Origin of the sequence: Arenimonas sp. MALMAid1274 (assembly GCF_049195245.1) — a bacterium.
Classification (GTDB): Bacteria; Pseudomonadota; Gammaproteobacteria; order Xanthomonadales; family Xanthomonadaceae; genus Arenimonas.
Map to the genome: position 1 here is coordinate 1 of NZ_JBMIRR010000023.1, position 56,877 is coordinate 56,877.

The 56,877-nt window shown below is 70.4% G+C and carries 45 protein-coding genes (1 of these 45 only partly in view); 23 read left to right on the plus strand and 22 right to left on the minus strand.

Features of this window, described 5'->3' with window-relative positions:
- Positions 1-146: 146 nt before the first annotated feature.
- Positions 147-887 carry a pteridine reductase gene (locus tag ACOQFR_RS03385; protein WP_421378530.1) on the minus strand — a complete coding sequence of 247 codons (741 nt, stop codon included), beginning with the start codon at positions 885-887 and terminating at the stop codon, positions 147-149.
- A 55-nt stretch (positions 888-942) separates the two neighbouring features.
- Between ACOQFR_RS03385 and ACOQFR_RS03390 the strand changes: the two genes are divergently transcribed.
- Positions 943-2,127: a class I SAM-dependent methyltransferase gene (locus tag ACOQFR_RS03390; protein WP_421378533.1), complete on the plus strand. Its 1,185-nt coding sequence runs from the start codon at positions 943-945 to the stop codon at positions 2,125-2,127.
- Positions 2,124-2,528 (plus strand): VanZ family protein, encoded by a 405-nt coding sequence (locus ACOQFR_RS03395; RefSeq protein ID WP_421378536.1) that lies wholly within the window; start codon positions 2,124-2,126, stop codon positions 2,526-2,528. The genes ACOQFR_RS03390 and ACOQFR_RS03395 overlap by 4 nt, the downstream gene beginning before the upstream one ends.
- Here the strand turns inward: ACOQFR_RS03395 and ACOQFR_RS03400 are convergent.
- From ACOQFR_RS03400 to ACOQFR_RS03410, 3 genes are read right to left on the minus strand one after another with little or no spacing between them, the layout of a single operon-like run.
- Complete coding sequence (locus ACOQFR_RS03400) at positions 2,506-3,729, minus strand: multifunctional CCA addition/repair protein (protein ID WP_421378539.1); 1,224 nt, start codon at positions 3,727-3,729, stop codon at positions 2,506-2,508. The genes ACOQFR_RS03395 and ACOQFR_RS03400 overlap by 23 nt on opposite strands.
- Positions 3,730-3,732: 3 nt before the next feature.
- Positions 3,733-4,674: a complex I NDUFA9 subunit family protein gene (locus tag ACOQFR_RS03405; protein WP_421378543.1), complete on the minus strand. Its 942-nt coding sequence runs from the start codon at positions 4,672-4,674 to the stop codon at positions 3,733-3,735.
- Positions 4,671-6,647, minus strand: coding sequence for a transglycosylase SLT domain-containing protein (locus ACOQFR_RS03410; RefSeq protein WP_421378546.1), 1,977 nt, complete (start codon positions 6,645-6,647; stop codon positions 4,671-4,673). Before ACOQFR_RS03410 ends, ACOQFR_RS03405 begins: the two co-directional genes overlap by 4 nt.
- A 43-nt stretch (positions 6,648-6,690) precedes the next feature.
- Between ACOQFR_RS03410 and ACOQFR_RS03415 the strand changes: the two genes are divergently transcribed.
- Entirely contained in the window at positions 6,691-7,491 is an 801-nt protein-coding gene (locus ACOQFR_RS03415) for a sulfite exporter TauE/SafE family protein (RefSeq protein WP_421378548.1), read from the plus strand.
- Between the two features lie 132 nt (positions 7,492-7,623).
- Complete coding sequence (locus ACOQFR_RS03420; protein WP_421378551.1) at positions 7,624-10,530, plus strand: TonB-dependent receptor; 2,907 nt, start codon at positions 7,624-7,626, stop codon at positions 10,528-10,530.
- Between the two features lie 942 nt (positions 10,531-11,472).
- Here ACOQFR_RS03420 and ACOQFR_RS03425 read toward each other — a convergent pair.
- The 3 genes from ACOQFR_RS03425 to ACOQFR_RS03435 form a co-directional block, all read right to left on the minus strand.
- Complete coding sequence (locus tag ACOQFR_RS03425) at positions 11,473-12,192, minus strand: endonuclease/exonuclease/phosphatase family protein (protein WP_421379150.1); 720 nt, start codon at positions 12,190-12,192, stop codon at positions 11,473-11,475.
- A gap of 126 nt (positions 12,193-12,318) precedes the next feature.
- The gene (locus ACOQFR_RS03430) at positions 12,319-13,215 is read right to left on the minus strand and encodes a thiol:disulfide interchange protein DsbA/DsbL (RefSeq protein WP_421378553.1); all 897 of its coding nucleotides are present in this window, start codon (positions 13,213-13,215) and stop codon (positions 12,319-12,321) included.
- A 91-nt stretch (positions 13,216-13,306) separates the two neighbouring features.
- Positions 13,307-14,209 carry a c-type cytochrome gene (locus ACOQFR_RS03435; RefSeq protein WP_421378556.1) on the minus strand — a complete coding sequence of 301 codons (903 nt, stop codon included), beginning with the start codon at positions 14,207-14,209 and terminating at the stop codon, positions 13,307-13,309.
- A 181-nt stretch (positions 14,210-14,390) separates the two neighbouring features.
- On the opposite strand from ACOQFR_RS03435, the gene yihA reads away from it, so the two are divergent.
- Positions 14,391-14,978 (plus strand): ribosome biogenesis GTP-binding protein YihA/YsxC, encoded by a 588-nt coding sequence (yihA, locus tag ACOQFR_RS03440; RefSeq protein WP_421378559.1) that lies wholly within the window; start codon positions 14,391-14,393, stop codon positions 14,976-14,978.
- 265 nt (positions 14,979-15,243) lie between these two features.
- On the opposite strand, the gene ACOQFR_RS03445 is transcribed toward yihA, so the two are convergent.
- Positions 15,244-16,173, minus strand: a complete 930-nt coding sequence (locus ACOQFR_RS03445; protein ID WP_421378562.1) for an ABC transporter permease subunit — start codon at positions 16,171-16,173, stop codon at positions 15,244-15,246.
- A gap of 101 nt (positions 16,174-16,274) precedes the next feature.
- Here ACOQFR_RS03445 and iadA point away from each other — a divergent pair, with 101 nt between their 5' ends.
- From iadA to ACOQFR_RS03465, 4 genes are all read left to right on the plus strand, one after another.
- Positions 16,275-17,498, plus strand: a complete 1,224-nt coding sequence (iadA, locus tag ACOQFR_RS03450) for a beta-aspartyl-peptidase (RefSeq protein ID WP_421378565.1) — start codon at positions 16,275-16,277, stop codon at positions 17,496-17,498.
- A 4-nt stretch (positions 17,499-17,502) separates the two neighbouring features.
- Positions 17,503-18,342, plus strand: coding sequence for a cyanophycinase (locus ACOQFR_RS03455; protein ID WP_421378567.1), 840 nt, complete (start codon positions 17,503-17,505; stop codon positions 18,340-18,342).
- 9 nt (positions 18,343-18,351) lie between these two features.
- Positions 18,352-21,141, plus strand: a complete 2,790-nt coding sequence (gene cphA / locus ACOQFR_RS03460) for a cyanophycin synthetase (RefSeq protein ID WP_421378570.1) — start codon at positions 18,352-18,354, stop codon at positions 21,139-21,141.
- A gap of 77 nt (positions 21,142-21,218) precedes the next feature.
- Positions 21,219-22,889, plus strand: coding sequence for a Mur ligase family protein (locus ACOQFR_RS03465; protein WP_421378573.1), 1,671 nt, complete (start codon positions 21,219-21,221; stop codon positions 22,887-22,889).
- A gap of 123 nt (positions 22,890-23,012) precedes the next feature.
- Here the strand turns inward: ACOQFR_RS03465 and ACOQFR_RS03470 are convergent, their stop codons facing one another.
- A complete protein-coding gene (locus tag ACOQFR_RS03470) occupies positions 23,013-24,581 on the minus strand; it encodes a peptide ABC transporter substrate-binding protein (RefSeq protein WP_421378576.1) in 1,569 nt (522 codons plus the stop codon).
- 81 nt (positions 24,582-24,662) lie between these two features.
- Here ACOQFR_RS03470 and ACOQFR_RS03475 point away from each other — a divergent pair, with 81 nt between their 5' ends.
- Positions 24,663-26,027, plus strand: coding sequence for a glutamate--cysteine ligase (locus tag ACOQFR_RS03475; RefSeq protein WP_421378579.1), 1,365 nt, complete (start codon positions 24,663-24,665; stop codon positions 26,025-26,027).
- 1 nt (position 26,028) lies between these two features.
- The gene (locus ACOQFR_RS03480; protein ID WP_421378582.1) at positions 26,029-26,751 is read left to right on the plus strand and encodes a UPF0149 family protein; all 723 of its coding nucleotides are present in this window, start codon (positions 26,029-26,031) and stop codon (positions 26,749-26,751) included.
- 42 nt (positions 26,752-26,793) lie between these two features.
- On the opposite strand, the gene ACOQFR_RS03485 is transcribed toward ACOQFR_RS03480, so the two are convergent.
- Both ACOQFR_RS03485 and ACOQFR_RS03490 read right to left on the minus strand, forming a co-directional pair.
- Positions 26,794-27,234, minus strand: a complete 441-nt coding sequence (locus ACOQFR_RS03485) for a hypothetical protein (RefSeq protein ID WP_421378585.1) — start codon at positions 27,232-27,234, stop codon at positions 26,794-26,796.
- Positions 27,231-27,827, minus strand: a complete 597-nt coding sequence (locus ACOQFR_RS03490) for an RNA polymerase sigma factor (protein WP_421378588.1) — start codon at positions 27,825-27,827, stop codon at positions 27,231-27,233. The genes ACOQFR_RS03485 and ACOQFR_RS03490 overlap by 4 nt, the downstream gene beginning before the upstream one ends.
- Positions 27,828-27,935: 108 nt before the next feature.
- On the opposite strand from ACOQFR_RS03490, the gene ACOQFR_RS03495 reads away from it, so the two are divergent.
- From ACOQFR_RS03495 to ppc, 3 genes are all read left to right on the plus strand, one after another.
- The gene (locus tag ACOQFR_RS03495) at positions 27,936-29,420 is read left to right on the plus strand and encodes a serine hydrolase domain-containing protein (protein WP_421378591.1); all 1,485 of its coding nucleotides are present in this window, start codon (positions 27,936-27,938) and stop codon (positions 29,418-29,420) included.
- 62 nt (positions 29,421-29,482) lie between these two features.
- The gene (locus ACOQFR_RS03500; RefSeq protein ID WP_421378594.1) at positions 29,483-29,806 is read left to right on the plus strand and encodes a hypothetical protein; all 324 of its coding nucleotides are present in this window, start codon (positions 29,483-29,485) and stop codon (positions 29,804-29,806) included.
- 75 nt (positions 29,807-29,881) lie between these two features.
- Entirely contained in the window at positions 29,882-32,623 is a 2,742-nt protein-coding gene (gene ppc / locus ACOQFR_RS03505) for a phosphoenolpyruvate carboxylase (RefSeq protein ID WP_421378596.1), read from the plus strand.
- A gap of 12 nt (positions 32,624-32,635) precedes the next feature.
- Here the strand turns inward: ppc and ACOQFR_RS03510 are convergent, their stop codons facing one another.
- Both ACOQFR_RS03510 and ACOQFR_RS03515 read right to left on the minus strand, forming a co-directional pair.
- Complete coding sequence (locus ACOQFR_RS03510) at positions 32,636-33,382, minus strand: tetratricopeptide repeat protein (RefSeq protein WP_421378599.1); 747 nt, start codon at positions 33,380-33,382, stop codon at positions 32,636-32,638.
- A gap of 59 nt (positions 33,383-33,441) precedes the next feature.
- Positions 33,442-33,786 (minus strand): hypothetical protein, encoded by a 345-nt coding sequence (locus tag ACOQFR_RS03515; RefSeq protein ID WP_421378602.1) that lies wholly within the window; start codon positions 33,784-33,786, stop codon positions 33,442-33,444.
- Between the two features lie 76 nt (positions 33,787-33,862).
- Here ACOQFR_RS03515 and ACOQFR_RS03520 point away from each other — a divergent pair, with 76 nt between their 5' ends.
- Positions 33,863-35,200, plus strand: a complete 1,338-nt coding sequence (locus tag ACOQFR_RS03520; protein ID WP_421378605.1) for an amidohydrolase family protein — start codon at positions 33,863-33,865, stop codon at positions 35,198-35,200.
- A 35-nt stretch (positions 35,201-35,235) separates the two neighbouring features.
- On the opposite strand, the gene ACOQFR_RS03525 is transcribed toward ACOQFR_RS03520, so the two are convergent.
- The gene (locus ACOQFR_RS03525) at positions 35,236-38,481 is read right to left on the minus strand and encodes an amidohydrolase family protein (RefSeq protein WP_421378608.1); all 3,246 of its coding nucleotides are present in this window, start codon (positions 38,479-38,481) and stop codon (positions 35,236-35,238) included.
- A 162-nt stretch (positions 38,482-38,643) separates the two neighbouring features.
- Between ACOQFR_RS03525 and ACOQFR_RS03530 the strand changes: the two genes are divergently transcribed.
- The 3 genes from ACOQFR_RS03530 (at position 38,644) to ACOQFR_RS03540 (ending at position 42,597) form a co-directional block, all read left to right on the plus strand.
- The gene (locus ACOQFR_RS03530; protein WP_421378611.1) at positions 38,644-39,579 is read left to right on the plus strand and encodes a GGDEF domain-containing protein; all 936 of its coding nucleotides are present in this window, start codon (positions 38,644-38,646) and stop codon (positions 39,577-39,579) included.
- Positions 39,580-39,599: 20 nt separating this feature from the next.
- Positions 39,600-40,073, plus strand: a complete 474-nt coding sequence (locus ACOQFR_RS03535; RefSeq protein WP_421378614.1) for a DUF421 domain-containing protein — start codon at positions 39,600-39,602, stop codon at positions 40,071-40,073.
- A gap of 97 nt (positions 40,074-40,170) precedes the next feature.
- Positions 40,171-42,597 (plus strand): TonB family protein, encoded by a 2,427-nt coding sequence (locus ACOQFR_RS03540; protein ID WP_421378617.1) that lies wholly within the window; start codon positions 40,171-40,173, stop codon positions 42,595-42,597.
- 13 nt (positions 42,598-42,610) lie between these two features.
- Here the strand turns inward: ACOQFR_RS03540 and ACOQFR_RS03545 are convergent, their stop codons facing one another.
- Together ACOQFR_RS03545 and ACOQFR_RS03550 are read right to left on the minus strand one after the other, a co-directional pair.
- Positions 42,611-43,882 (minus strand): amidohydrolase family protein, encoded by a 1,272-nt coding sequence (locus tag ACOQFR_RS03545; protein WP_421378620.1) that lies wholly within the window; start codon positions 43,880-43,882, stop codon positions 42,611-42,613.
- Positions 43,879-45,267: an amidohydrolase gene (locus ACOQFR_RS03550; protein ID WP_421378623.1), complete on the minus strand. Its 1,389-nt coding sequence runs from the start codon at positions 45,265-45,267 to the stop codon at positions 43,879-43,881. Before ACOQFR_RS03550 ends, ACOQFR_RS03545 begins: the two co-directional genes overlap by 4 nt.
- A gap of 136 nt (positions 45,268-45,403) precedes the next feature.
- Between ACOQFR_RS03550 and ACOQFR_RS03555 the strand changes: the two genes are divergently transcribed.
- Together ACOQFR_RS03555 and ACOQFR_RS03560 are read left to right on the plus strand one after the other, a co-directional pair.
- A complete protein-coding gene (locus tag ACOQFR_RS03555) occupies positions 45,404-46,180 on the plus strand; it encodes an AMP nucleosidase (protein WP_421378626.1) in 777 nt (258 codons plus the stop codon).
- Between the two features lie 278 nt (positions 46,181-46,458).
- A complete protein-coding gene (locus tag ACOQFR_RS03560; RefSeq protein WP_421378629.1) occupies positions 46,459-46,689 on the plus strand; it encodes a hypothetical protein in 231 nt (76 codons plus the stop codon).
- Between the two features lie 142 nt (positions 46,690-46,831).
- On the opposite strand, the gene ACOQFR_RS03565 is transcribed toward ACOQFR_RS03560, so the two are convergent.
- The 5 genes from ACOQFR_RS03565 to ACOQFR_RS03585 form a co-directional block, all read right to left on the minus strand.
- Positions 46,832-47,161, minus strand: a complete 330-nt coding sequence (locus ACOQFR_RS03565; RefSeq protein ID WP_421378632.1) for a hypothetical protein — start codon at positions 47,159-47,161, stop codon at positions 46,832-46,834.
- 132 nt (positions 47,162-47,293) lie between these two features.
- A complete protein-coding gene (gene grxD, locus ACOQFR_RS03570; protein ID WP_421378635.1) occupies positions 47,294-48,223 on the minus strand; it encodes a Grx4 family monothiol glutaredoxin in 930 nt (309 codons plus the stop codon).
- Between the two features lie 94 nt (positions 48,224-48,317).
- Positions 48,318-48,950, minus strand: a complete 633-nt coding sequence (locus ACOQFR_RS03575) for an SGNH/GDSL hydrolase family protein (RefSeq protein WP_421378637.1) — start codon at positions 48,948-48,950, stop codon at positions 48,318-48,320.
- A gap of 13 nt (positions 48,951-48,963) precedes the next feature.
- Complete coding sequence (locus ACOQFR_RS03580; RefSeq protein WP_421378639.1) at positions 48,964-50,208, minus strand: aminotransferase class I/II-fold pyridoxal phosphate-dependent enzyme; 1,245 nt, start codon at positions 50,206-50,208, stop codon at positions 48,964-48,966.
- A 77-nt stretch (positions 50,209-50,285) separates the two neighbouring features.
- Positions 50,286-50,666, minus strand: coding sequence for a DUF4345 family protein (locus tag ACOQFR_RS03585; protein ID WP_421378641.1), 381 nt, complete (start codon positions 50,664-50,666; stop codon positions 50,286-50,288).
- 61 nt (positions 50,667-50,727) lie between these two features.
- Between ACOQFR_RS03585 and rsgA the strand changes: the two genes are divergently transcribed.
- Positions 50,728-51,804 carry a ribosome small subunit-dependent GTPase A gene (rsgA, locus tag ACOQFR_RS03590; RefSeq protein WP_421378643.1) on the plus strand — a complete coding sequence of 359 codons (1,077 nt, stop codon included), beginning with the start codon at positions 50,728-50,730 and terminating at the stop codon, positions 51,802-51,804.
- Positions 51,804-53,066, plus strand: coding sequence for a flavohemoglobin expression-modulating QEGLA motif protein (locus ACOQFR_RS03595; protein ID WP_421378645.1), 1,263 nt, complete (start codon positions 51,804-51,806; stop codon positions 53,064-53,066). The genes rsgA and ACOQFR_RS03595 overlap by 1 nt, the downstream gene beginning before the upstream one ends.
- Positions 53,067-53,166: 100 nt before the next feature.
- Here the strand turns inward: ACOQFR_RS03595 and ACOQFR_RS03600 are convergent, their stop codons facing one another.
- A complete protein-coding gene (locus tag ACOQFR_RS03600; RefSeq protein WP_421378647.1) occupies positions 53,167-54,513 on the minus strand; it encodes a hypothetical protein in 1,347 nt (448 codons plus the stop codon).
- A gap of 178 nt (positions 54,514-54,691) precedes the next feature.
- Here ACOQFR_RS03600 and ACOQFR_RS03605 point away from each other — a divergent pair, with 178 nt between their 5' ends.
- Positions 54,692-56,877, plus strand: the 5' portion of a protein-coding gene (locus ACOQFR_RS03605; protein WP_421378649.1) for an NADP-dependent malic enzyme. The gene runs 109 nt beyond the window's last position; only the first 2,186 of its 2,295 coding nucleotides appear in the window; it begins with the start codon at positions 54,692-54,694; the stop codon falls past the right edge of the window.

Below are 56,877 nucleotides of genomic sequence, written 5' to 3' on the forward strand. Positions count from 1 at the left end.
CGCCGCGGCGGCCGCGGCCCGGTCGCCGGCGGGCGCGTCGCGCCCCACTGCGGCGTCGGCCCGTGCCAGCAGGCTGCGCCCCGTGACCGGCCACAGCAGCGCGCCGGCCACCACCGCCGCCAGCGGCAGCAGCCACCAGGCCCGCTTCACAGGTTCAGGCTCCGGCCGCCGTCCACGCGGATCACCTGGCCGGTGGTATAGCGCGCGTCCTGCAGCAGCCAGCGCACCGCTTCGGCCACGTCATCGGGATCGCCGACCCGCTGCAGCGCGGTGCGCGCCAGCATCGCGGCCTTCTCGGCCTCGGCCTTGCCCGATTCGGGCCACATCACCGCGCCCGGCGCGACCGCGTTCACGCGCACCTGCGGACCGAGCTCGCGCGCCAGCGACTGCGTCATCATGATCAGCGCGGCCTTGGCCATGCAGTAGATCGTGTGCCCGGCCAGCGGCCGTTCGCCGTAGATGTCGGCCAGGTTGACGATGGCGCCGCCGCTGGCGCGCAGCGCAGGCGCCGCCGCCTGGCACAGGAAGAACGGCCCGCGCGCGTTGGCGGCGAACAGGTCGTCCCACTGCGCCTGGGTGGCTTCGCCGATCGGCGTCGGGGTGAAGGCGCTGGCGTTGTTCACCAGCGCGTCGAGGCGGCCGAACCTGCGCAGCGTGCCGTCCACCAGGCCGGCTGGCGCCTCGGGATCGGCGAGGTCGAACGACAGCGGCAGCACGCTGCCGGTGCGCTCGGCGTCGAGGGCGTCCACCAGCGCGACGAGGTCGTCGTCGCTGCGCCGGTGGTGCAGCACCAGGTCGTAGCCCGCGGCGTGCAGGCGGCGGGCGATGCGCGCGCCGATGCGGCGGCTGGCGCCGGTGACCAGGGCGACGGGGCGGGCAGGGGGCATTCGGGGCTCCGTGGATTTGCCGGTATCCTGCGCGTTGGCACCTGAAGATTCCATCATGATCCCGCCCGTCCCGGTCCCCGACGCCACCGCCCAGGCCCACAGCGAACGCCTGCTGGAACTGATCCGCAGCCAGATCCGCGCCCACGGCGGCGTGATCCCGTTCTCGCGCTACATGGAGCTGGCGCTGTACGCGCCGGGCCTGGGCTACTACAGCGCCGGTGCGCGCAAGTTCGGCGCCGACGGCGACTTCGTCACCTCGCCCGAGCTGGGGCCGACCTTCGCCGAATGCATCGCGATGTTCTCGCAGCAGGTGCTGCTGCAGCTGGGCGGCGAGGCCGACTTCTTCGAGATCGGCGGCGGCAGCGGCGCATTCGCGGAAGCGGCGCTGCGGCACTTCGACGCGATCGGCACCGTGCCCGCGCGCTACCTGATCCTGGAGCCCAGCGCCGACCTGCGCCAGCGCCAGCAGCAGCGGCTGCAGCAGGCGCTGGCGCCGGCGCTGTTCGAACGCGTGCGCTGGCTGGACGGCCCGCCCGAGGCCCGCTGGCGCGGCGTGCTGTTCGCCAACGAGGTGCTGGACGCGCTGCCCACGCCGCGTTTCCTGGTGCAGGGCGGCGAGGTGTACGAGCAGCATGTGGCACTGTCGCCCGAAGGCGGCCTGATCTCGGTGGACCAGCCGGCCGACGCGCTGCTGCGCGCCGCGGTGCGCCACATCGAGCGCGACATCGGCACGCCCTTCGCGGACGGCTACCGTTCCGAAGTGCTGCCGCAGTTGCCGTACTGGATCCAGGCCGTCGGCGGCCTGCTGCACGACGGCGCGATGCTGTTCGTGGACTACGGCTACCCGCGCAGCGAGTACTACCTGCCCGAGCGCGACGACGGCACCCTGGTCTGCCACCACCGCCACCGCGCGCACGGCGATGCCTTCCACTGGCCCGGCCTGCAGGACATCACCGCGTTCGTGGACTTCACCGCGCTGGCCGAGGCCGGCGTCAACGCCGGCTTCGACCTGGCCGGCTACTGCGCGCAGGCCAGCTTCCTGCTCAACAACGGCCTGCCCGAGCGGCTGGCCGCGATCGGGCAGGGCCAGGATCCGGTCGAGCAGCACCGTCGCCACAACGAGGTGAAGCGGCTCACCCTGCCCGGCGAAATGGGCGAGCGCTTCCAGGTGATGGGCTTCCAGCGCGGCGTCGAAACCCGCCCCGCGTTCGCGCGCGGCGACCTGACGCGCCGGCTGTGAGCCTGCGCGGGTTTTCGCGGCCGCGGCTTTGGCTGGGCGTGTGGCTGCTGGGCTGGGCGATCTGCATCGCGCTGTCCCTGCTGCCGCCGATCCCGCTGGGCGGGCCGGAGGACTCCGACAAGATCGGCCACTTCCTGGCCTACTTCACGCTGTCGGCGTGGGCGGTGTGTCTGTTCCGCGGTTGGCGCGCGCAGGCCGTGGCCGCGGTTTCGCTGGTGCTGCTGGGCCTGGCCATCGAGTTCGCGCAGGCCGAACTGACGGTGACGCGGCATGGCGACTACCGCGATGCGCTGGCGAACACGCTGGGCATCCTGGCCGGCATGGTGCTGGCACGCACGCCGCTGGCGAACGCACTCGTGGCGCTGGACCGCCGCCTGTTCAGGCCCGCAAGCAGGCCTTGATCGCTTCGATGCGCGCCTTGCGCAGCCACTCGCCGATCGCGGGGCCTTCCAGTCCGGCGCCCACCGCCTGCCCGGCCGACACCGCCATGGCGGCCGCATGCAGCTCGCGCAGGCGCGGTCCTGGCGGGTACTCCGATTCGGTCAGGCCCAGCCGGCCGCGCTTGTCGCACTCGCAGGCCAGGGCCAGCTGGCCGATGCGCTCGGGCTTGCGGAAGCCATCGCAGCGCGCGATCAGGTCGTGCACCGTTTCGGGCCTCAGTTCGGCCAGGCGGTGGATGTTGAGGTGTTCGCGGCAGACGATCTCGGCCACCGCCGCGTACTCGGCCGGCACCTTGTAGCGCGCGCACAGCGCGCGCAGCGGACGCACGCCGCTGTGTTCGTGGCCGATGTGCTTTGGCAGTTCGTGCGCCGGCGTCAGCGCCTTGCCCAGGTCGTGGGTCAGCGCGCAGAAACCCATCAGCGCGTCGCCCGGCGCCAGCCGCGCCGCCATGTCCATCACCATCTGCGTGTGCAGGCCGGTGTCCACCTCGGGGTGGTACTCGGGGCGCTGCGGCACGCCGAACAATGCGTCCACTTCCGGCAGCAGCTTCGCGAGCGCGCCGCAGTCGTGCAGCAGGCCGATCGCGGCCGAGGGCTGCGGCATTTCCAGCGCTTTCTTCAGTTCCTGCCACACGCGCTCGGGCACCAGGTGGTCCACTTCGCCGGCGGCCACCATCTCGCGCATCAGAGCCAGGGTTTCCGGCGCCACGGTGAAGCCCAGCGGCGCGAACCGCGCCAGGAAGCGCGCCGCGCGCAGGATGCGCACGGGGTCCTCGGAGAACGCTGGCGACACGTGGCGCAGCACCCGCGCCTCGATATCGCGCACGCCGCCGAAGGGATCGACCAGGGCGCCGTCGGCATCCTCGGCGATCGCGTTGATGGTGAAGTCGCGCCGCGCCAGGTCCTCTTCCAGCGTCACCGAGGCATCGGCATGGAACACGAAGCCGCGATAGCCGGGCGCGGTCTTGCGCTCGGTGCGCGCCAGCGCGTGTTCTTCCTTGGTCTGTGGATGCAGGAAGACCGGGAAGTCCTTGCCCACCGGCAGGTAGCCGGCGCGCACCATGGCCTCGGGCGTGGCGCCCACCACCACCCAGTCGCGGTCGCCCGGCGGCCGGCCAAGCAGCCGGTCGCGCACGGCGCCGCCGACCAGGTAGGCCTTCATCGCTCAGCGCGCCGCGCGGTAGCGGTCGTACCGCGTCTGGCGGTCGTCCACGTGGCCAAGGATTTCCGGCAGCTTGGCCGACACCCGCGTGGGCACGATGTCCAGCCGGTGCAGGCCGTCGATGCCCCCCACCGAATCATTCAGCAGCGACCGGTAGTTGTCGGACGAGAAGGGTTTGCCCGGCACGAAATCGAAGGCGAAGGCCTGCAGGCGGCCCAGCGCATCGGGCAGCGGCAGCACCAGCCGGCGCATCCCGGCCTGCGCCGCCGTCATCCGCACGATCTGCTTGAGCGTGAACACGTCCGGCCCGTACAGCTCGTAGACCTCGCCGAAGGTGCGGCGGTTGCCCAGCGCGCGCACGAAGGCCTCGATCACGTCGCCCACGTACACCGGCGCGAACCGGCAGTTCGCGCGTGCCAGCGGCAGCACCGGCGCCAGCTTGAGCAGGGCGGCGAAGCGGCAGAAGAAACCATCCTCCTGGCCGAAGATCACCGACGGCTCGAAGATCGTCCAGTCCAGGCCCGAGGCCTTCACCGCGGCTTCGGCTTCGCCGCGCGACTTGAGGTAGTGGCTCTGGCCGCGGCCGGCGTTGAGCGAGCTCATCTGCAGCAGGCGGCGCACGCCGGCCAGCTGCATCGCCGCGATCACCAGCTTGGTGAGTTCGACGTGGGCGCGCCGGAAGCCGCGGCCATTGTCGCCGCGCTCGTTGAGGATGCCCACCAGGTTGATCACCACGTCCATGCCGGTGAAGGCCTGGCGCAGCGCGGTGGGGTCGTATACGTCCACCTCGCGCAGCACCACGCCCGGCGACAGCATGCGGTCGGGATGCTGGGCCAGGTTGCGGCTGAGCAGCGTGAGGGTGTGGCCTTCGGCGGAAAGCCGGGCCAGCAGGTTCCGGCCGACAAAGCCGGTGCCGCCGAGGACGACGATCTTGAGCGGGGTCATGGCGGGTTGGTGCCTTGGGAGGGAAGGGGGCAGGCGAACGGCCGGCGCGCGGCCTTGGCGACGGTGCGGCCCAGCAGGCGCTCGCTCACCGGCACCGCGTCGCCGTCCAGCCGCCAGTCGTAGATGACGCTGAAGGCCAGCACGCGCGCCACGTAGTCGCGGGTTTCCTTGTAGGTCACGGTCTCGATCCAGAAGTCGGGATCGAAGCCGGGACGGTCGCGGTTCCAGCGCATCACCGGCGCGGGGCCGGCGTTGTAGGCGGCGATGGCCTGGTAGGCGATGCCGCCGTGCTGGTCGAGTTCATGGCGCAGGTGCGCGATGCCCAGCACCAGGTTGGTGTCGGGATCGTAAAGGCTGGACGCGCCGCCGTAGGGAATGCCCAGGCGCTTGGCCGTCATCGCCGCGGTGGACGGCAGCAGCTGCATCAGGCCCAGCGCGTTGGCCGGCGAGCGCGCGCGCGGCATGAAGGCGCTTTCGGCGCGCGTCTGGGCCGCGACCCAGGCCGGATCGATGGCGTTCTTGCGCGACTCGCGCCGCAGCGTGGTCTCGTGGTGCAGCGGGAAGCGCAGGCTGTAGTGGCGCAGGTCGTCGGGCGCGGTGCCGATGGTGAACACCGCGCGGTCGTGCCAGCCCGAGGCCTGCGCAAACTCGATGGCGACGTAGCGCTCCGCCGCGTCCAGCGACTTCAGCAGCGCGGCCCATTCGCGGATGGCCTGCGAGGGCCGGTCGATCGCATACAGCTCCAGCGCGCGCGACAGGCCCGGGTTGGACGCGACGCGACGGCGCAGTGCGGCGTCCTGCGAGGGTTCCAGCGGGCACAGCGTGTAGGGCTGGCCCAGGCGGTCAGCCGCGAGGAAACCGTGGAAGGTGGCCGTGCCCGCGGACTGCCGGTACAGCGCGCGGGCCTGGTCGGCCTGGCCCAGGCGCTCGCGCAGGCGGGCCTCGTAGTACTGCCAGCGCGGATCGTTGCGCTGCGCGGAGGGCATCGCTTCCAGCGCACGCACGGCGCTGGCGTCGTCGCGGCGGTTCATTGCTTCGCGCACGCGCCATTCGTGCAGGCGCTCGTCGTAGGACGCGGCCGGCACGGCTTCCAGCCGCGTGGACGAGCCCGGCAGGTAGGAGGCCACGGTCCACAGCGCGATCTGGTACAGCACCTTGCCGCGCTGCGCCTCGTCCATGCCCAGCGCCTTCGACAGCGTGTCCAGCTGCGCCTGCGCCGCATCCGGCGAGCGACGCGCCAGCCGGGCCAGGCCTTCGGCGGCGACGTTGCGGCTGCGGTTGTCCCTGGGCCAGTTCACCGCACGCGCATGCGGGGCATCGATGAAGTCGGCGTAGTCGCGGGCGCGCGCGGCCTCCGCGGCCGGCAGGCCCGGCGCCAGGAAGCGGATGAGGCCGGTCTGGCCTTCGGTGGCCGCCAGCTCGATGCGCTGCCAGCGCAGCGCGGCGTCGAGCTTGCCCTGCGCGGCCAGCGACTTGAAGGGCAGGTCGCAGCTGGCGGGCAGTGTGGTGCCGGTGAGCCACAAGGCCTGCGCGTCGCTGACCCAGGCTGCGTCGGTTTCGCCCAGGGCCACGCGCGCCGAGAGTTCGGCGCAGCGCAGTTCCAGCGAGGTCGAGGGCCGGTAGTCGGCGCGGAATCCGCGCCAGTCGCCGCGCTTGGCCAGGTGCAGCAGCCAGGCCTCGCGCAGCCAGTCGGCAGCGGGCTGGCCGTCGAAGCGGCGCAGGGCCGAACGCACGTCGGCGGCCGACGCCGCGCCCAGCGTGCGCCGCAGCGCCGTGGCCTCGACCCAGCCGCGCAGCGGGTGGTCGGCGATCCGGGCCGTGTCCTGTACGCTGAGCTTGCCCTGGTCGGCGAGGCGGAAGGCCTCGAGCACGGCGGGCTGCTGGCGCGACAGGTCCGGTGGCGCGACCTGCGCGCGGGCCGACAGCGGCAACATCATCAACAGCAGGACAGGGGCGAGGTATCGATTGCGCATGCGTGCGAGTTTAGCCCATGGCGACTGAGCGACCCCGGCCCGCATGAGCCTGGCCTGGGCGATCTACCTGGCGCTGGGCGCGGTGGCCGGCGTGCTGGCCGGCCTGCTGGGCATCGGCGGCGGCCTGGTGCTGGTGGCGGCCCTGGTGTGGCTGCTGCCCAGCCAGGGCGTGCCCGTGGACCAGGCCGTGCACGTTGCCCTGGCCACGGCCCTGGCCAGCATCATCCTCACCGGCCTGTCCTCGGCGCGGGCCCATCACCGGCGCGGCAGCGTGCTTTGGCCGACCGTGGCCTGGCTGGTGCCCGGCGTGCTGATTGGCGGCTGGCTGGGCAGCCTCGTGGCCACCCGGCTCGACGGCGGCCTGTTGCGGGCCTTCATCGCCGGCTACTGCTACCTGGCGGCGCTGCAGCTGGCCCTGGACTGGCCGCGGGCGCGCGCGGAGCGCGCCGATCCGCCCACCGGCCCCGGCTATTCGGCCGCGGGCTCCCTGATCGGTGCGATTTCCGCCCTGGTCGGCATCGGCGGCGGCAGCATGACCGTGCCCCTGCTGGTCTGGCGCGGCGTGCGGCCGGTGCGCGCGGTCGGCACCTCCAGCGCCTGCGGCGTTGCGATCGCGCTGGCCAGTGCCGCGGGCTATGCCGCCCATGGCCCGGCACCGGGCCTGCTGCCGGCCGGCAGCTGGGGCTATGTGTTCGTTCCGGCGGCCGTGGGCATCGCGCTGGCGTCGGTGCTCACCGCGCCGCTGGGCACCCGCATCGCGCACCGCATCAGCGGCCTGGCCCTGCGACGCGTGTTCGCGATCTTCCTGCTGCTGGTGGGCACCAGCCTATGGTGGGGGCCCTAGCCTCGCTGCGCCGTGCGCTATCGGTGTTAGTGTTTGTGATGCTTGTCGCAATTTGACGAATTCTTTACAACAGGTCCCAGCCGGTGCATTGGGGGCAAGGCCCCGGCTCCAACCACTCCTGGGGCCAACGTCATGAAAACCATCCGTACCTCCCGCCTAAGCCAGGCGGTCCGCGGCGCATTGCTGCTTGCCGCCCTCCCGCTGGCCGTCGCGCCGCTCGCCGCCTCGGCCCAGGACAGCGCCGAAGAGATCCAGACCCTGGATCGGATCGAAGTCACCGGCACCCGCATCAAGACCGCCGAGGCCGAGGGCCTGGTGCCCGTGCAGCGCATCGAGCGCGCCGACATCGAGCGCAGCGGCCTGACGTCGATCGGCGACGTGATCCAGTCGCTCACCGGCTCTGGCTCGGCGCTCAACACCAAGTTCAACTCCAGCGGCAACTTCGGCTTCCCGCCGGACGGCAGCGGCGTCGGCGCCGGCTCCTCGCAGGCCGACCTGCGCCACCTGGGCTCCAAGCGCGTGCTGGTGCTGGTGGACGGCATCCGCTGGGTCAACGAAGCCTCGGCCTCGGGCGTGGGTTCGTCCACCGACCTCAACACCATCCCGCTGGCCATCGTCGAGCGCATCGAAGTGCTGGAGGACGGCGCCTCGTCGCTGTACGGCTCCGACGCCATCGCCGGCGTGATCAACATCATCACCCGCAAGAACTTCGACGGCCTGTCGGTGAACGCGCAGTACGGCGAATACAGCGAAGGCGACGGCGAGACCGGCACCATCGACGTGGCCTGGGGCCACAACACCGAGCGCGCCAATTTCTTCCTGGGCGTGAGCTACAGCGACCAGCAGGAAATCTTCGCGCGCGACCGCGCCCAGTCCAGCTTCCCGGTGCCGGGCACCGGCGTGGCCTTCGGCAGCTCGGGCACGCCCACCGGCCGCTTCATCTTCACCGATCCCAACACCGGCGTGACGTATGACATCACGCCCAACACCGGCAACAGCAACCCGGTGTTCGACCCGACCCAGACCGGCTGCGTGCGCACCGACGGCTACCACTGCTTCGCCACTGCCGACCGCTTCAACTTCTCGCAGTTCAACCTGCTGCTGACGCCGTCGGAACGCACCGGCGCCTTCGGCCAGGGCCGCTTCCAGTTCACCGACAGCACCAGCGGCTACGTGAAGGTGCTCTACAACCGCCGCGAGTCCACCAACCAGGCCGCGCCCGAGCCCATCTTCCTGGGCCCCGAGGCCGGCACCGGCAATCCGATCGCCGACGGCATGTTCATCTCGCGCCTGAATCCGTTCAATCCGTTCGGCTTCGACCTCGACGGCCGCCTGACCACGCCCGCCGCCAACCGCAACCTGATCCTGATCGGCCGCCGGCCGGTCGAGGGCGGGCCGCGCATCTTCGAGCAGGACGTGGACACCTGGTACGTCGGCGCCGGCCTGGAAGGCGTGTTCGATGCCGCCGACCGCACCCTGTACTGGGACGTGAACCTGGCCATCAGCGAAAACAAGGCCGAGCAGACCAACTACGGCAGCTACGACATCCGCAACATCGCCCTGGCCCTGGGTGACCCGGCGGCCTGCGCCGCGGTGGCGGGCTGCACGCCGCTGAACATCTTCGACGGCCCGGGCTCGATCACCCAGGCGATGCTGGACTGGATCTCGCCGGTGGTGCGCGACCGCAGCAAGAACGAACTGGCGCTGTTCACCGCCAATCTTTCCGGCAGCCTGTTCGACCTGCCCGCGGGCTCGGTGGACTTCGCCACCGGCCTGGAGCACCGTCGCCTCAAGGGCTCGTACAACCCCGACCAGCTGACCGTGGACGGCTTCTACAACGGCGTGCCGTCGCTGCCGACCTCGGGCGACTATGACGTCAGCGAGCTGTTCTTCGAGCTCAACTTCCCGCTGCTGGCCGATTCGGACTGGGGCAAGAAGCTCGACTTCACCCTGGCCGGCCGCTACTCCGACTACAGCACCGGCATTTCCGAGTTCACGCCCAAGTACGGCCTGCGCTGGCAAGTGGTGGACGAACTGGTGCTGCGCGCCAGCTTCGCCGAGGGCTTCCGCGCCCCGTCCATCGGCGAGCTGTTCGGCTCCGCCAGCCGCTTCGACGCGCAGCTCAACGATCCCTGCTCGTCGCCGCTGCTCAACCCGGGGCTGGCCGGCAACTGCGCCGCGCTCGGCGTGCCCGCCAACTACCAGCAGCCCAACCCGCAGATCTCGGTCACCACCGGCGGCAACGACCAGCTCGATCCGGAGTTCTCCGACAGCTTCTCGGCCGGTTTCATCTGGAGCCCCTCGGGCTTGGAGAATTCGGCCATCGCCGACCGCTTCGACATCGAGGTCACCTACTACCGGCACGAGATCGAAGGCGCCATCCAGGCCATCGACGCCCAGACCCAGCTCGACCTGTGCGTGAACACGCTCGATGCCCTGTACTGCGACGGCATCACGCGCGCGGCCACCGGCGGAATCAACGGCTTCAACAACCGCCTGACCAACCTGGGCCAGATCGAGACCGACGGCTGGGACATCGACTTCTTCTGGACTCTTCCGGAGACCTCGATCGGCCAGTTCAAGGTGTCCTGGCGCAATACGCTGGTCGGCGAGTACCGCGCCGTGGGTGCGGCGGGCCAGCTGCAGCCGCAGGGCCCGGGCATCGAGGTGGTGGACAGCGCGATCCCGGAGTGGACGTCCAACGTCAGCACCGAATGGACCCACGGCGGCTGGAACGCGGCCTGGACCGTGCGCCACATCAGCGAGCTGCGCGAGGACTGCGGCAACGCGGTCAGCTTCCCGGTCTGCAGCAATCCGGCCACCAGCACCAATGTGCTCGAGGCCACGACCTACAACGACCTGCAGCTGGGCTACCGCTTCGAGTCCATGGCCAACCTGCGCATCACGCTCGGCGTCAACAATGTCTTCGACGAGGATCCGCCGATCTGCCTGTCCTGCTCGCTCAACGGCTACGACGCGTCCACCTACGACATCCCGGGCGGCCGCTTCTGGTACCTGCGCGCAGACATCAAGCTCTGATCTCTCGCGCTATCGTTGCATCGGAAGGCCGGCGCAAGCCGGCCTTTCTCTTTGTTGCGACCGTGGGGGGTTATGGTGCCGGCGTCGGCGCGGAAGCGAAGGTCACTTTCTGCTCAGAGAAGCCTCATGTCGCAGAAAGTGACCTTCGCTTCCACGCCGCCGCCGGACCATCCGTTCACGGCTCTCGAAGGAAGGCCCGCCGCCGCGCGCTCCGATGCTTGCGCGTGTGCGATCAGGACCAAGTCGGGCCATCTCTCCTGCTGATCGCGCGGTTAAACAATTCCGTACATCTCCCACCAGCGCGTCAGCGGGTGCGTGTCCACCTGGACACGCAGCGGACCTGGTCGCGCACCGGATGGACGTCGAGACCGAAACTCCTGTCCGCCCGGCGGCGGGTGTGGGTTCTGCGCGACCCCGAGAAGCGTATCCGGATGGGAAAGCGAAAAGCGCGCGCTTCCGTGCGTACAGCAAGTTGCCTGATTTGTTCTCGTCTCCGCGGCGAGCATGGGATGGTAAGTATCCGACGGGGTCCAAACACAGTCTTTCCCGATTGCGGCAACGCCGTGAAGCACAGGAATCGCTTCTCGGCGTCGCGCAGAACTCACACCCGCCGCCGGGCGGACAGGAGTTTCGGTCTCGACGTCCATCCAGTGCTCGACCAAGGGGGTCGGGTGTCCAGGTGGACACGCACGCGTTGACGCGCTGGCGCCAAGTCGACCGCACTATTTCACCGCGTGATCAGCAGGAGAGATGGCCCGCCTTGGTCCTGATCGCACACGCGCAAGCATCAGCGCGCGTAGTCACGGGCCTTCCTGACAGCAAACCATGTGATCCGGACCGGGCGTGCCGTGGAGGTGCAGGTCACTTTCTGCGAAATAAAAGGCTTCACTGAGCAGAAAGTGACCTGCACCTCCGCGGTACGACCGGCGCCAGATCCCCGAATCAGCGAGGAGCAGACACGGTGACCGCGACAGCCAGGTGGTCGGAGCCGGCAGCGGGCAACACCGCGTAGTCGAGGATCTTGAGGCCGCCGACCAGCACGTGGTCGAGGCAGCGGATCGGCGCCCAGCTGGGGAACGTGCAGATGCGCTGCGTGGGGGGCGTCAGCGAGGTCTTTCGGTAGAGCGACTGCATCTCGGGCGAATCGTAGTCGCAGTTGAAATCGCCCATCAGCACCAGCCGCGGCGAATCCGCCAGCAGCTCGGCCAGGAAACCGATCTGCAGGTGCCGCGACTTCGCGCCCAGCGACAGGTGCGTCACCGCCAGGTCCCAGGCCTGCTTGCCCTCGCCGAAGCGCGCCATCAGCACGCCGCGCCCCGCGATGCGGCCGGGCAGGGCGTAGTCGAGCAGCTCGTTGGGCTGCAGCCGGCTCAGCACCGCGTTGCCGCTGCCGGCCACGCGCGAGATGCGGCGGTTGGGCTGGTGGCTCCAGTAAGGGAAGTTGCCGCGTTCGGCCAGGTAGTCGGCCTGGTTGATGAAGCCCGAGCGCAGGCTGCCCGGATCGCTTTCCTGCAGGCCGACCACGTCGAAGGGTTCGGCCAGCGCGGCCAGCGCGTCCAGGTTCAGACGCTTGCCGTTGGGCAGCACATGCGACCAGCTGCGCGTCACGTATTCGCGATAGGCGCGCGTGCTGGAGCCGGCCTGGATGTTCGCGCTGAGCAGGCGCAGGTTCGAAGGAGGATTCACGGGCATGCGCGCATGGTGCGTCGGCAGCGCGTCGCGGGCAAGGCTGCAAAAAGAAACGGGGCCGCATTGCGGCCACGTTCGGACATCCTGCTTACCGCAGGTTCAGTTGCCGGCAGCCTGCGCGCGCTCGCGCGCCACCAGCCATTCGATCGTGCGGAACAGGCCGTCCGGCCCGCGCTCGTTCTGCTGTGCGCTGTATTTGCCCGCGATGATGAGGGTCGGCGTGCTCTCGATATTCGTGCGCATTGCAAACTGCCGGGCCTTGTTGAGCTTGGCGGTGACGGCGAAGCTCTTCATGGTGGACAGGAACGCATCGCGATTGGCGCCCTGGGTGGCATACCAGTCGGCGATTTCTTCCTCGGACGCGTTGGTGAACGCCTTTTCGACGAACACCGCGTTGAACATCTTGCTGTGCGTCTTCTCCAGCAGGCCCATGGTCTCGGCCGCGTAGTAGGCGCGCGCGAAGTTGTCGCCGATGCCGCCGAAGGCGCCCGGCACGTAGACGAAACGCACGTCGGACGGCAGGCGCGGCTTCCAGGTGTCGATGGCCGGCTGCAGGTTGGCGCAGTGGATGCAGGTGTAGGCGAACACTTCGGCCACTTCGATGCCACCCTGGCCGAAGGTCGGCTGCGGTTCGGGCAGCACCTTGTAGTCGATGCCTTCGCGCGGGGCATTGGCCGGGTCCGGCATGGCCGGCGCGGGTTCGGGTGCTGCGGCGACGGCGCCGGGTTCGCCCGGGGCCGGCGTGCCGGAAGCGGCGGAGGTGTCGGCGGGCGCGGTCTCGGCGGCCGGATCGATCGCGCCGGGTTCACCGGGAGCGGGCGCGGCGGTGGCCGCCGTGCTGGCCGGGTCGGCCGGCGTCACGTCCGCGCCGGGCTCGGCGGCCGGCGCTGCGGCGGCTTCGGTCGGGGCGGCCGCAGGCGCGGCGGCTTCGTCGGCCGGCTTGTCGCCGCAGGCGGCCAGCGACAACACCATCAACAGGGGAAGAAGGCGCTTCATGGGGGACGTGCTCCTGGGTCGGGTGTGCCGACTGGACCGCGGCCGGCGCAGAAGGTTCAACGCGGCGGCGCGGCGCGCCGCCGAAAAAGCATCAGCCCTGCGGCGGGGTGGCGCCGTCTTCGGCGGCCGGGGCCGGCGTGGCCTCGGCATCCGCGGGCGCGGCATCGGTCGCCGCGGCATCGGCCGGGGCGGCCGCAGGCGCCGCGGCAGGGGCGGGCGCCGCCGCAGCGGCCGCCAGGGCCTCGGCGGTGGGCGCATCGGCGACGTTGTGCAGGCCTTCGATGTAGGTGGCCAGGCCCTGGATCTCTTCGTCGCTCAGGTTCGCGGCTACCGCGGCCATGATGGCGTTGGCATTCGCGTCCTTGCCCCAGACCTTGCCGTCGCGGAAGGCGGTGAGGGCGGTGGCCGTGTAGCTGGCGTGCTGGCCACCCAGCGCCGGCCAGGCCGGGCCCGGATTGCCGGTGCCGGTGGGACCGTGGCAGGCCTGGCAGGCCGGCACGCTGTGGTCGGCCTTGCCGGCGCGGAACAGGCGCTCGCCCACTTCGAAGAACTTGCGGCCCTGGTTCGGACCCTCGGCCACGAGGCTCTCGTCGGCCACTCCCGCGACCACCTTCTGGGTGGCGAAATAGGCGCCGATGTCGCGCATGTCCTGCGCGCTGAGCGGGGCGGCGAAGCCCATCATGATCGCGTTCTCGCGCTCGCCGCTCTTGAACAGCGCCAGCTGGCGCGCGATGTAGCGCTCGTGCTGGCCGGCCAGCTTGGGGTACTGCGGGTCGGCGGCATTGCCGTCGGCACCGTGGCAGGCGGCGCAGGCCGCGGCCTTGGTGGCGCCGGCCTTGGCATCGCCCCACGTGGCCGGGGTGTTGTCCGCTTCCAGGGTGGTGACCGGGGCCGGCGCGGTTTCAGGCGCGGGCGTCACGGTGGCGGCTTCCTGGGCCACGACCGAGGCGGCGGCCAGTGCGGCGGCGACACCGAGGATGCGCGTGAACTTCATGGAGGGCTCCGGAACGCTGGTATTCGGGGAAAGAGGCGGCGCGGTGGACGCGCGGGAAGGCGCGGATTATCCCAGCCAGCGGCCGGAACGGTCAATTCAAGTCGGTGCGGCCCGGTCCCGGTGCTGGTCAGGCCGGCCCCGGCAGGCCAAGCTAGGCGCCTTTCCCGCCCTGGCCGACCCGATGGCAAACCCCCTGGCCCGCGCCAAATACACCTTTTCCGCGCACGCCCTGAAGCAGCTGCCGCCCGACGAATGCCGCGAAGTGGCCTTCGCCGGCCGCTCCAACGCGGGCAAATCCAGCTCGCTCAACGCCCTGACCAACCAGCACGGCCTGGCCCGGGTGTCCAAGACCCCGGGCCGCACCCAGGCCCTGAACTACTTCGAGGTCGCGCCGAACAAGCACCTGGTGGACCTGCCCGGCTACGGCTACGCCAAGGTGCCCGAGGAGATGCGCGAGCGCTGGAAGGAGTTCATCAACGTCTACTTCCACACCCGCCAGTCCCTGGCCGGCCTGGTGGTGGTGATGGACATCCGCCATCCGCTGCGCGAATACGACCTGCAGATGCTCGACTACGCCTTCAGCCGCGACCTGCCGGCACATTGCCTGCTCACCAAGGCCGACAAGCTCGGCCGCGGCGAACAGGGCAACACGGTGCTCAAGGTCCGCAAGGAACTGGGCGCGCGCGCGACCGCCCAGGTCTTCTCGGCCGAATCCAAACTCGGCGTGGACGAGGCCCGCGCGGTCGTTGCGCGCTGGCTTGAACTCTAGGGCGGGTTTTGCCGCGGATTTACGCGGATTGGCGCGGATAAGAGCGGATTTTTAGATGCGGATTAACGCCGAGCAACGCGGATAGAAGCCTTGGATTTGTTGGGGGCGGGATGCGTGGGATGCGTGAGGGATCGAGCTCGCCGGACACGCCAGGACCCCCTCCATAACCGCTCTATCCGCGTCCCTCCGCGTTAATCCGCGTCAAAAATCCGCTCCCAATCCGCTCTTATCCGCGCCAATCCGCGTAAATCCGCGGCAAAAAAACTCACCCATCCCGAAGCCGAGGATCCAGCCGCACGCGCGCAGCATCCACGAGGGCGTTGATCAGCACGATGGCCACGCCCACGACCAGCACCACGCCCAGGACCAGGGTGTAGTCGCGGTTGAGGGCGCCCTGCACGAAGTAGCGGCCGATGCCCGGGATGCCGAAGACCTGTTCGACCACGGCCGAGCCGCTGACGACGTTGATCAGGGCGGGGCTGAGCCAGGCGACGACCGGCAGCAGGCCGGGCCGCAGCGCGTGGGCGAACAGCAGGCGGGCCTCGGACAGGCCGCGGCCGCGGGCGGCGCGCAGGTAGTCGGCGCCCAGCACCTCCAGCAGCGAGGCGCGGGTCAGGCGCGCGCAGTAGGCCAGGTTGGGCAGGGCCAGCGCGATCACCGGCAGCACCGTGCTGCGCCAGCCGCCGTCCCAGCCGCCCGCGGGCAGCCACTGCAGCATCACCGCGAACACCAGGATCAGCAGCGGCGCCGCCACGAACTTCGGCACCGCCAGGCCCAGGCCGGCGCCGAACATCAGCAGCCGGTCGGTCCATCGCCCGGCCCGCAGCGCGGCCCACACGCCCAGCGGTACGCCCAGGCCCAGGGCCAGCATCAGCGCCAGGCCACCGTTGACCAGGGTAATGGGCAGGCTGGCGGCCAGCAGTTCGTTGACGGTGTAGTCGGGATACTGGAAGGACGGACCCAGGTCGCCGCGCAGCACGTCGGCCAGCCAGTGGCCGTACTGCGCGGGCAGGGACTGGTCGAGCCGGTACTGGGCCGCCAGCGCCGCCTCGACCTCGGGCGGCGCGGCCTTCTCGGCGTCGAAGGGACCGCCCGGGGCGGCGCGCAGCAGCAGGAAGCACAGCGTGGCCAGCAGCCACAGCGTGAGCAGAGTTTCCAGCAGGCGGGCGGTCCAGCGGCGGGCGGCGACGAGCATGGGCCGGACTGTGCCGGTTCCCGGCCCGCACTGTCACGCGCGGGCGGGCGGCGGCTCCGGTGGCTGGCCGGGCCCCCGGCCCAAGCTGGTACATTTCCCGGATGCCTTCTCCTGCACCTGCACCGCTGGTCCTGATCCGCAACGCCGAGGTCCATGCACCCGAAGCCCTGGGGCAGCGACAGCTGCTGCTCGGCGGCGGCCGCATCCTGTGGATCGGCGGCCCGACCGAGCCGGCCCCGACCGGACTGCCGCTGGAGGTCGTGGACCTGGGCGGCAAGCGCCTGATCCCGGGCCTGATCGACGGCCACGTGCACATCACCGGCGGCGGCGGCGAGGGCGGCTTCGCCTCGCGCGTGCCGGCGCTGCCGCTGTCGCGCTACACCCTGGGCGGCGTCACCACCGTGATCGGGCTGCTGGGCACCGACGACGTCGCGCGATCCACCCGCGAACTGGTGGCCGGCGTGATGTCGCTGCGCGAGCAGGGCCTGAGCGTCTGGGCCCACTGCGGGGGCTACCACCTGCCACCGGCCACGATCACCGGCAGCGTGGCCAGCGACCTGGCCTTCATCGATTGCCTGATCGGCGTGGGCGAAGTGGCCCTCAGCGACCACCGCTCCAGCCAGCCCACGCTGGACGAACTGCTGCGCCTGGCCTCGCAGGCGCACGTGGCCGGGCTGATGACCGGCAAGGCCGGCATCGTGCACCTGCACCTGGGCGACGGCGCGCGCGGGCTGGACCTGGTGCGTCGCGCGCTGGAGCTGTCCGAGCTGCCGGCGCGCGTGTTCAATCCCACCCACGTCAACCGGCGCAAGGCGCTGTTCGAGGAAGCGCTGGCGCTGGCGCGCGCGGGCTGCAGCATCGACATCACCGCCTTCCCGGTGGCCGAGGGCGAGGATGCCTGGGACGCGGCCACCGCGCTGCAACGCTACCTTGAAAGCGGTGCGCCCGCGGACAAGGTCACCATCAGCTCCGATGCCGGCGGCTGCCTGGCCTGCTTCGACCATGCCGGCCAGCTGTGCGGCATGGACGTGGGCGCGCCGGCCGCGCTCAGCGCGACCCTGGCTCAGCTGCTGGCGCGCGGCCTGACGCTGGAAGCCGTGCTGCCCGCATTCACCACCAACCCGGCAGCGCTGCTGCGCCTGCCGCGCAAGGGCCGCATCGAAGTTGGCGCCGACGCCGACCTGGTGGTGCTGGACGCGCAGGCGCGAATCCATGACGTGATGGCGCTTGGCACATGGCACGTGCGCGACGGCCGGGCGGTGCGCCGCGGCCTCTTCGAAACCGCCACTGCCGGCGGCGATCCCACTTTCGACCAAGGACGGTAAAGTAATGCCCAGCAAGATTCCCGACGGCGGCCAGCGCGGCTGGATCATCCCGATCGGAGGCGCCGAGGAAAAGGAGAACAGCCCCGACATCCTGCGCCGCTTCGTCAAGCTCTGCGGTGGCCTGGACGCCGACATCGTCATCATCCCCACCGCCAGCAAGCTGCGCGATACCGGGCCGCGTTACGAGACGCTGTTCCGCGAGCTGGGCGCCGGCCGCGCCGAGTCCATGGATTTCGACACCCGCCGCGACGCCGACGAACCCGGCCGGCTGGCGCGGCTGGAGCAGGCCACCGGCATCTTCTTCACCGGCGGCAACCAGCTTCGGCTGACCACGCTGCTGGGCGGCACCGGCGTGGCCCGCGTCATCCGCAGCCAGAACGCGCGCGGCGTACACGTGGCCGGCACCAGCGCCGGCGCCGCGGTGCTCAGCGAACACATGATCGCCTTCGGCGAAGAGGGCGGCTCGCCGCGCGCCGGCAGCGTGCGCCTGGCGCCGGGCCTGGGCCTGACCAACCGCTTCATCATCGACCAGCATTTCCGCCAGCGCGACCGTTTCGGGCGCCTCACCACCGCGCTGGCCTTCAATCCGTTCGCCATCGGCATCGGCCTGGACGAGGACACCGCGGCCTTCATCGGCCCGGACAACGAGCTGGAAGTGGTCGGCAGCGGCGGCGTCACCGTCGTGGATGCGCACGGCCTGCAGTTCTCGTCCATGGACCAGGCCGAGGAAGGCGACCCGGTCTGCGTGCTCGGCCTGGCCGTGCACGTGCTGATCGCCGGTGCCACGTTCAACCTGCACACCCGCCGCCCGTCGGCGGGACACCTGTCGCCCCGCAAGGAATAGGAGCCACGCATGCGCATCCTCGACCGATCGATCTTCGTTGGCCCGTCGCTGTATGCGCATTTCCCGGTGATCCGGCTGGAGCTGGATCTCGGGCAGCTGGAGGCCTGGCCGACCTCGCGCCTGGGTCCCGCCTTCGTGGACGGGCTGGTGGAGGCGCTGCCGGGCCTGGCCGGCCACGGTTGTTCCTATCGCGAGCCGGGCGGCTTCATCCGCCGCATGAAGGAAGACGAAGGCACGTGGCTGGGCCACGTGCTCGAGCACGTCGCGATCGAGCTGCAGAACGTCGCCGGCGAGGACGTCACCTTCGGCAAGACCCGCAGCACCGACCGCCCCGGCGTCTATTCGGTGGTGTACGAATACACGCAGAAGGAAGAGGGCGTGGCCGCGGGCGAGCTGGCCATGACCCTGCTGTGCTCGCTGCTGCCGGCCGAGCTGCAGCCCACCGGCAGCGTGCCCGCCGACTGGAACTGGCAGGTCGCGCGCGACGAGTTCATCCGCTACGCGCAGCGGCGCGCGCTGGGCCCGTCCACCGCCTCGCTGGTGAAGGCGGCCGAAGACCGCGGCATTCCCTGGTTGCGGCTCAACGACCAGTCGCTGGTGCAGCTGGGCCACGGCAAGTACCAGCAGCGCATCCAGGCCACCGTCACCGGCCGCACGCCGCACATCGCGGTGGAGCTGGCCAGCGACAAGGAAGAAACCAACCGCATCCTGGGTTCGCTGGGCCTGCCGGTGCCGCGCCAGGAGCTGGTGCAGAACGAAGGTGCCGCCCTGCGCGCCGCACGCCGGCTGGGCTACCCGGTGGTCACCAAGCCCTACAACGGCAACCACGGCCGCGGCATCTCCATCTGCCTGCGCACCGACGAGGAGGTATCGGCCGGCTTCGAGGCGGCCAAGGCCATCTCGCGTTCGGTCATCGTGGAGACCTACCTGGAAGGCGACGACCACCGCCTGCTGGTCGTCAATGGTGAACTGGTCGCGGCCACGCGCCGCACGCCCGGCCACGTGGTCGGCGATGGCCACAAGACCATTGCCGAGCTGGTCGAGATCGTGAACCAGGACGCGCGCCGCGGTGTCGGCCACGAGAAGGTGCTGACCCGCATCGAGCTGGACGCCCAGGCGCAGATGATGATGGAGCGCGTGGGCATGACCGCCGAATCGGTGCCGGCGGCCGGCCAGGTGGTCTACCTGCGCTCCACCGCCAACCTGTCCACCGGCGGCACCGCCACCGACGTCACCGACATCATCCATCCCGACAACCGCGACATGGCGGTGCGCGCCATCCGCGCCATCGGCCTGGACGTGGGCGGCGTGGACTTCCTCACCACCAACATCGCCGAGAGTTACCGACGCATCGGCGGCGGCATCTGCGAGGTCAACGCGGCGCCCGGCTTCCGCATGCACGTGGCGCCAAGCGAAGGCACGCCGCGCGACGCCGCCGGCCCGGTGATCGACATGCTGTTCCCGCCGGGCGCGCCGTCGGCCGTGCCGATCGCGGCCATCACCGGCACCAACGGCAAGACCACCACCGCGCGCATGCTGGCCCACATCACCAAGATGGCCGGCTACACGCCGGGCCTGACCACCACCGACGGCGTCTACATCGACGGCCAGCGCACGGTGGAGGGCGACATGACCGGCCCGGTGTCGGCGCGCATGGTGCTGGCCGATCCGCAGATCGACATCGCCGTGCTGGAAACCGCGCGCGGCGGCCTGCTGCGCGCCGGCATGGGCGTGCGCCACGTCAACGTCGGCGCCGTGCTGAACGTGCAGTCCGACCACCTGGGCCTGAAGGGCATCAACACGCTGGAGCAGCTGGCCGAAGTCAAGCGCATCGTGGCCGAGGTGGCCACCGACTGCGCGGTGCTCAATGCCGACGACCCGCAGGTGCTGCGCATGTCCGGCTACACCGAGGCCAAGGTGATCTGCTACGTCACCATGAACCCGCAGCACGGCCTGGTGCGCGAACACATCCGCGCCGGTGGCCGCGCCTGCGCACTGGAGGCCGGCGTCAACGGCCAGATGATCACGCTGTACGACAAGGGCAGCCACATCCCGCTGCTGTGGACCCACCTGATCCCGGCCACCATGGAGGGCCGCGCGCTGCACAACGTGCAGAACGCGATGGTGGCGGCGTCCATGGCGTTCTCGCTGGGCATCAAGCTCGACGCGATCCGGCAGGGACTGCGCACCTTCGACACCACGTTCTACCAGGCGCCGGGCCGCATGAACGTGTTCAACGAACATCCGTTCAAGGTGCTGTTCGACTACGGCCACAACGCGCACGCGGTGGGCGTGATGGCCGACCTGGCCCAGCGCCTGGACGTGACCGGCCGGCGCATCGTGGTGCTGGCGGGTCCGGGCGACCGCCGCGACGAAGACCTGGTGGCCATCGCCGACGCGGTGGCGGGTCGCTTCGATCACTACATCTGCCGGCGCGACGACGGCCTGCGCGGGCGCGACGGCGACGAGGTGCCGCGCATCCAGGCCAAGGCCCTGCAGGCCAGGGGCGTGCCGGCCTCGGCCATCTCGATCATCCCCGACGAGCAGCTGGCGATCGACGCCGCCCTGCGCATGGGCGAGCCCGGCGACCTGCTGCTGATCTTCGCCGATGCGCTGGTGCGCTCGTGGAAGCAGGTGACCAAGTTCAAGCCCGAAGGCTCCGCGCCGGCGGTGGAGGCGGTGCCGAAGGCCGCGCCCGCGGTGGCCGCGGCCGTTCCCGACGAACCGGCCTTCAGTGATTTCGAGGGCGTGGTGCGCGACGAGCGCGGCGTGCACCTGCAGCGCGAGGACGCCGACTGAGCATCGAGGCGCCGCTGCCGTTCGAGGATTCGCGCCGGCTCACCGGACCCAACCTGTACTTCGCCGAACCCGGCGCGGTGCTGGAGACCATCGGTGCCGGGGCGGACGATGCGCGCGCCTTCGAGGCGTGGCGCGAGCGCGTGCGCGCCATGTGCGCGCAGCTGGGCTGGCTGCCGGGCACGATGGTGGTGCGTCCGCATCCCGGTGGCGCGGCGCTGGCCTTCACCGCGCCGGTGGACCAGCTGTACACCGCCACCGAGGTCAACGAATGGGCCTGGGGTTCGCTGCACGGGGCGCAGGCGCTGCAGGCGCCGGGCCATCCTGCCGCCTGGGACGAGGATTCGGCGGCGCACACGCTGCGCGCGATGGCGCGCGGCGAAGCGAATGCGCGGCTGCTGGCGCTGGTGGATCGCGCCGAGGCGCGCGCGTTGCCGGTGTTGCCCGACGACGAGGCGCTGACCCTGGGCCTGGGCGAGGGCGGCATGACCTGGCCCATGGACGCGCTGCCGCCGGTGGACGCCGTGCCCTGGGAGCGGCTGCATGCGGTGCCGACGGCGCTGGTCACCGGTTCCAACGGCAAGACCACCACGGTGCGCCTGCTGGCCGCGATGCTGCGCGCGCACGGCTGGCGCAGCGGCCACAGCTGCACCGACGGCGTGTTCGTGGACGGTGAGCAGTTGGCCAGCGGCGATTTCTCCGGCCCGGGCGGCGCGCGCGCCGTGCTGCGCGACCCGCGCGTGCAGGCGGCGGTACTCGAGACCGCGCGCGGCGGCCTGCTGCGCCGCGGGCTGGCGCTGTCGCGGGCGGATGTCGCGGCCGTCACCAATGTCAGCGACGACCATTTCGGCGAGTACGGCATCCACGACCTGGATGCGCTGGCCGACGCGAAGCTTACGGTGGGCCGCGCGCTGGGCCCCGACGGTGTGCTGGTGCTCAATGCCGATGATGACCGGCTGTCCACGCGGGCTTCGCACCTGCAGTGCCGGTTCGCCTGGTTCGCGCTGGACCAGGCGCATCCGCGGCTGCAGGCGCATCGCGCCGCCGGCGGTGCCACCTGCGGCGTCGCGGACGGCGTGCTGCGGCTCGACGTCGCCGGCGCATCCTTCGATCTCGCCGAGGTGGCCACGATGCCGCTCACCGCCGGCGGCGCGGCCGACTACAACATCGGCAATGCGGCCGCGGCCGCGCTGGTGGCGCAGGCGATGGGCGTGCCCGCGGCGACCATCGCGCAGGTGCTGTCCCGCTTCGGCAGCGACCCGGGCGACAACCCCGGCCGCCTGCAGCGCTGGGAATTCGGGGGCCTGCGCATCCTGCTCGACTACGCGCACAACCCCGCCGGTCTGAAAGGCCTGCTGAAGGTGGCGCGGGCGCGCTGGCCGGGCCGGCTGGGCCTGGTGCTGGGCCAGGCCGGCAACCGCGGCAACGACGACATCCGCGCGCTGGCCGGCGTCGCCGCGCAGGCGAAGCCGTCGATGGTCGTGCTCAAGGACATCGACGGTTTCATCCGCGGCCGCGAGCGGGGCGAAGTGGCCGCGCTGATCGGCGACGAGCTGCGCCGCCTGGGCCTGCACGACGACCAGCTTCGCACCGTCCTGCCCGAACTGGGCGCCGCCCGCGAACTGCTGGCCTGGGCGCAGCCCGGCGACGTGCTGGTGCTGCCGATCCACGCGCTGGAGGCCAAGGCCGAGGTCACCGCCCTGCTAGACCATCTGGCCGCCACCGGCTGGCAGCCCGGCGACCCCCTCTGAGAGAAAGCTTAGAGAGAGGAGGAGAAAACATACCAGGTATGTTTTTTCGGGAGCGGTGGGCGAAGACCGGAGGCCGCATAAAAACATACCTGGTATGTTTTCTCCTCCTCTCTCTGCTTCGCGTCACTGCGGGTGGCGGAAGGAGAGGAAGCGGGACGGATGCCGGTCCAGCGCATTGGCCTCGAAGCCGATCACCTCGGGACGCACGAGGTGCTTGGAGGTGTAGTAGTACAGCGGCAGGATCGCGTGGTCGGCCAGCAGGCGCGCCTCGGCCTGCGCCAGCAGGCGTGAACGCTGGTCCAGCGTCGGCGCCTGGTCGGCCTGGTCGAGCAGCGTTTCGAAGCCCGCATCGTCGTAGCCGGTCCAGTTCGACGCACTGTCGCCGCGGAAGTTGTCGAGGAAATTGCGCGCATCGTCCACGTCGGCGATCCAGCCGCCGCGGAACACCTGGGTGATCACCCGCTGCCGCCGGCTGCCGACGAACACCTTCCACTCTTCGTTGCGCAGCCGCACCTTCGCACCCAGCACCTCGCGCCACATCGCGGCCACCGCCAGCGACAGGCGACGGTGCGGCGTGGACGTGTTGTAGCGCAGCTCCACCTCCAGCGGCCGCGCCGCCGAGTAGCCCGCCTGCGCGTAAAGCGCACGCGCCCGCGCCTCGCGCTGGGCCTGCGTCAGGCGCGAGGCCGGCGGCGCCAGCGGGGCATGGTCGGCCGTGCCCGGCGGCACCAGGCCGAAGGCCGGCAGCTCGCCCAGCCCGGTCACGTGCCGCGTCAGGATGTCGCGGTCCACCGCCAGCGACAGCGCCTCTCGCAGCGCCGGCGCGTCCTTGAACGGCGGCTGCGTCAGGTTGAAGCCCAGCCAGAAACTGCCCAGGTAGGGGCTGATCCGCAGCTGCGATCCGAACCGCGCGCGCAGCGAAGCCAGCGGCTGCGGCGGCACGGTTTCAGTGATGTGCAGCCCGCCGGCCTCGAACCGCCGCAGCTCGCTGCTGGCATCCTCGGTGACATGGAAGCGCACGGTCGCGATCGGCGCCGGCGTGCGAAAGCGCGCATTGCGCTCCAGCGTGATCATCGCCTGTGGCTGCCACGCCTGCAGCCGGTAGGCGCCATTGCTGACCAGCTTGCCCGGCCGCGTGTGCTGCGCCCCGTGCTCGCGAACGCCGGGAAGGTAGACCGGATACGCCGTCGGCAGCGTCAGCAATCGCGGCAGGTCGGCGCTGCGCGTCAGCGTGAACACCACCGTGCGCGCATCCGGCGCGGCCACGCCCAGGCGGTCCTCCGGCAGCTCGCCGCGCTGCACCGCCGCGGCATTGCGCAGCGCATCGAAATGCCCCGCGAACGGCGCCGTCGTGACCGGCGCGAACGCACGCCGGAAGCTCGCCACCACCTGCGGCGCATCCAGCACCTCACCGTTGGACCAGGCCAGGTCCGCGCGCAGGTGGAAGGTCCAGGTGCGCCCATCGTCCGACACCGTCCAGCGCTCGGCCATGCCGGGAATCAGCCGGCCGCGGGCGTCTTCCGCCACCAGGCCCTCGTACAGGTCGCGCAGCACGTTGGCGCAGGCCACCTCCGGGCAGCGGTGCGCGTCCAGGGTCGACGGCTCGGGCCCGTTGCCCCGGTCCAGCCCCTGCGCGCCCCCCAGACCCGGCGCGCAACACAGCAGCAGCATGGGCAGGACGCCAACCTTCACGGGGCGCGGGATAAGATCGTCATCCTTGCGATTGTAGGCCAGTGCCCGCACATCGCTGATACCCCTTCGAAGGCGCACCCCGTGTCCGGACCGAGCAACGTCAAGGAAAGCCCCCTCACCGACCACCGCCAGCTGGTCGAGTACCTGGCCTCCGGCGCGCGTCCCGAGTCCGAATGGACCATTGGCACCGAGCACGAGAAGTTCGGCTTCCGGCTCGACGACCTGCGCCCGCCCACCTGGGACGGCCCGCAGGGCATCGAGGCGATGCTGCGCGGCCTCACGCGCTTCGGCTGGCAGCCCTACGAGGAGAAGGGCAAGCTGATCGCCCTGCTCAAGGACGGCGCCTCGGTGACGCTGGAACCCGCCGGACAGCTCGAACTCTCCGGCGCCATGCTGCAGGACATCCACCAGACCTGTCGCGAGACCAACCAGCACCTGCGCGAGGTCAAGACCGTCAGCGAAGAGCTGGGCCTGGGTTTCCTGGGCATGGGCTTCCAGCCCAAGTGGCGCCGCGAGGACATGCCCTGGATGCCCAAGGGCCGCTACAAGATCATGCGCGAGTACATGCCCAAGCGCGGCAAGCTGGGCCTGGACATGATGACCCGCACCTGCACGGTGCAGGTGAACCTGGACTTCGCCAGCGAAGCCGACATGGTGAAGAAGTTCCGCGTCTCGCTGGCCCTGCAGCCGATCGCCACCGCGCTGTTCGCCGACTCGCCCTTCACCGAGGGCAAGCCCAACGGCTACCTGTCGTATCGCTCGCACATCTGGACCGACACCGATCCCGACCGCACCGGCATGCTCGACTTCGTGTTCGAGGACGGCTTCTCGTTCGAGCGCTACGTGGACTACCTGCTCGACGTGCCGATGTACTTCAGCTACCGCGACGGCGAATACATCGACCTCAGCGGCCAGAGCTTCCGCAAGTTCCTGCGCGGCGAGCTCGAGGCGCTGCCCGGCCAGCTGCCGACCATGAAGGACTGGGCCGACCACATGACCACCGCCTTCCCCGAAGTGCGGCTGAAGAAATACCTGGAAATGCGCGGCGCCGATGGCGGCCCCTGGAACCGCCTGTGCGCGCTGCCCGCGTTCTGGGTCGGCCTGCTGTACGACGGCGAGGCGCTGGACGCCGCCTGGGACCTGGTCAAGGACTTCACGATGGAAGAGCGCCACGCCCTGCGCGACGGCGTGCCCAAGCATGCACTGAAGCTGCCGTTCCGCGGCGCCACCGTGCGCGAGCTGGCGCTGGAAGCGCTGAAGATCGCCGGGCAGGGCCTGGCGCGCCGCAACCGCGTCAACAAGAGCGGCACCACCGAAGCGGTGTTCCTGGAGCCGCTGGTGGAATTCGCGCTGGCCAACGAAACGCCGGCCGAGCGCAAGCTGGCCCTGTACCACGGCGCCTGGAACGGCAGCGTGGATCCGGTGTTCCGGGAATTCGCGTACTGACATGGGCCTGATCAAAGCCGACTGGTTCCGCGCCAACGACGAGCGCATCGACGCGCTCGACCGCCTGCTCGAGCAGCGCGCCGTGCCGCACGGCGGCTACGGCCTGGAGCAGCTGGATGGTTTCCTCAGCGCGCTGGTGGTCAGCCCCGGCGAAACCATCCCGCCCGAGGAGTGGCTGCCCAGGATCTGGGGCAAGACCCCGCCACGCTGGGAAGGCCCCGCCGACGAAGCCGCGACCAACGAACTGCTGATGCTGGCCTGGCAGACCGCCGCGCGCCGCGTGCGTTTCAACGGCGACGAAATCACCGTGGACGGCGCCCTGTTCTGGTGGCTGCCCGACGATCCCAACGCCGAACACGGCGACGACGTGGACATCGGCGCCGCCTGGGCCGCAGGCTTCCTCGACGGCATGGAGCTGCGCAGCGACGCCTGGGACGAATGGATTGCCAAGGACGACTGGATCGGTGAAGTCGAGGCCTACGTCGAGGCGTTGGCGGTCGGCAGCTATCCGGCCGAGGAAGAGGGCGGGGCGCCCACGCCGCTTCCCTACACCGAGCGCCTGGAAATCCACGCCGGCCTCACCGACATGCTGCACGACCTGCACTGCCACCGGCTGGAATCGCTGACGCCGCGCGATCCCATCCGTCGCGCCGCCACGCCCGAGCGCAACGACCCGTGTCCGTGCGGTTCGGGCCGCAAATTCAAGAAGTGCTGCGGCGCCTGACTTCGGTACGCGCGTCCATGGGATGATGGTGCGACCCGGCCTTCAGGCCGCGTGTCGCGCACCCGCCGACAGCGACGCCATCTCCCGCACGCGATGCCCCACCCACGACAGGGCCGCGCAGCCCAGTCCCAGCAGCACCCAGGCCACCGTGTCATCGCCGCCGCCCAGCCGGATCAGCTGCCAGCCTGCGTCGGCGTTCACCACGCACAGGATCACGGACACCCCCACGAATCCCGCCAGCAGGCCGCGCGATAGCAGGCGCTCGCGGGCCGATTCACGCTGGGCGATGCGCTGCATGACGGCCGCCGCAAAATCCGCGGGCGGCTCGCTGCGGGGCATCGTGGCCAGTGCATCGGCGATGACGCGGTAGCTGGCCTCGGCGCCGGACAGGCTGTCCGCCCCGTGCCCGGCTGCGGCGCGCAGGGCGCGCTCCTGCGCCGCCCATTCCGTTTCGTCGATCGGCGGGGGGGTGGTCTTTTTCACGGGGAGTCTCCCAGGCGTGATTCGAGGAGGTCGCGCAGGCGTTTCCGGCTGCGGAAAAGATGGCTCTTGATGGTGCCTTCGGCAAGTCCCGTCACCCGGGCGATGTCGCCGATCGGCAGTTCTTCCAGATGGTAGAGCGTCAGCACGGTGCGCTGCAGCGGCGGCAGCGTGGCCACCGCCGCGTGCAGCATCGCGTGGCGTTGCCCGTCCGCCACACTGGCTTCCAGGTCGAAGTCGGCGCCGACGCGTTCGGCCAGGCCGGCGCCCGCCTCGTCCTGCGCGTCGTCCACCAGCGGGATGCGCCTGCGCTCCAGGTGCCGCTTCGCCACCGAATACGCCACCTGCGCCACCCACGATTTCAGCGCGCTCTCGCCGCGGTATTGGTGCAGGGTCTGGTGGATGCGCAGGAAGGCTTCCTGGCACAGCTCCCGGGTGTCGTCCGGATGCCGCACCATGCGGTCCACCACGTGCCAGCACAGCTTCTGGTAGTCGCGCACCAGGCGTTCGAAGGCGCCGGGCCTTCCGGCCAGCACCGCCGCCACCAGGGCCCGGTCGGCATCGATGACGTCTTGGTGCGGTGCAGGGCTGGCCATCCGGTACAGGGATACGCCGGACGCGGCATCGGTTGCAAACGGCAGGCTGCAACCGTCGGCACACTGCCTGTATCCCTGTCCGGACCTCACTGCACGGACACCGCCCCGATGATCCCCGCGTTTTTCTCCCCGCGTTCCGCACCCGCCTGGATGGCTTGTCTGCTGGTGTTCCTGTTCGCCCTGCCGCTGGCTTCCCCGGCCCGCGCCGACGGCACGGGGCTGGAAGCGCAGGCCACCCGGTTCTGGCAAACGGTTTCGGCCAAGCCGGCGGACCGGCCGGCCCTGCTGGCGCTCCATTTCAGCGCCGGGGTCCGGGAACGCAACGGCGATGCGGATCTGCTCGAAACCTTCGCCATGCTCGCCGAGGCCCTGGGTCCGGAGCTGGCCTCGCTGTCGCCCTCGGCGGTGATCAAGGGCGCCGAGGGCGACGAGCTGCACTACACCCTGGCCAACGGGCAGCGCGTGTCGCTGATGCTGGTGCTGTCCGCCGACGATCCGCCGAAGATCGAACGCTTCGGCGTCCGCCCCCTGCCGCCTGAAGTCGCTGCGGTGGCACCCGCCGCCCTGCCGGCGGCGATCGCCAGCCATCTCGAGGCGGAATTCAAGGCGGGCCGGTTCACCGGCACCGTGCTGGTGGGGCGAGGCGACGACACGCTGTACGCCGGCGCCTTCGGCCTGGCCGACCGCCGCTCCGGCCGCCCCAACACGCTCGACACGCCCTTCAACCTGGGCTCGATCAACAAGATGTTCACCGGCATCGCCATCGCCCAGCTGCAGGCAGCGGGCAAGCTGGACTGGACCGACACCGTCGGCCGCCACCTGCCCGACTTCCCCAACGCGCAGATCCGCGACCGCGTGACCCTGCACCAGCTGCTCACCCACACGTCCGGCGTGGGCTCGTACTGGAACCAGGCTCACACCGACCGCCGCCACGAACTCGACAGCCAGCAGGAATTCCTGGAGACCTTCGTCGACCAGCCGCTGCTGTTCGAGCCGGGGCAGGGGATGGAATACAGCAATGGCGGGCCGGTCATCCTGGGCCTGGTCATCGAGGCCATCAGTGGCAAGAACTACTACGACTACGTGCGCGACGCGATCTACCGCCCGGCCGGCATGACGCACGCCGACCACTACCGCCGCGATGACGCCGCGGCAGGCTTCGCCCTGGGCTATCTCATGGGCGAAGACGGCGCGTGGCGGGACAACACCGACGAGCTCAGCGCGCGCGGCTCCGCCGCCGGCGGTGGCTACGCGTCGGCGCGCGACCTGCAGGCCTTCGCCCGCGCCATGGCCGACGGCCGCCTGCTGTCGCAGGCTCAATGGGAAGTGCTGTGGAAGGCGCATGCCCCGCAAGGCCGAGGCATGGACTACGGCTACCTCTTCAGCAGCGGCACGGTGGCCGGGCAGCGCTGGGTCGGACACAACGGCGGCGCGCCCGGCATCTCGGCCGAATTCCGCTACTACCCGGCCGACGACCTGGTGATCGTGGTTCTGGCCAACCAGGACAATGCCTCGATGGCGGTCGGGGAATGGCTCAATGCCCTGGTGCTCACGTCGCTGGCCGGCACGCCGCCGCCGCCGTCGAAGGATTGACCGCAACCGAGGCCGCACCGGGCGTATCCCTTATCCTGACCCCACCCCACGGACCCCATGCCATGTACCCCATCCTGATTCCGATCACCCTGTTCGTCTGCATCGCCTATTCCATCAAGACCGTGGTGGACGCCTACACGCGTCGCCGCATCATCGAATCGCGGGGTTCGGAAGAACTGGTGCGCTCGCTGCTCGACGGCGAGGCCAACCGCCGGCGCCTGGCCTCGCTGCACTGGGGCTGCGTGCTGGTGGCGTTGGCGGTCGGTTTCGGCCTGGTGGAATGGATCGGCACGGAGCGCGTCACGCCGGGCGTCGTCGCCGTGCTGCTGGGCGCCACCGGCCTGGGCAACCTGGCCTTCTACCTGCTCGAGCGCAAGCAGAAGTAGGCCGCACCAGCGCGTGTCCGGCGACAGGCGCCGATTAGAGTCGCCGCACGAATCCGGTCGCGCTAGGCTGGGCGCATGACCAGCCCCGTCCGCGACAATCCCGCCCTAGAGTCGCTGCGCGACATCGACCTGCCGCCCACCGACGTGCTGCTGCGTGAGGACGTCAAACGCCTCGGCGCCCTGGTTGGCGAGATCCTGGCCGAACAGGTCTCGCCAGCCTTCCTGGCCGAGGTGGAGGCGCTGCGCATCGCCGCCATCCGTCGCCGCGAGGCCGGGGCGCCGATCGGGGAACTGTCGCGGCGGCTGGACGGCCTGAGCCTGGACCAGGCCGAGCTGCTGGTCCGTGCCTTCGGCAGTTATTTCCAGGCGGTGAACCTGGCCGAGCGCGTGCACCGTATCCGCCGCCGCCGCGACTACCAGCGGCTGGGCGACGCGCCGCAGCCCGGCGGCCTGGAGGATTCGCTGCAGCAGCTCCGGGAAGCCGGCGTGGATGCCAGCACCGTGGCCGCGATGCTGCAGCGGCTGCGGATCGAACCGGTGTTCACCGCGCACCCCACCGAAGCCGTGCGCCGCGCGCTGCTGGAAAAGGAAAGCGAAGTGGTGCGCTGCCTGGTCGAGGACATCGACCGCGGCTTGACCCCGCAGGAACGACGCGCCGACGTCGAGCGCATGCGCCTGGCGCTCACCGCCAGCTGGCAGACCGACGAGACGCCGCCGGAAAAGCCCAGCGTGGCCGACGAGTTCGAGCACGTGGCCTTCTACCTTTCCGACGTGCTCTACCGCGTGCTGCCGGTCTTCCACGAAGTGTTCGAGGACGCGCTGGAGAAAGTGTACGGCCGCGAGGTGCCGGCGCTGCCGCCCGTGCTGGGCTTTGGCTCCTGGGTCGGCGGCGACATGGACGGCAATCCCAACGTGGGCGCGGCCACCATCGAGGCCACGCTGTCGGGCCAGCGCGCGCTGGTGCTGGCCAACTACCGCCGCGACCTGGCGCGCCTCGGCGAGCTGCTCAGCCAGTCGCGCGGCCGGGTGGGCGTGTCGCCCGAGCTGCTGCGCCGCAGCGACGAGTACGCGCGCCGCCTGCCGCGTGCCGCCGAGAAGTTGAAGGCGCGCCATGCCGACATGCCCTACCGCCGCTTCGCCAGCCTGGTGTCGGCGCGGCTGGCCGCCACCGCGCAGGACAAGCGCGAGGGTTACGAGGACGCGGGCCAGTTCATCGCCGACCTGCGCCTGGTCGAGGACAGCCTGGCCGCCAACCGCGGCGAACACGCCGGCGGCTTCGCCGCGCGCCGCCTGCGCCGCCGCGCCGAGGCCTTCGGTTTCCACCTAGCCACGCTCGATCTGCGCCAGGAGTCCACGCGCCATGACGCGGCGCTGGCCGCGCTGCTGGACGATGCGGATTTTCCGAACCGTGCCTGGCAGGACCGCGCCCAGCGCCTGCGCGACCTGATCGCCGGCACCGACCCGGCGTCCACGCCCTCGGCGGTGGATGCGCTGTCGGTGATGGACGTGTTCCGCAGCGTGTCCGATGGCCTGGCGCGTTACGGCAGCCGCGCCTTCGGTCCCTACATCATCAGCATGAGCCGCAGTGCCGCCGACGCGCTGGCCGTGCTGGCCCTGGCGCGCACCGCCGGCTGCCTGGACGGGCGCGGCGCGGTGCCGCTGGACGTGGCGCCGCTGTTCGAGACCGTGGACGACCTGCAGGCCGCGGCCGACACGCTGCGATCGCTGTTCGCCGACCCGGTGTACCGCGAGCACCTGCGCGAGCGCGGCGACCGCCAGGTGGTGATGCTGGGCTATTCCGACAGCGCCAAGGACGGCGGCCTGGTTGCCTCGCGCTGGGCGCTGCAGCAGACCCAGGTGCAGCTGACCGCGCTGGCCGCCGAGGCCGGCGTGCGCATCGCGTTCTTCCATGGCCGCGGCGGCTCGCTCTCGCGCGGTGGCGGCAAGACCGAGCGTGCGGTGATCGCCGCGCCGCGCGGTTCGGTGGACGGCAACCTGCGCCTGACCGAGCAGGGCGAAGTGATCCACCGCAAGTACGGCATCCGCGCGCTGGCGCTGCGCAACCTGGAGCAGATGACCGGCGCCGTGCTGCGCGCCAGCCTGCGCCCGCGCCCGCCCGAACCGCGCGAGGCGAAGTGGCGCGAAATGGCCGCCGACATCGCCGCTGCCGCACGCGCGCACTACCGCGGCCTGGTGTACGACACGCCGGGTTTCGTGGACTACTTCCGCGCCGCCACGCCGATCGACGTGATCGAGCGCCTGCGCATCGGCTCACGGCCCAGCAAGCGCGGCAATGCCGGCGGTGTGTCCTCGCTGCGGGCCATTCCGTGGGTGTTCGCCTGGTCGCAGAACCGCTGCGGCCTGACCGCGTGGCTGGGCGTCGGCACCGGGCTGGCGCACGGCATCGCCACCTACGGCCACGAGGCGGTGGCCGACATGGCGCGCGACTGGCCCTTCTTCGGCACCCTGGTGGACGACGTGGAGATGGTGCTGGCGAAATCCGACCTGGGCATCTTCGAGCGCTACTCGCGGCTGGCCGGCGATGCGCATGCGGTCTTCTACCCGGGCATCGCCGCCGAGTTCGAGCGCACGCAGCAGGCCATCCTGGCGCTGAAGGGCAACGACAGCCTGCTGGCCGGCGACTTCCGGCTGCGGCAGTCGATCCGCCTGCGCAATCCCTACGTGGACCCGATCAGCCTGCTGCAGGTGGACCTGCTGGCGCGCTGGCGCGCCGCCGACCGGCCCGAGGACGCGCTGTTCCATGCACTGGTGACCACGGTGAACGGCATCTCCGCCGGCGTGCAGAACACCGGCTGAGCGGCGCCGGCCTCAGGCCGAGCGGTCCACCTTCTGCAGCATCGCGATCCACTCGCGGTCCTGGGTGCGCGAATGCGCGGGCAGGCGCTGGGCGATGCGCAGCGATTCGGCGGCCAGCTTCTGCGCGGCCTCGGTGTCGCCCCACTCGCGCAGCAGCGCCGCGTAACGGGCGCGAGCTTCCATGCCCGGGAAGTAGCCCACCAGTACGCCGAACTCTTCGTGCGCGCGCTCGCGGTCGCCGAGTTCAGCCACGGCGCGGGCGTACACCAGGTGCGCGGGCGCGGAGCGGAAGTCGGGCTTGTCGGCGATCAGGCCGTCGAGCTGCTCGCGCGCCTGCGCGGGCTTGCCGCTTTCCAGCAGGGCGCGGGCCAGGCGGGCGCGGATATCGGGGTCGCCGGCGTACAGGCCCTTGAGCGCCTGTTCGTAGTGCACCACCGCTTCGGCGGGCCGGCCGGCTTCGAGCAGGGCATCGGCCACGCGCAGCTGGTTGCCCACCGACGGGGCGTGGTCGTGCGCTTCGAGCGCGGCGCGCAGTTCGCGGCCGGGGTCGAGCAGCTGCTGCACCTTGCGGCCGGCCTTGCGCATGCCGCGGCTCTGGCGCAGTTCCGGCAGGAAGATGGCAATGCCGTACACCAGGCTGCCCAGCAGCGGAAACATGAAGAGGATGAACAGCCAGTACAGCGGCTGCTGGGTGCGGATGGCGTGCACGGCGAAGAAGATCGCCGCGATGACGTGCAGGCCGATGCCTAGGATGGACATGGGGTTCTCCGGGGACTGGGCGGATTATCGTTGAAGCCCGCGTCCCCGGGCGAGCGGGCTCAGGCGCCCTTGATGTCCTGCATCTGCCACTGGCTGCCGGCCAGCCAGCGCATGCGCTGTTTGAACACGGTGCCGGGAATCGAGGTGGTGGCCACCAGCAGCACGTCCAGGTCGCTCTGCTCGCCGGTCACCACCGCGCCGGGGTCGGTGGCGCCCAGGCCCGGGTCGACCGCGTCGGGATCGTCCTGCTTGGCCTTCCAGGTTTCGAACAGGGCCGGGGTGCGCAGGGCCGCCTGCAGCTCTTCGGCGAAACCGCCGGCGCTGTCGGAGCGGAAGGACAGGGCAGGGTCGCTGCCGCGGGCCTGCTTGGGCTCGGGAAGGCGCAGGTAGTAGCGGGTGGCCATGGGATTCTCCTGGGGGGCGGGCTATCGGCGCCCCGTGCAAGCTACCATCGGGACACCCTGGACCGAGGATAGGCGCATGAAGATGAAGCGGGCATGGCTGGCGGCAGTGATCTTGATGGCGCTTTCACACGGCGTGGCCGCGGCCACCGTGGCCCTGGTCGGCGGCACGCTGGTGGACGGCACGCTGCGCGAGCCGATCCGCAACTCGGTGATCCTGGTCGAGGGCGAGCGCATCGTCGCCGTCGGCACCGTGGACAGCCTGCCGGTGCCGGCCGGCGCCGAGGTCATTTCCACCGAGGGCATGACCGTCATGCCGGGCCTGTGGGACATGCACGTGCACCTGATGATCAACGGGCACGCCGACTACGACCATTGGGACAAGACCTACCCGCCGCAGTTCGGCAGCGTGATCATGCCGTCCTCGGCCGAACAGCTGCTGATGGCCGGCATCACCAGCGCGCGCGACCTGGGCGGACCGCTGGAGGAAAGCCTGGCGGTGCGTGACGCGATCAACGCCGGAAAGATCCCTGGGCCGACGATGTACATGTCGGGACCCTTCATCCAGAAGAAGCCCTACCCGGGCACCGAGCAGTTCCGCTGGGGCGTGGATTCACCGGCCGACGCGCGCGCCAAGATCCGGCGGCTGGCCGAAGCCGGCGTGGACGTGATCAAGCTGATCGACCAGGACCAGATGAGCGAGGCCGAGGTGGCCGCGATCGTGGACGAGGCGCACCGGCACAAGCTGCCGGTGATCGCGCATGCGCACCGGCCCGAGGAAGTGCGGCGCGGGCTGCGGCATGGCGTGGACGGCTTCGAGCACACCGGCTTCGGCGCAGCGCCGGAGTTCCCGGCCGACGTGATGGAGGCCCTGGCGGCGCGCACCTCGCGCATGGCCGACGGTCCGCTGTTCTGGACGCCGACGATCGAGGGGCTCTACAACTTCCCGTACACGGTGCGCAACCACGAGTTCATCGACAGCGATTCCTGGCACCGCGGCCTGACGCCGGCGATCATCGCCGACATCCGCAAGTCGCTGGAGCATCCCGAACGCATCGCCTACTTCCAGCAGACGCCGCAGCGGCAGCCGACCCTGCGCCGCAAGTTCGAGCAGCTGCGCAGCTCGGGCGTGGTGCTGCTGGTGGGCACCGACTCGGGCATCCCGATGAAGTTCCACAGCCAGAGCACCTGGAACGAGCTGGACGTGTGGGTGAACCAGTTCGGCGTGCCGCCGGTGGATGCCATCCGCGCGGCCACCTACTGGCCGGCGGTGGCGATGAAGGTGGACGGCGACTACGGCACCGTCACCGAAGGCAAGTACGCCGACATCGTCGCCGTGCGCGGCGACGCCCTGCGCCAGATCGCCCTGATCCAGAACATCGACCTCGTCATCAAACACGGCAAACGCATCAAGTAAACCCCACGTGAAAACATACCAGGTATGTTTTCCGGTCAGTGGGTGTGGGGGGTAGATTTGGGGCAGTGGCAGGGGGCGGTGGGGCCGTAGTCCAGGCCGACCTGGACGCCGTTGCCGTGGCGCTGCCAGAAGAAGACCGGGGCGGGGCGCTGCAGGCCGCCCACTTCGGCCAGGCCGTTGGTCTCGAACAGGCGGCCGTTGACCATCACCATCGCGGTTTCGGCGGTCTGCTGGATCTTCTCCAGCGGATTGCCGTCCACCACCACCAGGTCGGCGCGCTTGCCGGCCTCCAGCGAGCCAAGCTGGCGCGACAGGCCCAGGTAGTCGGCGCCGTCGATGGTGGCCGCGCGCAGTGCTTCCCAGTTCGAGAAACCACCCTGCGCCAGCGACCAGATCTCCCAGTGCGGCGACATGCCCTGCATCTGCCCGTGTCCGCCCACCTGGATGCGCACGCCGGCATCGCGCAGCTTCTTGGCCGCGCGGGCCACTTCCACGTGGTAGTAGTCCCACTCGGGCGCGGTCTCGCGGCGGATGGTGCGCGCGTCCAGCGTCTGCTGCGGGAAGAAGTGCTGCAGCCGCTTGTTCTCGTACAGGTCCTGGCGCGCGTACCAGTAGCGCTCGCTGTTGAGGCCGCCGTAGTTCACCACCAGGGTCGGCGTGTTGCGCACCTGGGTGTTGCGCCACAGTTCGGTCACGTCGCGGTACAGGGGCGCCACCGGGATGTTGTGCTCGATGCCGGTCACGCCGTCCACGATCATGGTCATGTTGTGCTGGAAGGTGCTTCCGCCTTCCTCCACCACCAGCATGCCCAGCTCGCGCGCGGCCTGGTTGATCTGCTGGCGCTGGTCGCGCCGCGGCTGGTTGTAGCTCTTGACCGAAAACGCGCCGTTGGCCTGCATGCGGCGCAGGTGGCCGCGGGCGTCGTCCAGCGAGTTCACCACCGCCTTGAAGTCGCCATCGGCGCCGTACAGGATGGTGCCGGTGGAGAACATGCGCGGCCCCACCATGCGCCCGGCCTTCACCAGTTCGCTCTGCGAGAACACGAACTCGGTGGTGGCCGACGGGTCGTGCATCGTGGTGATGCCGAAGGCCAGGTTGGCCGCGTAGGCCCAGTTCGCCTGCGGCACCACGCCCTGGCCGAAGTTGGCCGCATGTGCATGCACGTCCACGATGCCCGGCATCACCGTCTTGCCGGTTACGTCCACCTCGCCCGCGCCGGCGGGAATCGCCACCTCGCCCCGCTTGCCCACCGCCACGATGTCGCGGCCGCGCACCACCACCACGCCGTCCTCGATCACTTCCTGCGTGCGCTCGGCATCGCGCATGGTGACCACGCGCCCGCCCACCAGGGCGAAGGTGTCGGCCGGCCGGTCGGTCGGCAGGCTCAGGCCCACCGCGATGCCGGCATCGGCCTTGCCCGCCGACAGCGCGCGCGTGTGGTAGCGGTCGCCCACCATCCAGTGCAGCGCGCGCGAATCGGCCGACCAGTGCAGGTAGCTGCCCATGTCGGTGCCCAGCGCCGTCACCGGGATGGCCTTGGTGTCCTTGCCCAGTTCGATCGCGCCGCCGGTCTGCGGCAGCGGCGCCACGTAGCCGTTGAACAGTTCGGTGAAGGCCACCGACTTGCCGTCCGGGCTCAGCGCCACGAAGTCCACGTATTTCAGGTTGAACACCTCGCGCGGCAGCTCGCCGTTGACGCCCACGCTCATCAGCTTCTTTTCCAGCCCGCCGCCGGTGAGGAAGAACACCCGGCGCCCGTCGGGCGAGAACTGCGGATCCGCGCCGTTCTTCGCCACCTGCACCGCCTCGCCGCCCGCGGCCGGCATCACGAACACGCCGCGCACGCCGCTCCACAGGCTGCCGGTCAGGCCACCGCCGCCCTGGCGCGCGAACACCACGCGGCTGCCGTCGGGCGAATAGCGCGGCCCGTAGTAGAAGCCAGGCTGCGTGGTCAGCGCTCGCGACGCACCGCTGGCCAGGTCCAGTTCGCGGATCGTGCCCAGCCCTTCATCCGACCAGGTGGTGTACAGCAGCTTGCGGCCATCGGCGCTGAAGGACGGCTGGTACTCGAAGGCCGAGGCCTCCGCGGTCAGCCGCCGCGGCGCGCCGTCGGGCAGGGAGCGCGTCCACAGCTGGCCCACCGCATGGAACACCAGGGTCTTGCCATCGGGGCTGGTGGCCACGTCGCGGATCATCTTCGGCGCGAACGCATCGCCTTCCAGCGCCTGCTCGAAGCGCAGCGCCGGCAGCACCGTCTGCGACACCTCGGCCGTGAACGGAATGTTGCTGGCCGCACCGGCCGCCACGTCCACCTTCCACAGCTTGCCCTGCGCCCAGATCACCACCGCTTTGGAATCCGGCGTCCAGTCGAAGTTGGGGTAGGGCCCGAACACCGACCACGCTTCCTGCTGGTCGTGCGACAGCCCGTCCCACACCGCGCGCACTTCGCCCGAACCCAGGTCCAGCGTGTGCAGCACGGTCTTGTCGCGGATGCGCTTGACGAAGGCCAGCGACTTGCCGTCCGGCGACGGCTGCGGCCGCACCGCGCCGCCGGCGCTGCCCACCACGGTGTCGAACTCGCCGGTCTCGCGGTCCAGGCGACGGATCGCGTAGATCAGCCCGTGCACGTTGCGGTTGTAGTCGAAGGCGCCGCCGGGGCTGACGTCCTCGGAGAAATACACGTAGCGGCCATCGGGCGAGATCGCCGGCTCGCCCAGGTCCTGCTGGTCGTTCTTGCGCTTGGTCAGCTGCAGGCCGGCGCCGCCGTCGCGGTGGTACATCCACAGCTCGCCCGCGCCCAGCGAGCGGGTCGAGGTGAAGTGCTTGCGGCCGACCAGGTACTGGCCGTCCGGCGTCCACACCGGGTTGTTGAGCAGCCGGAAATCCTCCTTGCTCACCTGCGCCAGGCCGCTGCCGTCGGCCTTCATGCGCCACAGGTTGTTGCCGCCGCCGCGGTCGGAGGTGAACGCGATCTCCTTGCCGTCGGGCGAGAAGCGCGGCTGCACTTCCCAGGCCGCGCCGCCCGCCAGCCGCCGCGCCTGGCCGCCTTCGATCGGCAGCGTGTACAGGTCGCCCAGCATCGAGAACACCAGCGTGCGGCCATCCGGGCTCACGTCCAGGTCCAGCCACGTGCCCTCGTCGGTGCTGAAGCGCACCGACTTGGCCTTGGCATGCGCGCCATTGACGTCCCACTTCGGAGGCTCGGGGCTCTTGGCGGACGTGGCACCGATGCCAAGGACCAGGCACACGGCCAGCGCGAGCGGGCGACGGGAAGGGGACATGCGCGACTCCAGATGAGGGACCCGGCGATGCTAGGCGATGCCGCCGGTCCACCCCAAGCCCGAAGGTCACGGGCCGCGGAAAGCGTGAGCCGGTTGGCGGTAATCAAATGCCAAGCCGGTCAAGGGCTTGTGCTGGGCGTAGGGGTGCCGGACAGTAGGGCCATGTCGCGATCCCCCCAGCGCCGACGCCCCTTTTGCCTGGCCGCCCTTGGCGGCAGCCTGCTGCTGTGTGGCCCGGCGTTGGCACAGGTGAGCACGCCGGCGTATCCGGCCACGGCGATGCTGGCCTGGTTCTCGTTGGGCATGGGCGTGGCCTTGGCCACCACCATGGCCGTGTGCTGGCGCGTGCTGCGCGAGCGCGTGGCGCCGCGTTCGGCCTGGATCCCGTTTGCGCTGTCGGCTCTGGCCGCGGCGCTGATCGGTGCCTGGCTGGTGCCGCGCCTGCCGCTGGTGTCGCTGGCGCTGGGCCTGGCCGCCAGCGCCTGGGGCCTTTGGCTTGTGGACCGGCTGGCGCGGCGCATGCACGCCCTGCTCGAGGAACGCGACCACGCCCGCGCCGCCGCCAAGCAGGCCAAGCGCGATTCCGAACGTGACGCCCTCACCGGCGCGCTCAACCGCGGTGCCTGGCGCGCGCGCCTGGACCAGATCGTGGCCGATGCCACCGAGGCGCAGCCGTCGCGCCCGGTGTCGGTGCTGTTCTTCGACATCGACCTGTTCAAGCTGATCAACGACAGCCTGGGCCACGGCGTCGGCGACGACTGCCTGCGCGCCGTGGCGAGCACCGTGGCCGCCGAACTGCGCGGTGGCGACGTGCTGGGCCGCATGGGCGGCGAGGAATTCGCGGTGGCCCTGCCGGGCGCCAAGCGCGTGCACGCCATTGCCGTGGCCGAGCGCATCCGCATGGCCGTGCAGGACCACTGCCGGCAGATCGGCGAGGAAGTGGTGGAGCTGACCGTCAGCATCGGCGCCGCCGAATACCTCGGCGAGGCCGAGGCGCTGGACGCGCTGGTGGACCGCGCCGACCGCGCCATGTACATGGCCAAGGACTCCGGACGTAACATGGTGGTGGCCGACGCTGCCGTTCCGGCGAGCGCGTAACCCCCCGCGGAGAGTCCCCAATGCATCTTTTCGAGCTGGCCATGCCCTGGTGGGAGTTCATCCTGCGCGCCGTTGCCGTGTACCTGGCGCTGCTGGTGATGGTGCGCCTGTCGGGCAGGCGGTCGGTGGGGCAGTTCACGCCCTTCGACATGATCCTGCTGATCCTGCTGGGCACCGCGGTGCAGAACTCGCTGATCGGCGAGGACGTGTCGCTGCTGGGCGGATTGCTGCTGGCCGCCACCCTGATCCTGCTCAACCACGCCGTGGGCTGGATCACCGCGCGCAGCCGGTGGATGCACCGCATGGTCGAAGGCAAGGTGGTGCAGATCATTGAGGACGGCCAGCTCGACAAGGCCCGCCTGCTGGGCGAGGGCGTGAGCGAACTGGACCTGGACGAGGCCCTGCGCCGGGCCGGCATGGAAGACCTGTCGGAGGTGCGCCGCGGCTGGATCGAAACCGACGGCCACATCACCCTGATCCGCAGGCGCGACTAGTCCCGGCCCGGTTTCCGGGCGCGCCGGCGGGGGCTGGACGGCGGCCCGCCGGCTGGAGGTAGACTGGACCCGAGGGCGCGCGTCTCCCGGGGAATCCATGCGCAGTTCGATCCAGATCGGCGAAACCATCGGTCCGTTCGTCATCGTCGCCAAGCTGGGGCGGGGCGGCATGTCCACGGTCTACAACGCCTACGAGACCGGCCTGGACCGCGAGGTGGCGCTGAAGGTGCTGCCGATCGACCTGCTCGAGGAGCCCGGCTTCACCGAGCGCTTCGAACGCGAGGCGCGCCTGATCGCCAAGCTCGAACACCCGCACATCGTGCCGCTGTACAGCTATGGCATCGACGACGGCGTGCCGTGGATGGCGCTGCGGCTGGTGCGCGGCGGCCACCTGGGCGAACGCATGGAGCGCGAGCCGCTGGGCCGCGACGTCGGCCTGGCCTATTTCACGATGATCGCCGACGCGCTCGACCACGCGCACAGCCTGGGCGTGGTGCACCGCGACCTGAAGCCGCAGAACGTGCTGCTGGGCGAGCGTGGCGAACTTTACCTGGCCGACTTCGGCATCTCGCGCCTGCTGCAGGGCCGCACCACCATCACCAGCACCGGCGCGGTGCTGGGCACGCCGCAGTACATGTCGCCCGAGCAGGCACAGGGCGACCAGATCGGGCCGGGCACCGACGTCTACTCGGTCGGCATCATGGTTTACCAGTGGCTCACCGGCTCGCTGCCGTTCGACGCCGATACCCCGTACGCGGTGATGTACAAGCACGTGAATGCGCCGCTGGCGCTGGACCGGCTGTCGGCGCTGCCCGAACGCGCGGTGCAGGTGATCGCGCGCGCGCTGTCCAAGAAGCCCGAAGAGCGCTGGGCCACCGCCGGCCAGTTCATCGAGAAGCTGGTGGTCGCGCTCGACGGCGAAGCCGCCGAGGGCGGACGCGCGGCGCCGCGGTTCGCATCGCCCGTGGCCGCGGCCATTTCCGCGCGACGGCTGGAAAAGGTTCCGTCGCCGCCGACCAGCCTCCAGGGGCCGGCCAGGCTGGATGGCTCCGAGCCCGCGCCCGCGGAAGGCGCCGCCAAGACCCCGGTGCCGCCCACGTCCATCCGCCTGCGGGCGCTGGCGGCCAATGCCGCCTACAATGCCGCCAAGGCCGCCAGCGCGGCCAATCCGCCCGCCCCGGCCGCACCGGGTGACGACGCTCCGCCGCCGCCGCGTGCCGCCACGCCGGCCAAAGGCTCGACGCCGCCGCCGCGTGCGCGCACGCCCATGGTCGCCATCGAAGACCCTGGCGTCGATCCGGCTGCGGCCACCCAGGTCGGGCCCTCGCTGCAGTTCCGGCCGCGCTCGGCACCGCCGGCGCCGGCGAATCGACGGCCGATGATGTTCGCCGCCGGTGCCGCGGTGCTGGTCGTGCTGGCCCTGGCCTGGTTCCTGCTGGGACGGTCGCCCGAGGGCGCGCAGGACGCGGGCACCGCGGCCGCGGTCGATCCGGTGGCCGCGCCGGTCGCGCCCGCGACGCCGCCGCCGCTGCCGGTGGGCGATGCCCGCCTGCTGATCGAATCCGACGCCGACTGCAGCCTCGCCCTGGACGGCATCGATCGCGGCGTGCTCAAGCCGATGGCCACCCAGCGGCTGGAGCTCGCGCCGGGCACCTACGCCGTCAGCTGCACCAGCCTGGCGCGTCCCGACGTGAAGCTCGAGCAGGCGGTCACGGTCACGCTGGACGAACCTTCCGTGGTGCTGTTCGAGGTCAAGGCCAAGATCGACATGCTCGACCAGCTGCGCACCGCCGAGCAGGAGCGCCTGGCCGAAGAGGCGCGCCGCAAGGCCGAGTCCGTGCGCATGGAGGAAGAGCGCGAAGCGGCCGATGCGCAGGCGCGCGCCGACGAAGCCCGCAAGCGCGAGGCCGATCGCCTTGCCGCCGAGACCCGCAAGCTGGAAGAGGCCCGCGCCGCCGCGCTGGCCCGCCGAGAGCAGGAAATCCGCAAGCTCGAGGAAGCGCGCGCCGCCGCCGCCGCGCGTGCAGCGCCGGCCCGACCGGTCGCCACCGCGCCTGCCGCCACGCCCGCCGATCCGCGCGCGGCCGAACAGGCGCGCATCGCCGAGACCCGCCGCCGCGAGGCCCTGGAAGCGGCCCGCCAGCAGCGCGAGGCCCGGCTGGCCGAACGCAAGGCCGCCGCCGACGTCGAGGCCGCGCGCCTGGCCGCCGAGCAGGCCAATGCGCAGGCCGCGGCCCAGGCCCTGGCCGCGCAGGCGGCCGCAGCACCGCCGCGCCGGCTCACGCCGATCGCGGTCAGCACGCCGCAGCCCAACTACCCGGTCGGGGCGCTGCGCGGCGGCATCACCGGCACGGTGGAAGTGCAGATCACCATTGCCCGCGACGGCAGCGTCAGCAACGTACGCATCCTCAGCGCCCGGCCGCGCGGCACCTTCGAGCGTTCGGTGCAGTCCACCGTGCGCAACTGGCGCTTCGAGCCGCTGGACGAAACCGTCACCATCACCCGCACCATCAACTTCCGCTGAGTCCAGCGCGGGCTCAGCGCGCGGGGTAGGCGCGCGGCAGGGCGCCGGTCGGCGCCAGGTAACGATCGCGCAGTTCGGTCTGGCGCGATCGCATGCTGGCGGGTTTGCCGGCCTGCCACACCTGTTCGGCCACCACGGTCACTTCCAGCGGGTCCGCGCCGCTCCACAGCACCAGGTCGGCGACCTGGCCCACGGCGATGCGGCCACGCTGCGCCGACAGCCCGAAGATTTCCGCCGGCACGGAGGTGATGCCCGCCAGCGCCGCGTCCCAGGGCAGGCCGTTGGCCACGGCATTGCCGGCCAGCTGGCGCAGCTTGCGCGCGTTGTGCGTGGAGTCGCCGGACTGCGAGAACGCGACGCGCACGCCGGCGCGATGCAGGCGTGCGGCGTTTTCCAGGGTCGAGCCCAGCGAGTCGAAGTTCGACGGCAGGTTGGCCAGCGCGTCCACCAGCACCGGCACGTCGGCCGCTTTCAGCTGCGGCGCCACGCGCCAGGCCTCGGCGCCGCCCGCAATCACCGGCTTGAGGCCGTGCTTCTTCGCAAACGCCAGCACCTGCAGGATGTCGGCGGCACGATCCACGTGGAAGACCACGCGGCCACCGGCGAGATAGCGCGCCATCACGCCGCGGCCCGACTTGGTCAACAGGCCTTCGGAGGCGCCGGTGCGGGCTTCGGCCACGGCCTGTTCCAGCAGCATCCACTGGCCGGCACGGCTGCCGCCGGAAAAGGGCGACGCACCGCCGCCCAGGTTCACGAACAGGCTGCGGCTGCCGGGCACCGCGGCCTCGTAGCGGCCGTCGAGCAGCACCGCGCTGCCCTGGCCCGCGACGAAGCTGCCGCCGGGCTGGCTGCCGGGCGACAGCACGGTCCAGGTGACGCCTTCGACGCGGTTCACGCCGATCGCGACCGAGGCCGGGTTGAAGGCCAGGTCCACGTCGAACTCGGGCCGCCACGCCGACTCCGGCGCGGGCACGCTGGTGCCCAGGCTCAGGTTGGCGTCCACGGTGGCCACTTCGCCCGACACTTCCTTGATGCCCAGGCCGGTCAGGCCGCCGAACAGGCCGGGCGTGAGCGAGCGGCCCTTGGCGTCCACCTCGGCCACGCCCGCGGGCGCGGCCAGGTCCACGCCGATCGCGCGGACCACGCCGCCCTGCACCAGCACGTCGTGGTCCTTGAGCACGCCGGGCGCGGCGCCCGGATGCACGGTGGCGTTGCGGATCAGCAGGTCCTGCGCGGACGCGGGCAGGGCGACCGCGAGGGCCAGGGCCAGCAGCAGGCGGCTCATGGCGCCACCTCCTGGCCGAGCATGAAGTCGGTGACCGGCTGCCTCGCGCGGTCCTTGCGGTCGTACACCAGGGCGCCGTCCAGGTACACGCGTTCGGCCTGGGCATAGACGCTGAAGGGGTTGCCGTTCCACACCACCACGTCGGCGCGCTTGCCCTTGTCCAGGCTGCCGGTGCTGTCGGCGATGCCGATCGCGCGGGCCGCGTTGGACGTGAGCCAGCGGATCGCGCGCTCGGGCGGCAGCGACAGGCCGACGCGCTCGCCGCGCGCCATCACCTTGGCCGCTTCCTGGTTCAGGCGCTGGATGCCTTCGGAGGAATCCGAGTGCACGATTGCGCAGCCGTTCTCGGGACGATCCACCAGGGCGATGTTTTCCTGGATGCCGTCGTAGGCCTCCATCTTGAAGCCCCACCAGTCGGCCCACAGCGCGCCGCAGACGTTTTCCTCGGCGAGGCGGTCGGCCAGCTTGTAGGCCTCGACTCCGTGGTGGAAGGCGGCGATCTTGAAGCCGAATTCCTTGGCCAGGTCCAGCATCAGCGCCATCTCGTCGGCGCGGTAGCAGTGGATCTGCACCGTGATCTCGCCGCGCAGCACGTCGGCCAGGGTGTCCATGCGCAGGTCGCGCGCCGGCGGCTCGGCGGCGGGTTCGCCCTTCTTCGCGCGGCCGCCCGAGGATGATTGCGACGCGTCGTATGCGTCCCATTTGCGGCGGTAGGCCTGCGCCTCGGCGAACGCGGCGCGGTAGCCGGCCAGGTTGCCCATGCGGGTCATCGGCGACTGGCCGCGGCCGCCGTACACGCGCTTGGGGTTTTCACCGCAGGCCATCTTCACGCTGTGCGGGGCGCCGGGGTACTTCATTTCCTGCATCGTGGTGGCGGCGACGTTGCGCAGCACCACGCCGCGGCCGCCGATCAGGTTGGCCGAGCCGGGCAGCACCATCATCGTGGTGACGCCGCCGGCCAGGGCCGCGCCGAAGCCCGGGTCCTGCGGCCACACGCCGTGTTCGGCCCAGACCTGGGCGGTCACGGGCGAGGTGATCTCGTTGCCGTCGCTGTGCGCGGTGGCGCCCGGGCTGGGGTACACGCCCAGGTGCGAATGCACGTCGATGATGCCGGGCGTGACCCACTTGCCCTGGCCGTCCACCACGCTGGCATCACCGGCCTGCAGGCCCGCGCCCACGGCCACGATGCGGCCCTCGCGCATCAGCACGTCGGCGCCGTCCAGGCGCTGTCCGTTGCCGTCGAGCACGGTGGCATTGCGGATCAGCACCGGGCCCGAGGCCGGCGCACGGTAGGTGCTGGCATAGGCCGGGTCGGCGGCCGGCGCCAGCGCCGGCAAGGCAAACAGGATGGCGGCCACCAGCGTGGCCTTGAGGCGTGCGGTCATCGGTCTCTCCCCTGGGACCGGGCCACCCTAGCGCCCCGGGCGTGCGCCGGACAAGCCCATCCGGTCACGGTTCAAGGCCTGCGTGGCAGAATGGCGGGGCAAGGCGTAGAAAAACAACAACAAGGAAAACAAGACCATGAAAGACAAACAGGCCATCGTCAGCAATTGGCTTCCGCGTTACACCGGCGTGCCCCTGGGCGAGTTTGGCGAGCACATCCTGCTGACCAATTTCGGCGGCTACCTCAACACGTTCTCGCGGCTCACGGGCGCGCCCATCGTCGGCCTGGACCGGCCGATGCCCAGCGCCACCGCCGACGGCATCACCATGATCAACTTCGGCATGGGCAGCGCCAATGCCGCCACCGTGATGGACCTGCTGTCGGCCATCCTGCCCAAGGCGGTGCTGTTCCTGGGCAAGTGCGGCGGGCTCAAGCGCAAGAACCAGCTGGGCGACCTGATCCTGCCGATCGCCGCCATCCGCGGCGAGGGCACCAGCAACGACTACCTGCTGCCCGAGGTGCCGGCGCTGCCGGCGTTTGCGCTGCAGCGCGCGGTGTCCACCATGATCCGCGACCTCGAGCACGACTACTGGACCGGCACGGTGTTCACCACCAACCGCCGCGTCTGGGAGCACGACGAGGCCTTCAAGGAATACCTGCGCAAGCTGCGCTGCATGGCCATCGACATGGAGACGGCCACGGTGTTCTCGGCCGGCTTCGCCAACTCGATTCCTTCCGGCGCGCTGCTGCTGGTGTCCGACCAGCCGATGGTGCCCGAAGGCGTGAAGACCGAGGCGTCCGACCGCGTCGTCACCGAGCATTTCGTCGAGCGTCACATCCAGATCGGCATCGAGGCGCTGCGCCTGATCCGTCGCCACGGCAAGTCAGTCAAGCACCTTCGCTTCGATGAATAAGCGGCATGGCGCACATGCGTGTTGCCATGCCCGTCTTGCGTAACGCAGCGAGCTTGCGGCCTTCGTTTTGCAAGGAACGTTAAGACCAGAATTGATGATGCTGAACGTGCCGCGCGCCGGTGCAGCGCAAAGCGCGCTGCGCCGCGCTTTCGCAGGATGCACGGTGCCCCTGCGCGATTAACTTCAGTTCGCCGCCGAGCATTGGCACGCGCCTTGCAACTGTTCCTGGGCAGCCGGAAAAAAGCTGCGATCTTTTCCCCCCGCCTAGGAGAACCATCGTGAGCAACAACAACGACACCAAGAACACCCAGACCCAGAAGCCGACCGATCCGCAGAAGCAGCAGGGCCAGTCGCAGACCGACAAGCCGCTGCAGCCGGGCCAGACCAAGCCGGAGCCGGGCCAGCAGGGCCAGTCGCAGACCGACAAGACCCGCCAGCCGGGCCAGTCCGATGTCGAGAAGACCCCGGAGCCGGGCAAGACCGGTTCGCAGCAGCACGGCAACAAGTAAGCGGTAGCCGCGAGGCCCCCGACTCGCGGATTTGCCTGCGTGATGCGGCCCTGCCGGATCCTGCGGCGCAAAATCAAACGCCCCGGCTTGCCGGGGCGTTTTTTTATGGCGACGGCGCTTTCGTGAGGTCGGCGCCCGGGGCTTACCAGTTGAAGACGAAGCCCACCACGTCCGGCGTTTCCTTGCCCTCGTCGAAGCGCACCGTGCACTCCACGATCTGTTTCACTTCCGAGGTCAGGCCGGGCTCGATGACGATCGGCGCGGTCAGGAATTTTTCGCCGTTGGGCGCATCCTTCATGCTGGCGGCCAGCGCGGGCTGGTCGAGCGTGTAGAGCTTGCCGTTGAGTCGGGATTCGGCGGCCAGCTTGCAGGCTTCGGCCGCGGCCTCGTTGGCATTGCCGCTCCCGCCCGCACCGCCGCCGCCACAGGCCGTCAGCGCCACGGTCACGCAGACCACGAACAAGGTACGCATCCCACCCCTCCTGAGTCATGGCCGTGCCCGTGCGGGTGGGGGACTCCGGCCGGGCGAGCCTAAAGTGTGACCAAATTAGCGTATTAACTCTAGCCCCGCCAATAGCGCTTACGTGAAGAGCGGGGCTGTCGTTCAGTAACGGGGCACGCGGGGGTCGATTTCGAGCGACCAGGCGTCGATGCCGCCCTCGACGTTGTAGAGGTCGTGGAAGCCCAGGCCGCGGAAGTGCTCGGCCGCCTGGCGGCTGGAGATGCCGTGGTGGCAGAGGAAGGCCAGGGGCAGGTCCTTGGGCAGGGCGCCCAGGCGCTCGGCGCTGTCCTCGTCCAGCACCTCGTGGGCGTGGGGGAAGGGGGCCAGGGCCCGGGCGTGGGCGGGGCGCACGTCCACCACGTCAATGATGCCGGCGATGATGCGGTCGTGAAGTTCCTGCACGCCCAGCGGCTTCACCGGCGGCGGCGCGTTCGGGTTGTGGATGGCCAGGCCGGCGCCGCGCGGGTCCTGGGCCCAGTCGATCCGGATGCCGTTGGCGCGCGGGGCGCTGGCCAGGTCGAAGTGCAGGCGGATGCCGGCGGACTCGGCGACGATCTCGTGGCCATTGGCGGGCTTGAGCTCGAAGCGGGCGTTGAAGCGCGGGTCCACGTTGAGGTGCAGCACGGCGCCGGGTTCGGCGCCGTCCATCGCGCGGCCGATGGCCTCGGCGGCCTCCGGGCTGATCTCGATGCGGGGCGGGGTGCGGTCCGGGGCGGGCAGGCCCAGGGCTTCGTGCAGTTCGCCGCTGTTGAGCATCTGCTCGATGATGTCGCTGCCGCCCAGCAGCTCGCCGCCGACATAAAGCTGCGGGATGGTCGGCCACTGGCCGTAGACCTTGATGCCCTCGCGGATTTCCGGGTCGGCCAGCACGTCCACATGCCCGAAGCCCGGTACCAGCCCGCCCAGGATGCCCACCGCCTTGGCGGAGAAGCCGCACTGCGGCGCCTGCGGGCTGCCCTTCATGAACAACACGACGCGGTGCGCGCCCAGGATCGATTCAATGCGGCTGCGGACTTCAGGCGAAAGGGACATGGCGTACTCCGTGGGTTCCCCCATTTTACGCCACCCCCTCACCGAAAAAGAAAACATACCAGGTATGTTTTCCGTCACCCCCGCCGGTGCTGTCTCATCGGGAAAGAAAACATACCTGGTATGTTTTCTCGAGGGTGAGGTGGGTCCAGGTGGTGTATTGGGGGGCGGAGGGGTGCAGGCCGTCTTCGGCGATGCCGGCGGTGGGGGCGCGGCTGGCGGGGGTGATGTCGACGAAGGGGACGCCGTGGGCTTCGCAGATTGAGGCGGCGGCGGCGTTGTAGGCGTCGAGTTCGGCGGCGATGCGGGCGGGGTCGCGGCCGCTGGCCTGGCCGAAGGGGGTGACGCCCCAGTCGGGGATGGACAGCACCAGCACGTGGTCGGCGCGGCCGCCGGCCAGGGTGATCGCCCGCTGCAGCAGGGCCGTGAACTCGCCGCGGTAGTCGGCCACGTCGCGGCCGCGGTACTGGTTGTTGACCCCGATCAGCAGCGACACGACATCCCAGCGGCCCAGCGGCTCGGCCGCATCCATCGCGGCCGCAAGTTCGTCGGTGGTCCAGCCGGTGGTGGCGATAATGCGCGGCTCGTCGATTGCCACGCCGCGCTCGCGCAACGCCGCCACCAGCTGCACCGGCCAGCGGCCCGCTTCCGGCACCGATTCGCCGATGGTGTAGGAATCGCCCAGCGCCAGGTACTTCAGCGGCGCCCCGGCACCTGCGGCCCGCGCCATCGGCCGCCGCCCCTCAGGCCACGTGCCGCGAACGCGCGCGCGCCGCGTGCCGCCCCAGCGCCCGCTCGATGCGCGCGAACACCTCGCGGATCAGCGCCGCATCCGGCAGCAGCGTGATGCGGAAATGCAGCGAGTCGGGCACGTTGAAGCCACTGCCCGGCACCACCAGCACGTCCTCGTCCTCCAGCAGCTCCAGCGCGAAGGCCTGGTCGTCGAAGCCCACGGCCGCATCGCCGATCACGCGCGGGAAGGCGTACAGCGCACCGGCCGGCGCCACCAGGTCCAGGTGCTCGCTGGCCGCACAGCATTCGATCACCGCGCGCCGCGATTCGTGCAGCCGCCCGCCCGCGCCGGTGAGGTCGCGGATGGTCTCCGGCCCCGTCAGCGCCGCCGGCACCGCGAACTGCGCCGGCACGTTGGCACACAGCCGCAGCGCACTGAGCAGGTCCATCGCATGGTGGTAGTCGCCCACCCGCACCGGATCGCCCGACAGCACCGCCCAGCCCACGCGCCAGCCGCAGGCGCGCCACACCTTCGACAGCCCGCCGAAGCTCAGGCACGGCACCTCGCCGGCCAGCGGCGCCAGCGGCGTGAAGCTGGCCTCGTCGTACAGGATGCCGTCGTAGATCTCGTCGGCCATCAGCAGCAGCCTGTGCCGCGCCGCAATCTCCACCAGCTGCTGCAGCAGCTCGCGCGGATAGTTCGCGCCGGTGGGATTGTTCGGATTGATCACCACCAGCACCCGCGTGCGCGGCGTGATCAGCTTCTCGATCTCGGCCGCGTCGGGCAGGAAGCCATTCTCGGGTCGGCACGGGTAATACACCGGCCGGCCCTGGTTGAGGATGGTGGCCGCGCTCCACAGCGGGTAGTCGGGCGAGGGCAGCAGCACTTCCTCGCCCGGATTGAGCAGCGCGCGCAGCGAAATGTCGATCAGCTCGCTGACGCCATTGCCGATGAACACCCGCTCGGCGGTGGCATTGGGCGTGCCGCGCGCGCGATGGAAGGCGGCCACGGCCTCGCGCGCCAGCGGCAGGCCCTGCTGGTGCGTGTAGGGATCGGACTCGTGCACGTTGCCGGCGATGGCCGACTGCAGGTGCTCGGGCGCGCGGAAACCGAAGGCGCCGGGATTGCCGATGTTGAGCCGGATCAGCTGCCGCCCCTGGCCTTCCAGCTCACGGGCGCGGCGGGACAGTTCACCGCGGATGTCGTAACGGACCTCGCGCAGGCTTTCGCGGGTCGGCAGGGGCGTGTGGGGCATTGCAGGGAGACTCGGACCAGGATGCTGGCCCGAGATTAACGGAATCTTGACGTGCTTTCAGCCGGAATCCGCTCGCGTCAGCGCGATTTGGCCCGCAGCGCCAGCACGGCGGCCAGGGTGAAGCCCAGCTCCCAGACCAGGGCCCCGGCGAAGAACCCGGTGAATTCGCCGCTGGTCGCGATCCCCAGCAGCCGGGCGGCCGCGATGCCACCGTTGGACAGCGCCACCAGCCACAGCCCCGCCCGGAACCATTCCCGCCGCCAGGCGCAGGCCAGCAGGAAGGCCCCGAAGCCCAGCTCCAGCCCGCCGTAGAAGGCCCGCAGTTCGACCAGGCCGGCCGGCGTGCCGCTGATGCCGACGGCCCCAAGAACCACGGCCGGGTCGATCACGATCGCCACGCCGAAGCCCAGGAAACCCAGGCCCGCCAGCACCAAAACCCATTTGCCGAACGTGTTCATGGCCCCAGCCTGTGCCCGCCGCAGTGAGCGCAGCGTGCAGGCAGGGGTATCATCGGCGGCAATGCAGCCCACTCCTGAAGCCCTCGACCGACTGCGCGCCATCGGCTGGCCCGACGACGACGCCAGCCGCGAGGCCCTCGCCGCGGCCGACGGCGCCACCCTGGCCCGCGTCGTCGGCCAGCACCGCAGCGCCTACGACGTGGCCACCCAGGCCGACGAAATCCTGAAGGTGCAGCCGCCGCTGCCCTGGACCCGGCCGCGCTTCCCGCCCGAGCAGCGCGCCGCCGTCGGCGACTGGGTGGCGCTGGACGAAAGCGGCAAGAACATCCTGGCCCTGCTGCCCCGGCGCTCCATCCTCAAGCGCGGCGCCGCCGGCGAACACCACCGCCAGCAGCTGATCGCCGCCAACGTGGACCACGTGCTGGTGGTCGTGGGCCTGGACCAGGACTACAACCCGCGCCGCATCGAACGCTACCTGGTGCTGATCCGCGCCAGCGGCGCCGAGCCGGTGCTGGTGCTGACCAAGGCCGACGAGTGCGAGATCGTGCAGGACTGCATTGACCTGCTGTACGACGTCGAGCAGTCGGGCGTGCCGATCCACGCCGTCAACGCAAAGGACCGCCAGAGCTGCGAAGTGCTGCATCCCTACCTCGCCGCCGGCCACACGGTGGTGCTGGTGGGCAGCTCCGGCGCCGGCAAGTCCACGCTGACCAACACGCTGCTGGGCCGCGAGAAGATGAAGACCAACACCGTGCGCGGCAACGACTCGCGCGGACGGCACACCACCACCTCGCGCGTGCTGACGCCGCTGCCGCAGGGCGGCTGCCTGATCGACACCCCCGGCATGCGCGAGGTGAAGTTCAGCGGCGACGAGGACATTGTCGACGCCTTCGAGGACATCCAGGCCCTGGCCGCGCACTGCCGCTTCCGCGACTGCGTGCACGGCAACGAGCCGGGCTGCGCGGTGCGCGCCGCGATCGAGGACGACACCCTGGACGAGGCCCGCTACCGCCACTACATCAAGCTGCGCGACGAAGTGGACGCCGCCGCGGTGACGCAGGCCCAGCGCCGCGCCGAGGAGGCGCTGGCGCAGAAGGCCGCGCACAAGCGCAACAAGGACAAGCTCGGACGCCGCTGATGCCCGACCTCAGCCCCGCCATGCAGCACCACGCCGCGCTCGACGCGCGCCTGGTGTCGGCGGTGCGCGGCCTGCGCCTGCTGCAGTCGGTAAGCTGGCCGCAGGACGTGCAGCAGCGTTTCTTCAGCCAGTGGCATGCGCGCCGGATCGCCCTGCCCGTGGTGGCCTACCCGCGCGAGGACCATTCCACGGTGCGCGCCGAGCTCGAAGCGATCTACGCCGCCGCCGACAACGAACACCCGATCGGCGTTTACCTGCGCCGCACCGCCGAAAGCTGGATCATCGCCACCCGGCTGCTGGAAGCGCTGGGCACGCCGGAAGTCACCGAGCATTCGATCCGCCTGTTCGGCCGCCCCGGCGACGCGCTGCCGGGCGAGGGCCCGAGCAACCTGGAGGCGGCGCGCCACTTCATCGACCTGGCCGACGAGCTGGACCAGGAACTGGGCGCCAGCGAGGCCGACTACGTGCTGTCGGCGCAGACCGTGCAGGAAGAGCTGCAGTTGGCGCTGGACAAGTTCTTCACCCGGCACAAGGTCAGCGTTGAACTCGACCCCGACCTGATCGCCAAGGCCGCCGCCGGCCCGACCCGCATCCGCCTGCGCAGCGCCACCGGCTTCTCCGAGTACGACCGCCACCAGCTGCTGGAGCACGAGGCCTTCGTGCATTCGCTCAGCGCACTCAACGGCCGCGAGCAGCCGCACTTCAAGTCCTTCGCGCGCACCTCGCCGCGGGTCACCGGCACGCAGGAAGGCCTGGCCACCTTCGCCGAACTCATCACCGGCGCGATCGACATCGAGCGCATGAAGCGCATCAGCCTGCGCATCGTCGCCATCGACCACGCGCTGCGCGGCGCCGATTTCATCGAGATCTTCCGATTCTTCCTGGATGCCGGCCAGACCGAGGCCGACAGCTTCGCGTCCACCCAGCGCGTGTTCCGCGGCGTGCCGGTCACCGGCGGCGCGGCCTTCACCAAGGACACCGTGTACCTGCACGGGCTGCTGAGCGTGCACACCTTCTTCCGCTGGTGCCTGCGCCATCGCCGCCTGCGGCTGACGCGGCTGCTGTTCGCCGGCAAGATGAGCCTGCAGGACGTGTTCGCGCTGGAGCCGCTGTTCGACGAAGGCGTGCTGGCCGAGCCGCTCTACCTGCCGCCATGGATCCAGCGCGCAAACGGACTGGCCGGCATGCTGGCGTTTTCGCTGTTCGCCAACCGCATCCGGCTGGATCGGGTGGATGCGGACGACCTCGTGCTGGGGCTTTGACCGGAGGCCGCGTGATGCGACGACTCGTGGTGCTGTGCCTGGCGCTGCAGGAAGGGTATTTCCTGCTGGTGGATGATGCGGAGATTTCCGTAACGGGCGGTTAGGGCTGCGCGGATTGCAGGCTGCCGTCGTCGCTTACGATGAAGTGCGCCTTCTCTCGGTCCACCCACTGCAGGCGACCGGCCACCGGAATGCCATGCCACGACGGAACCTCATGCGTGAGCCGACCGTAGATCCAGCGATCGGACTCCGGTACGTACAGCTTCAGCGGTTCCCGGGACATGGGCAGCAGGTCCGCCAGCGAACCGTGGAAGTTCATCTGCCGCTCGCCGATGTGGGCCATTTCCTTGCTGATGTTCTGGCCGTGCCACAGCGACACGGCCATCACCACCAGAACCAGCGCGCGCGACGGTCGTCGCATGCGGTCTGCGGCCAGCGCGACACATCCCACTACCCAAGCAGACGCGCCGTAGGCGTACTGGTTCGACATCATCTCCAGCGGCAGCACCGGGGCAAGTGCGAGCGGTGCACCTGCAAGCAGCAGCAGCCCCAGGCGTGGCGATACCCGAAGCACGAACCAGGCCAGCCCCAGCCACAGCAGCGAAGATACGACCAGTTGCGCGATTCCGATCGGCAGGAAGCCCTGGATTTCGAACGACGAGGGGCGCAGCGGGAACAGCACGTAGGCCATGAGGTTGCGGGGCACGAATCCGATGGAGGTCGCGTAGGCCGCCTCGCTCGGGTTCAGCAGCACGTCCAGGCGCAACGCGAGGTAGCCGATGGCCGCCAAGGCGCTGCCGCCGGTCGCCCAGGCCACGGTAGTGCTGCGACCGGCTGCGAACCAGGTCAGGGCCAACAAGGCGGGCATCACCACGGCGGCTTCCTTGGCCATCAGTGCCAGTGAGGTCAGGGCGAAACCGATCAGGGCTACGCCGATGCCGTGGCTTCCGCGCCGATGGAGGCTCAGCACCAGGTGCGCGAGGCAAAGGGCGAGCCCCACCCAGATCAGATCCGCCAACGTTCCAACCCAGCCGTGCACGTACACGGCATACGGGTTCAAGGCGAAGGCCCAGCCTGCAACGATCGTCATGAACGTCGTCAGCCCGAGTCGCAGCAGCAGCCCTGCCAGGGCCGTGGCCATCGCGCTGCCGATCAACACCCACAGCGTGTGGAACAGCCGGGGTGAGTCGAAAAGCAGGTGCGAGATGGGAAGCCAGAGGTTGAACGTCAGGGGCCGCCACTGGAACGTGTCCACATCCAGCCAGCCTACCCAGGGAAGCTCCGAAAACCCGGCCGCCTGAGACAGGACGCCCCACTGCAGCTCGTCATGGCTGAAGTACCCGGGGTTGAGGGCCAACCTCAACTGAACCATGGCGGCGAAAACCATCACGCAAGCCAGGACAAGCCACGGCGGCATGGGCGTGCTGCGTTGGGTTGGCTCGGACATGGCGGTTCCTTGGCGGTCCGGCATTCTGGCGGGCTGTGGCGCCAATGACCACAGGGTCCATACCGGGGCGTCGGCAGCCGCCAGTCTGGCCCGCTACAATCAAGGCCCCCGTCACGCGCCGCACCGGCGCTGTGCCCCATGGCCGCGCTGCCGGCGCCGCCTCGAGACCGCAGACCCCATGTCCGAACAAGAAGATTTCAAGCAGGCCGCCCTCGACTACCACCGCCAGGCGCCGGCCGGAAAGATCCGCGTCACCGCCACCAAGGCCATGGTGACGCAGCGCGACCTGGCGCTGGCCTACTCGCCGGGCGTCGCTGCCGCGTGCGAAGCCATCGTCGCCGATCCCAGCCAGGTCAGCTCGCTCACCGCGCGCGGCAACCTGGTGGGCGTGATCACCAACGGCACCGCGGTGCTGGGCCTGGGCAACATCGGGCCGCTGGCGGGCAAGCCGGTGATGGAGGGCAAGGGCGTGCTGTTCCAGAAGTTCGCCGGCATCGACGTGTTCGACATCGAGATCAACGAGAACGATCCCGACAAGCTGGTGGACATCATCGCCTCGCTCGAGCCCACGTTCGGCGGCATCAATCTCGAGGACATCAAGGCGCCCGAATGCTTCGTGGTGGAGAAGAAGCTGCGCGAGCGGCTGAAGATTCCCGTCTTCCACGACGACCAGCACGGCACCGCCATCATCGTCGGCGCGGCGCTGGTGAATGCGCTGCATGTGGTGGGCAAGGACATCGCGCAGGTGAGGCTGGCGGTCAGCGGCGCCGGCGCGGCCGGCATCGCCTGCCTGGACATGCTGGTGGCGCTGGGCGTGCGGCCGGAGAACATCCTGGTCAGCGACAAGGACGGTGTGCTGCACCTGGGCCGGCCCGACCTGATGGAAGGCGGCTGGAACCACGGCATCGTGCGCTACGCGCGCGACAGCGCGGCGCGCAGCCTGGCCGAGATCGTGCATGGCGCGGACGTGTTCATCGGTGTGTCGGCCGGCGGCGTCCTGAAGCCCGAGATGCTGGCGACGATGGCGGCGCGGCCGATCATCTTCGCGCTGGCCAATCCCACGCCCGAGATCGATCCGGCACTGGCCAAGGCCGCGCGGCCCGATGCCATCATCGCCACCGGCCGCAGCGATTATCCGAACCAGGTCAACAACGCGCTGTGCTTCCCCTACATCTTCCGCGGCGCGCTGGACGTGGGCGCCACGATGATCAACGAGGACATGAAGCTGGCCTGCGTGCACGCCATCGCCGAGCTGGCGCGGCGCGAGGCCACCGACCTTGGCGCGGCGTATGCGGGCGAGACGCCGCGCTTCGGCGAGGACTACCTGATCCCGCGGCCGTTCGACCCGCGCCTGCTGGTGTCGCTGGCGCCGGCGGTGGCCAAGGCGGCCATGGATTCGGGCGTGGCGACGCGGCCGATGGCCGACATCGCGGCCTATCGCGACCGGCTCAACAGCTGGGTGTTCCGCACGGGCCTGCTGATGAAGCCGGTGTTCGACCGCGCGCGTGCCGACCGCAAGCGCGTGGTGTACGCCGAGGGCGAGGAAGAGACCGTGCTGCGCGCCGTGCAGACGGTGGTGGACGAGGGCCTGGCGCGGCCGATCCTGGTCGGGCGGCCGGCGGTGATCGAGCGCCGCATCGCGCGCCTGAACCTGCGCCTGCGCATCGGCGTGGACGTGGACGTGACCAACATCAACGACGACCCGCGCTTCAACGACTACTGGCAGCTCTACCACGAGATCATGCAGCGCAAGGGCATCACGCCGGCGGCGGCGAAGGCGCTGGTGCGCTCGCGCGACGTGGTGATCGCGGCGCTGATGGTGCGGCGGGGCGAGGCGGACGCGATGCTGTGCGGGCTGGTGGGCAGGTTCGTGCGCAACCTGCGCTACGTGCGCGAGATCCTGGGGCTGGAGAGCGAGTGCAAGCGGGTGTCGGCGCTGAGCGCGGTGCTCAACGACAGCGGCGTGCTGTTCTTCACCGATACCCACGTGAACGTGGAGCCGACGGCGGCGGAAGTGGCCGAGTCGGTGGTGCAGGCGGCGTTCCGGCTCAAGCTGTTCGGCATCGTGCCGAAGGCGGCCCTGGTGAGTCATTCCAACTTCGGTTCAAGTGAGTCGCTGAGCTCGCGCAAGATGCGCGATGCGCTGCAGCTGCTGCGCGAGCGGGCGCCGAAGCTGGAGGTCGAGGGCGAGATGCACGCCGATATCGCGCTGAACGAGGTGGCGCGCCGGCACATCTTCCCCAATTCAACGCTTAGCGGCCGCGCCAACCTGCTGGTGTTCGCCAACCTCGACGCGGCCAACGCCGGCTACAACCTGGTGCGCACGGTGTCCGACGGCGTCGGCATCGGCCCGATCCTGATGGG

Coding starts and splice junctions, on each gene's coding strand:
- ACOQFR_RS03385 (WP_421378530.1), bottom strand. CDS start 887: ATGCCCCCTGCCCGCCCCGTCGCCCTGGTCACCGGCGCCAGCCGCCGC.
- ACOQFR_RS03390 (WP_421378533.1), top strand. CDS start 943: ATGATCCCGCCCGTCCCGGTCCCCGACGCCACCGCCCAGGCCCACAGC.
- ACOQFR_RS03400 (WP_421378539.1), bottom strand. CDS start 3,729: ATGAAGGCCTACCTGGTCGGCGGCGCCGTGCGCGACCGGCTGCTTGGC.
- ACOQFR_RS03405 (WP_421378543.1), bottom strand. CDS start 4,674: ATGACCCCGCTCAAGATCGTCGTCCTCGGCGGCACCGGCTTTGTCGGC.
- ACOQFR_RS03410 (WP_421378546.1), bottom strand. CDS start 6,647: ATGCGCAATCGATACCTCGCCCCTGTCCTGCTGTTGATGATGTTGCCG.
- ACOQFR_RS03415 (WP_421378548.1), top strand. CDS start 6,691: ATGAGCCTGGCCTGGGCGATCTACCTGGCGCTGGGCGCGGTGGCCGGC.
- ACOQFR_RS03420 (WP_421378551.1), top strand. CDS start 7,624: ATGAAAACCATCCGTACCTCCCGCCTAAGCCAGGCGGTCCGCGGCGCA.
- ACOQFR_RS03430 (WP_421378553.1), bottom strand. CDS start 13,215: ATGAAGCGCCTTCTTCCCCTGTTGATGGTGTTGTCGCTGGCCGCCTGC.
- ACOQFR_RS03435 (WP_421378556.1), bottom strand. CDS start 14,209: ATGAAGTTCACGCGCATCCTCGGTGTCGCCGCCGCACTGGCCGCCGCC.
- yihA (WP_421378559.1), top strand. CDS start 14,391: ATGGCAAACCCCCTGGCCCGCGCCAAATACACCTTTTCCGCGCACGCC.
- ACOQFR_RS03445 (WP_421378562.1), bottom strand. CDS start 16,173: ATGCTCGTCGCCGCCCGCCGCTGGACCGCCCGCCTGCTGGAAACTCTG.
- iadA (WP_421378565.1), top strand. CDS start 16,275: ATGCCTTCTCCTGCACCTGCACCGCTGGTCCTGATCCGCAACGCCGAG.
- ACOQFR_RS03455 (WP_421378567.1), top strand. CDS start 17,503: ATGCCCAGCAAGATTCCCGACGGCGGCCAGCGCGGCTGGATCATCCCG.
- cphA (WP_421378570.1), top strand. CDS start 18,352: ATGCGCATCCTCGACCGATCGATCTTCGTTGGCCCGTCGCTGTATGCG.
- ACOQFR_RS03480 (WP_421378582.1), top strand. CDS start 26,029: ATGGGCCTGATCAAAGCCGACTGGTTCCGCGCCAACGACGAGCGCATC.
- ACOQFR_RS03490 (WP_421378588.1), bottom strand. CDS start 27,827: ATGGCCAGCCCTGCACCGCACCAAGACGTCATCGATGCCGACCGGGCC.
- ACOQFR_RS03495 (WP_421378591.1), top strand. CDS start 27,936: ATGATCCCCGCGTTTTTCTCCCCGCGTTCCGCACCCGCCTGGATGGCT.
- ACOQFR_RS03500 (WP_421378594.1), top strand. CDS start 29,483: ATGTACCCCATCCTGATTCCGATCACCCTGTTCGTCTGCATCGCCTAT.
- ppc (WP_421378596.1), top strand. CDS start 29,882: ATGACCAGCCCCGTCCGCGACAATCCCGCCCTAGAGTCGCTGCGCGAC.
- ACOQFR_RS03510 (WP_421378599.1), bottom strand. CDS start 33,382: ATGTCCATCCTAGGCATCGGCCTGCACGTCATCGCGGCGATCTTCTTC.
- ACOQFR_RS03515 (WP_421378602.1), bottom strand. CDS start 33,786: ATGGCCACCCGCTACTACCTGCGCCTTCCCGAGCCCAAGCAGGCCCGC.
- ACOQFR_RS03520 (WP_421378605.1), top strand. CDS start 33,863: ATGAAGATGAAGCGGGCATGGCTGGCGGCAGTGATCTTGATGGCGCTT.
- ACOQFR_RS03525 (WP_421378608.1), bottom strand. CDS start 38,481: ATGTCCCCTTCCCGTCGCCCGCTCGCGCTGGCCGTGTGCCTGGTCCTT.
- ACOQFR_RS03530 (WP_421378611.1), top strand. CDS start 38,644: ATGTCGCGATCCCCCCAGCGCCGACGCCCCTTTTGCCTGGCCGCCCTT.
- ACOQFR_RS03535 (WP_421378614.1), top strand. CDS start 39,600: ATGCATCTTTTCGAGCTGGCCATGCCCTGGTGGGAGTTCATCCTGCGC.
- ACOQFR_RS03540 (WP_421378617.1), top strand. CDS start 40,171: ATGCGCAGTTCGATCCAGATCGGCGAAACCATCGGTCCGTTCGTCATC.
- ACOQFR_RS03545 (WP_421378620.1), bottom strand. CDS start 43,882: ATGAGCCGCCTGCTGCTGGCCCTGGCCCTCGCGGTCGCCCTGCCCGCG.
- ACOQFR_RS03550 (WP_421378623.1), bottom strand. CDS start 45,267: ATGACCGCACGCCTCAAGGCCACGCTGGTGGCCGCCATCCTGTTTGCC.
- ACOQFR_RS03555 (WP_421378626.1), top strand. CDS start 45,404: ATGAAAGACAAACAGGCCATCGTCAGCAATTGGCTTCCGCGTTACACC.
- ACOQFR_RS03565 (WP_421378632.1), bottom strand. CDS start 47,161: ATGCGTACCTTGTTCGTGGTCTGCGTGACCGTGGCGCTGACGGCCTGT.
- grxD (WP_421378635.1), bottom strand. CDS start 48,223: ATGTCCCTTTCGCCTGAAGTCCGCAGCCGCATTGAATCGATCCTGGGC.
- ACOQFR_RS03575 (WP_421378637.1), bottom strand. CDS start 48,950: ATGGCGCGGGCCGCAGGTGCCGGGGCGCCGCTGAAGTACCTGGCGCTG.
- ACOQFR_RS03580 (WP_421378639.1), bottom strand. CDS start 50,208: ATGCCCCACACGCCCCTGCCGACCCGCGAAAGCCTGCGCGAGGTCCGT.
- ACOQFR_RS03585 (WP_421378641.1), bottom strand. CDS start 50,666: ATGAACACGTTCGGCAAATGGGTTTTGGTGCTGGCGGGCCTGGGTTTC.
- rsgA (WP_421378643.1), top strand. CDS start 50,728: ATGCAGCCCACTCCTGAAGCCCTCGACCGACTGCGCGCCATCGGCTGG.
- ACOQFR_RS03595 (WP_421378645.1), top strand. CDS start 51,804: ATGCCCGACCTCAGCCCCGCCATGCAGCACCACGCCGCGCTCGACGCG.
- ACOQFR_RS03600 (WP_421378647.1), bottom strand. CDS start 54,513: ATGTCCGAGCCAACCCAACGCAGCACGCCCATGCCGCCGTGGCTTGTC.